The organism is Nonomuraea sp. NPDC000554 (genome assembly GCF_040300065.1).
Taxonomy (GTDB): Bacteria; Actinomycetota; Actinomycetes; order Streptosporangiales; family Streptosporangiaceae; genus Nonomuraea.
In genome coordinates, this window is sequence record NZ_JBEPDC010000017.1 from 1 (window position 1) to 57,377 (window position 57,377).

At 67.9% G+C, this 57,377-nt stretch carries 52 protein-coding genes, 1 tRNA gene and 3 pseudogenes (1 of these 56 running past the window's edge); 24 read left to right on the forward strand and 32 right to left on the reverse strand.

Features of this window, described 5'->3' with window-relative positions; translation table 11 throughout:
* Positions 1-428 precede the first annotated feature (428 nt).
* Complete coding sequence (locus tag ABT294_RS29000) at positions 429-1,226, forward strand: sensor histidine kinase (protein WP_350809459.1); 798 nt, start codon at positions 429-431, stop codon at positions 1,224-1,226.
* Positions 1,227-1,318: 92 nt separating this feature from the next.
* Positions 1,319-2,011 carry a response regulator gene (locus tag ABT294_RS29005; RefSeq protein ID WP_350809658.1) on the forward strand — a complete coding sequence of 231 codons (693 nt, stop codon included), beginning with the start codon at positions 1,319-1,321 and terminating at the stop codon, positions 2,009-2,011.
* 134 nt (positions 2,012-2,145) lie between these two features.
* Here the strand turns inward: ABT294_RS29005 and ABT294_RS29010 are convergent, their stop codons facing one another.
* Complete coding sequence (locus ABT294_RS29010) at positions 2,146-2,697, reverse strand: dihydrofolate reductase family protein (protein WP_350809460.1); 552 nt, start codon at positions 2,695-2,697, stop codon at positions 2,146-2,148.
* A gap of 496 nt (positions 2,698-3,193) precedes the next feature.
* On the opposite strand from ABT294_RS29010, the gene ABT294_RS29015 reads away from it, so the two are divergent.
* The 3 genes from ABT294_RS29015 (at position 3,194) to asnB (ending at position 7,037) form a co-directional block, all read left to right on the forward strand.
* Entirely contained in the window at positions 3,194-3,826 is a 633-nt protein-coding gene (locus tag ABT294_RS29015; RefSeq protein WP_350809659.1) for a TetR/AcrR family transcriptional regulator, read from the forward strand.
* Between the two features lie 81 nt (positions 3,827-3,907).
* Complete coding sequence (locus tag ABT294_RS29020; protein ID WP_350809461.1) at positions 3,908-5,119, forward strand: cytochrome P450; 1,212 nt, start codon at positions 3,908-3,910, stop codon at positions 5,117-5,119.
* 76 nt (positions 5,120-5,195) lie between these two features.
* On the forward strand, positions 5,196-7,037 hold the full coding sequence (gene asnB, locus ABT294_RS29025; protein ID WP_350809462.1) for an asparagine synthase (glutamine-hydrolyzing): 1,842 nt from the start codon (positions 5,196-5,198) through the stop codon (positions 7,035-7,037).
* A gap of 78 nt (positions 7,038-7,115) precedes the next feature.
* On the opposite strand, the gene sigJ is transcribed toward asnB, so the two are convergent.
* Entirely contained in the window at positions 7,116-8,051 is a 936-nt protein-coding gene (sigJ, locus tag ABT294_RS29030; RefSeq protein WP_350809463.1) for an RNA polymerase sigma factor SigJ, read from the reverse strand.
* Positions 8,052-8,308: 257 nt separating this feature from the next.
* On the opposite strand from sigJ, the gene ABT294_RS29035 reads away from it, so the two are divergent.
* Together ABT294_RS29035 and ABT294_RS29040 are read left to right on the forward strand one after the other, a co-directional pair.
* Entirely contained in the window at positions 8,309-8,713 is a 405-nt protein-coding gene (locus tag ABT294_RS29035; RefSeq protein ID WP_350809464.1) for a hypothetical protein, read from the forward strand.
* Positions 8,714-8,735: 22 nt separating this feature from the next.
* Positions 8,736-9,167 carry a carboxymuconolactone decarboxylase family protein gene (locus tag ABT294_RS29040; protein ID WP_350809465.1) on the forward strand — a complete coding sequence of 144 codons (432 nt, stop codon included), beginning with the start codon at positions 8,736-8,738 and terminating at the stop codon, positions 9,165-9,167.
* Here ABT294_RS29040 and secY read toward each other — a convergent pair.
* Positions 9,085-10,374 (reverse strand): preprotein translocase subunit SecY, encoded by a 1,290-nt coding sequence (secY, locus tag ABT294_RS29045; protein WP_350809466.1) that lies wholly within the window; start codon positions 10,372-10,374, stop codon positions 9,085-9,087. The two genes, ABT294_RS29040 and secY, sit on opposite strands and share 83 nt — an antisense overlap.
* A 92-nt stretch (positions 10,375-10,466) precedes the next feature.
* On the opposite strand from secY, the gene ABT294_RS29050 reads away from it, so the two are divergent.
* Positions 10,467-11,063, forward strand: a complete 597-nt coding sequence (locus ABT294_RS29050) for a P-loop nucleotide/nucleoside kinase family protein (RefSeq protein WP_350809467.1) — start codon at positions 10,467-10,469, stop codon at positions 11,061-11,063.
* Here the strand turns inward: ABT294_RS29050 and ABT294_RS29055 are convergent.
* Positions 11,005-11,625 (reverse strand): TetR/AcrR family transcriptional regulator, encoded by a 621-nt coding sequence (locus ABT294_RS29055; RefSeq protein ID WP_350809468.1) that lies wholly within the window; start codon positions 11,623-11,625, stop codon positions 11,005-11,007. The two genes, ABT294_RS29050 and ABT294_RS29055, sit on opposite strands and share 59 nt — an antisense overlap.
* A gap of 48 nt (positions 11,626-11,673) precedes the next feature.
* Here ABT294_RS29055 and ABT294_RS29060 point away from each other — a divergent pair, with 48 nt between their 5' ends.
* Positions 11,674-13,893, forward strand: a complete 2,220-nt coding sequence (locus tag ABT294_RS29060; RefSeq protein WP_350809469.1) for an ATP-binding cassette domain-containing protein — start codon at positions 11,674-11,676, stop codon at positions 13,891-13,893.
* Here ABT294_RS29060 and ABT294_RS29065 read toward each other — a convergent pair.
* Positions 13,856-14,635, reverse strand: coding sequence for a putative hydro-lyase (locus tag ABT294_RS29065; protein WP_350809470.1), 780 nt, complete (start codon positions 14,633-14,635; stop codon positions 13,856-13,858). The two genes, ABT294_RS29060 and ABT294_RS29065, sit on opposite strands and share 38 nt — an antisense overlap.
* A gap of 91 nt (positions 14,636-14,726) precedes the next feature.
* On the opposite strand from ABT294_RS29065, the gene ABT294_RS29070 reads away from it, so the two are divergent.
* On the forward strand, positions 14,727-15,980 hold the full coding sequence (locus ABT294_RS29070) for a DUF1266 domain-containing protein (RefSeq protein ID WP_350809471.1): 1,254 nt from the start codon (positions 14,727-14,729) through the stop codon (positions 15,978-15,980).
* A 45-nt stretch (positions 15,981-16,025) separates the two neighbouring features.
* On the opposite strand, the gene ABT294_RS29075 is transcribed toward ABT294_RS29070, so the two are convergent.
* Positions 16,026-16,448 carry a winged helix-turn-helix transcriptional regulator gene (locus tag ABT294_RS29075; protein ID WP_350809472.1) on the reverse strand — a complete coding sequence of 141 codons (423 nt, stop codon included), beginning with the start codon at positions 16,446-16,448 and terminating at the stop codon, positions 16,026-16,028.
* Between the two features lie 94 nt (positions 16,449-16,542).
* Between ABT294_RS29075 and ABT294_RS29080 the strand changes: the two genes are divergently transcribed.
* Positions 16,543-17,475 (forward strand): NADP-dependent oxidoreductase, encoded by a 933-nt coding sequence (locus tag ABT294_RS29080; RefSeq protein WP_350809473.1) that lies wholly within the window; start codon positions 16,543-16,545, stop codon positions 17,473-17,475.
* Here the strand turns inward: ABT294_RS29080 and ABT294_RS29085 are convergent.
* Entirely contained in the window at positions 17,472-17,708 is a 237-nt protein-coding gene (locus ABT294_RS29085; RefSeq protein ID WP_350809474.1) for a hypothetical protein, read from the reverse strand. The genes ABT294_RS29080 and ABT294_RS29085 overlap by 4 nt on opposite strands.
* Positions 17,708-17,932, reverse strand: coding sequence for a DUF6158 family protein (locus ABT294_RS29090; RefSeq protein ID WP_350809475.1), 225 nt, complete (start codon positions 17,930-17,932; stop codon positions 17,708-17,710). The genes ABT294_RS29085 and ABT294_RS29090 overlap by 1 nt, the downstream gene beginning before the upstream one ends.
* Before the next feature lie 96 nt (positions 17,933-18,028).
* Here ABT294_RS29090 and ABT294_RS29095 point away from each other — a divergent pair, with 96 nt between their 5' ends.
* Positions 18,029-18,982, forward strand: a complete 954-nt coding sequence (locus ABT294_RS29095) for a LysR family transcriptional regulator (RefSeq protein WP_350809476.1) — start codon at positions 18,029-18,031, stop codon at positions 18,980-18,982.
* Positions 18,983-19,085: 103 nt separating this feature from the next.
* Complete coding sequence (locus ABT294_RS29100; protein WP_350809477.1) at positions 19,086-20,528, forward strand: S1 family peptidase; 1,443 nt, start codon at positions 19,086-19,088, stop codon at positions 20,526-20,528.
* A gap of 183 nt (positions 20,529-20,711) precedes the next feature.
* Here the strand turns inward: ABT294_RS29100 and ABT294_RS29105 are convergent, their stop codons facing one another.
* Positions 20,712-21,239: a histidine phosphatase family protein gene (locus tag ABT294_RS29105; RefSeq protein ID WP_350809478.1), complete on the reverse strand. Its 528-nt coding sequence runs from the start codon at positions 21,237-21,239 to the stop codon at positions 20,712-20,714.
* Positions 21,240-21,493: 254 nt separating this feature from the next.
* Between ABT294_RS29105 and ABT294_RS29110 the strand changes: the two genes are divergently transcribed.
* A tRNA-Ile gene (locus tag ABT294_RS29110) sits at positions 21,494-21,567 on the forward strand.
* 184 nt (positions 21,568-21,751) lie between these two features.
* Here ABT294_RS29110 and ABT294_RS29115 read toward each other — a convergent pair.
* From ABT294_RS29115 to ABT294_RS29130, 4 genes are all read right to left on the reverse strand, one after another.
* Complete coding sequence (locus tag ABT294_RS29115; RefSeq protein ID WP_350809479.1) at positions 21,752-22,801, reverse strand: integrase core domain-containing protein; 1,050 nt, start codon at positions 22,799-22,801, stop codon at positions 21,752-21,754.
* Between the two features lie 143 nt (positions 22,802-22,944).
* Complete coding sequence (locus tag ABT294_RS29120) at positions 22,945-23,778, reverse strand: ester cyclase (RefSeq protein ID WP_350809480.1); 834 nt, start codon at positions 23,776-23,778, stop codon at positions 22,945-22,947.
* Between the two features lie 65 nt (positions 23,779-23,843).
* Positions 23,844-24,644: a helix-turn-helix domain-containing protein gene (locus ABT294_RS29125; RefSeq protein WP_350809481.1), complete on the reverse strand. Its 801-nt coding sequence runs from the start codon at positions 24,642-24,644 to the stop codon at positions 23,844-23,846.
* 201 nt (positions 24,645-24,845) lie between these two features.
* On the reverse strand, positions 24,846-25,688 hold the full coding sequence (locus tag ABT294_RS29130) for an integrase core domain-containing protein (RefSeq protein ID WP_350809660.1): 843 nt from the start codon (positions 25,686-25,688) through the stop codon (positions 24,846-24,848).
* A 221-nt stretch (positions 25,689-25,909) separates the two neighbouring features.
* Here ABT294_RS29130 and ABT294_RS29135 point away from each other — a divergent pair, with 221 nt between their 5' ends.
* Positions 25,910-26,344: an aromatic-ring hydroxylase C-terminal domain-containing protein gene (locus ABT294_RS29135; RefSeq protein WP_350809482.1), complete on the forward strand. Its 435-nt coding sequence runs from the start codon at positions 25,910-25,912 to the stop codon at positions 26,342-26,344.
* A gap of 3 nt (positions 26,345-26,347) precedes the next feature.
* Positions 26,348-26,461 (forward strand): annotated as a pseudogene (locus ABT294_RS29140) (transposase); the annotation flags it as partial.
* A gap of 202 nt (positions 26,462-26,663) precedes the next feature.
* Here the strand turns inward: ABT294_RS29140 and ABT294_RS29145 are convergent.
* The 14 genes and pseudogenes from ABT294_RS29145 to ABT294_RS29210 form a co-directional block, all read right to left on the reverse strand.
* A complete protein-coding gene (locus ABT294_RS29145; RefSeq protein WP_350809483.1) occupies positions 26,664-27,080 on the reverse strand; it encodes a hypothetical protein in 417 nt (138 codons plus the stop codon).
* Between the two features lie 820 nt (positions 27,081-27,900).
* The gene (locus ABT294_RS29150; protein ID WP_350809484.1) at positions 27,901-28,266 is read right to left on the reverse strand and encodes an AMP-binding protein; all 366 of its coding nucleotides are present in this window, start codon (positions 28,264-28,266) and stop codon (positions 27,901-27,903) included.
* A gap of 864 nt (positions 28,267-29,130) precedes the next feature.
* Positions 29,131-29,924: pseudogene (locus ABT294_RS29155) on the reverse strand (IS5 family transposase).
* Between the two features lie 339 nt (positions 29,925-30,263).
* Positions 30,264-30,581, reverse strand: a complete 318-nt coding sequence (locus ABT294_RS29160) for a hypothetical protein (RefSeq protein WP_350809485.1) — start codon at positions 30,579-30,581, stop codon at positions 30,264-30,266.
* Between the two features lie 14 nt (positions 30,582-30,595).
* Complete coding sequence (locus ABT294_RS29165) at positions 30,596-30,901, reverse strand: hypothetical protein (protein WP_350809486.1); 306 nt, start codon at positions 30,899-30,901, stop codon at positions 30,596-30,598.
* 968 nt (positions 30,902-31,869) lie between these two features.
* A complete protein-coding gene (locus ABT294_RS29170) occupies positions 31,870-35,364 on the reverse strand; it encodes a protein kinase domain-containing protein (protein ID WP_350809661.1) in 3,495 nt (1,164 codons plus the stop codon).
* Positions 35,365-35,777: 413 nt separating this feature from the next.
* Positions 35,778-36,152, reverse strand: a complete 375-nt coding sequence (locus ABT294_RS29175; RefSeq protein ID WP_350809487.1) for a hypothetical protein — start codon at positions 36,150-36,152, stop codon at positions 35,778-35,780.
* A 349-nt stretch (positions 36,153-36,501) separates the two neighbouring features.
* The gene (locus tag ABT294_RS29180; RefSeq protein ID WP_502912152.1) at positions 36,502-36,687 is read right to left on the reverse strand and encodes a response regulator transcription factor; all 186 of its coding nucleotides are present in this window, start codon (positions 36,685-36,687) and stop codon (positions 36,502-36,504) included.
* Complete coding sequence (locus ABT294_RS29185) at positions 36,684-37,796, reverse strand: hypothetical protein (RefSeq protein WP_350809488.1); 1,113 nt, start codon at positions 37,794-37,796, stop codon at positions 36,684-36,686. The genes ABT294_RS29180 and ABT294_RS29185 overlap by 4 nt, the downstream gene beginning before the upstream one ends.
* A 466-nt stretch (positions 37,797-38,262) precedes the next feature.
* Positions 38,263-39,414, reverse strand: coding sequence for a hypothetical protein (locus ABT294_RS29190; RefSeq protein WP_350809489.1), 1,152 nt, complete (start codon positions 39,412-39,414; stop codon positions 38,263-38,265).
* A gap of 181 nt (positions 39,415-39,595) precedes the next feature.
* Positions 39,596-39,994 carry a hypothetical protein gene (locus ABT294_RS29195; RefSeq protein WP_350809490.1) on the reverse strand — a complete coding sequence of 133 codons (399 nt, stop codon included), beginning with the start codon at positions 39,992-39,994 and terminating at the stop codon, positions 39,596-39,598.
* A 1,206-nt stretch (positions 39,995-41,200) separates the two neighbouring features.
* Positions 41,201-41,881 (reverse strand): DUF998 domain-containing protein, encoded by a 681-nt coding sequence (locus tag ABT294_RS29200; RefSeq protein ID WP_350809491.1) that lies wholly within the window; start codon positions 41,879-41,881, stop codon positions 41,201-41,203.
* A gap of 47 nt (positions 41,882-41,928) precedes the next feature.
* Positions 41,929-42,591: an SRPBCC family protein gene (locus ABT294_RS29205; protein WP_350809492.1), complete on the reverse strand. Its 663-nt coding sequence runs from the start codon at positions 42,589-42,591 to the stop codon at positions 41,929-41,931.
* Positions 42,588-42,815, reverse strand: a complete 228-nt coding sequence (locus ABT294_RS29210; RefSeq protein WP_350809493.1) for a hypothetical protein — start codon at positions 42,813-42,815, stop codon at positions 42,588-42,590. The genes ABT294_RS29205 and ABT294_RS29210 overlap by 4 nt, the downstream gene beginning before the upstream one ends.
* Before the next feature lie 2,078 nt (positions 42,816-44,893).
* On the opposite strand from ABT294_RS29210, the gene ABT294_RS29215 reads away from it, so the two are divergent.
* The gene (locus tag ABT294_RS29215; protein WP_350809494.1) at positions 44,894-46,246 is read left to right on the forward strand and encodes a pentapeptide repeat-containing protein; all 1,353 of its coding nucleotides are present in this window, start codon (positions 44,894-44,896) and stop codon (positions 46,244-46,246) included.
* A 535-nt stretch (positions 46,247-46,781) separates the two neighbouring features.
* Here ABT294_RS29215 and ABT294_RS29220 read toward each other — a convergent pair.
* The 3 genes from ABT294_RS29220 to ABT294_RS29230 all read right to left on the reverse strand — a co-directional run bounded on the left by ABT294_RS29220 (position 46,782) and on the right by ABT294_RS29230 (position 50,909).
* Positions 46,782-47,843, reverse strand: a complete 1,062-nt coding sequence (locus ABT294_RS29220; RefSeq protein ID WP_350809495.1) for an integrase core domain-containing protein — start codon at positions 47,841-47,843, stop codon at positions 46,782-46,784.
* 330 nt (positions 47,844-48,173) lie between these two features.
* On the reverse strand, positions 48,174-49,850 hold the full coding sequence (locus tag ABT294_RS29225; RefSeq protein ID WP_350809496.1) for a hypothetical protein: 1,677 nt from the start codon (positions 49,848-49,850) through the stop codon (positions 48,174-48,176).
* Between the two features lie 549 nt (positions 49,851-50,399).
* Entirely contained in the window at positions 50,400-50,909 is a 510-nt protein-coding gene (locus ABT294_RS29230; protein ID WP_350809497.1) for an integrase core domain-containing protein, read from the reverse strand.
* Positions 50,910-50,913: 4 nt separating this feature from the next.
* On the opposite strand from ABT294_RS29230, the gene ABT294_RS29235 reads away from it, so the two are divergent.
* The 3 genes and pseudogenes from ABT294_RS29235 to ABT294_RS29245 all read left to right on the forward strand — a co-directional run.
* Entirely contained in the window at positions 50,914-51,774 is an 861-nt protein-coding gene (locus ABT294_RS29235) for an IS5 family transposase (protein WP_350809498.1), read from the forward strand.
* 85 nt (positions 51,775-51,859) lie between these two features.
* Positions 51,860-52,231: a hypothetical protein gene (locus ABT294_RS29240; protein WP_350809499.1), complete on the forward strand. Its 372-nt coding sequence runs from the start codon at positions 51,860-51,862 to the stop codon at positions 52,229-52,231.
* A gap of 78 nt (positions 52,232-52,309) precedes the next feature.
* A pseudogene (locus ABT294_RS29245) lies at positions 52,310-52,441 on the forward strand (HNH endonuclease); the annotation flags it as partial.
* 71 nt (positions 52,442-52,512) lie between these two features.
* Here the strand turns inward: ABT294_RS29245 and ABT294_RS29250 are convergent.
* Both ABT294_RS29250 and ABT294_RS29255 read right to left on the reverse strand, forming a co-directional pair.
* Positions 52,513-52,989: a hypothetical protein gene (locus ABT294_RS29250; RefSeq protein ID WP_350809500.1), complete on the reverse strand. Its 477-nt coding sequence runs from the start codon at positions 52,987-52,989 to the stop codon at positions 52,513-52,515.
* 291 nt (positions 52,990-53,280) lie between these two features.
* On the reverse strand, positions 53,281-53,511 hold the full coding sequence (locus ABT294_RS29255) for a hypothetical protein (protein WP_350809501.1): 231 nt from the start codon (positions 53,509-53,511) through the stop codon (positions 53,281-53,283).
* 302 nt (positions 53,512-53,813) lie between these two features.
* Here ABT294_RS29255 and ABT294_RS29260 point away from each other — a divergent pair, with 302 nt between their 5' ends.
* The 4 genes from ABT294_RS29260 to ABT294_RS29275 all read left to right on the forward strand — a co-directional run.
* A complete protein-coding gene (locus tag ABT294_RS29260; protein WP_350809502.1) occupies positions 53,814-54,473 on the forward strand; it encodes an RraA family protein in 660 nt (219 codons plus the stop codon).
* Positions 54,470-55,618 (forward strand): pyridoxal phosphate-dependent aminotransferase, encoded by a 1,149-nt coding sequence (locus ABT294_RS29265; RefSeq protein ID WP_350809503.1) that lies wholly within the window; start codon positions 54,470-54,472, stop codon positions 55,616-55,618. Before ABT294_RS29260 ends, ABT294_RS29265 begins: the two co-directional genes overlap by 4 nt.
* Before the next feature lie 103 nt (positions 55,619-55,721).
* Positions 55,722-56,339, forward strand: coding sequence for a TetR/AcrR family transcriptional regulator (locus ABT294_RS29270; protein WP_350809504.1), 618 nt, complete (start codon positions 55,722-55,724; stop codon positions 56,337-56,339).
* Positions 56,340-56,668: 329 nt separating this feature from the next.
* Positions 56,669-57,377, forward strand: the 5' portion of a protein-coding gene (locus ABT294_RS29275; RefSeq protein ID WP_350809505.1) for an alpha/beta fold hydrolase. 98 nt of this gene lie beyond the right edge of the window; the window shows 709 of its 807 coding nt (coding positions 1-709); it begins with the start codon at positions 56,669-56,671; the stop codon falls past the right edge of the window.

The following is a 57,377-nucleotide window of genomic DNA, read 5'->3' on the forward strand; positions in this document are numbered from 1 at the left end:
CCTCGCGGGCCTGAGCCATGGCCGCCCCGATCCCGTCGGTGACGAAGGTGAACGTCGTGCCACCCTTCATCGTCACCTGCTCGCGCGGGTGGTGGCTCGCGCACTCGGGCCAGGCGCGGCCCGGGTCACCGGCCACGGCCTGGGGCATCCCCGCCGCCCTCGACGTCTCCCCCACCATCCGACCGCTCCACGCCCCCCTCTCAGGCGACGGCGGCACCGGCTCCCCCGCCGATGGCGCGCTCGCGGAAGGTGCGCCCCTCGGCAGCGCGACCGTCGATGGCGCGCCCGCAGCCGGTCGACCCCTCGGTAGCCCATCCGGCAGCTCCGTTGACGGCGGGCCCCTCGGTGGCGCGTCTGTCGGTGGCGCGCGCGTGGACGGCCGGGCGCTCGGTGCCGCGTCTCTCCGTGAGGGCGGGCTCGTCGGTGGCGTGTCCGGCGATCGCGCGTCCCTCAGAGGCGGGCTGGTGCCGACGGCGGCGGACGCGATCGCGCTGGAGCGGGCGCGGATCGCCGGTGAGGTCCACGACGCCGCCGGGCACGGGCTGGCGGCCATCGCCATGCAGGCGGGCGTCGCGCTCGTCACCCTCGACGAGAACCCCGAGCAGGCGCGCGCCTCGCTCCAGGCCATCAGGGAGACCAGCCTCACGGCGCTCACCCAGCTCCGCGCGGCCCTCGACCGCCTCGACCCGCCGCGTTCACCCGCCGCCTCAAGGAACCCCGACGCCCCGATGGCGAGCACCGACGCGACGACAGCCGCGCTCACGCCTGCCGGCGTGCGGACGCCCGTCGAGGAGAGGGAACGCGGCGACGGCTGGGCAAGCGGTGACGGGCGGGCGCGTGGGGAGGATCTGGCGGGCCTGATCGACGGCGTCCGTGCCGCTGGGCTGGTGGTGGACGTCGAGCCCGCCACCCTGGACGTGCCCGCCCACCTCCGGGACACGGTGTACCGAGTGGTCCGCGAGTCGCTCACCAACGTCCTGCGCCACGCCGGTCCGACGACGGCGCTGGTGCGGGTGGGCCACGCCTCTGGCGCGTTCGTCCTGGAGATCTCCGACCGGGGCAGCGGCCGGGCAGGCGCGGACGGCGACCAGTCCGGGGCCGTCGAGGGCCGGGGGCTCGCCGGGATGCGCGCCCGGGTGATCGCGGCGGGAGGGCGGTTCGCCGCCGGCCCCGGCGCGGACGGCGGTTTCCGCGTCGTCGCCACGTTCCCGCAGGACGCTGCGTGACCCCACCCGAACACACCCCACCCGGTCACACCGTGCCCGGTCACACCGTGCCCGAACACCCCCTGGCCGATCAAAGCTCGGCCGGTCACACCGTGCCCGAACACCCTCCGGCCGATCACGCCCGGCAGGACGGCGGTGTCAGGGTGGCCATCGCCGACGACCAGGCGGTGGTGCGGATGGGCTTGAGGGCGCTCATCGAGCGGGAGCCGGGCCTGGAGTGCGTCGGCGAGGCGGCTGACGGGGCAGCGGCGTTGCGGCTCATCCGGGAGACCCGCCCGGACGTGCTGCTGCTCGACATCCGCATGCCCGGCATGGACGGTCTCGCCACGCTCAGGGCGATCGCCGACGACCGGCAGCTGAGCGGCACCAGGATCGTGGTGGTGACCACGTTCGCCGTGGACGAGTACGTCTTCGCCGCCCTCCAGGCCGGGGCCAGCGGCTTCGTCCTCAAGGACAGCGCCCCTGACGAACTGGTCAACGCGGTCCGCGTGGTGGCGGCGGGCGAGGCGCTGCTCTCACCCGCGATCACCAGGAAGGTCATCGGCCTGTTCGGACGGCACGGCACGGAGCCCGTGGAGGGGCTCGACACGCTCACCCCCCGCGAGCGGGAGCTGGTCGCGTGGGTGGCCACGGGCAGGTCGAACGAGGAGATCGCCAAGGAGCTGGTGATCAGTCCCGACACCGTGCGCACGCACGTCAGCCGGGCCATGGTGAAGCTGCGCGCCCGCGACCGCGCCCAGCTGGTCGTCTTCGCCATGCGCGCCGGCCTCGCCCTGCCCACCTGACCCGCCCCGGACGCCCGGCGACCCGCCGACGCCGACCGGCCGAACCCACCTGACCCACCCCGGGCGCCCAGGCGGCCCGACGATGCCGACCGCCCAGGCCCGCCAGAACGGCGCTCATCGAGGACCTGTCCTCGCTAGCGCTTCGCCTCGTAGTGCAGCGCGGTGATCCCGCACTCGAACGACCGTGCCGCGACGAGGCGCAGCTCCGTGCGGTCGGCGAACACCGGCATCCCGGCGCCGCTCGCGGTCGGGTTGACGAACAGGTGGAGTTCGTCGATCAGCTTGTTGGCGATGAGGCTCGCGACGAGCGAGCCGCCGCCGTAGACGATCATGTCGCCGCCCGGCTGCGCTTTGAGCTGGTTGATCGTTTCGGCGAGGTCACCGCCGACCACGGTCGCGTTCTCCCAGGGCGACTCGGTGAGCGAGTTGGAGATCACGACCTTGGGGGTGTTGTTCATCCAGTCGATGGTCTTCTCGTCCTCGCTCTCAGGACGCGAGGCCCAGGCCGGGATGAACCCTTCGGCAAGCTTGCGACCGAGCAGGATGCGGTCAACCGACTCTTCGAGAGCGTTGATGTAGGCATTGATATCGCCAGTCCACGGGAGCATCATCCAGTCCATCTCGCCGTTGGGGCCGGCCATGTAGCCATCAACGGTGACCTGGACCTGGAGCTTGAGCCTGCGCATGGGTGCTTCCTCTCCGTGCCGTTGTCTCGTGGCTCCACAGTGGCGGAAAGGTCTTACGATCTCCTTCCGACGGGCTTAAGGTCTTGGAGGCATGAACACGAGCCGGCCTCGCTGGCAGTTCACGATGCATGCCGAGCCGCGAGACGGCGCTTGCTCGCCGGCAGGACGCCGCTCATCACCAAGAACAGCGCCCGCAAGGAGAAGATCCGGGCTCGCCAGGCCCGCGACCGGCGAGGCAGACGACGCCGCCGCCCGCGCGCATCTCGGCGCCCTCCTCCTCACCGGTCGGCGCGTCGGGCCGCAGCAGCGGAGGGACCAGCGCGTTGCTGTCCCACTCCGGGTGACGCAGCACTGTGCGGAACCTGGTCACCAGCCAGGCATCGATGCCGAACAGCCTTGAAACGGCAGTAGCTTGGCGTATGCGGCGGGTAGGCGAAGGGCTACGGTGCATGCAACGCGTCGGCGGCGCGGATCGCATGCAGGAGGGACAGGCGTGATGTCGAGCGGTGATGCGGCTTCCGCGCTGCGGGAAACGCGCGGGCCGCGCAAGGTTCCACTGAGCAATCCCGATCGACGCCGGGAGGTCCTGGACGCCGTCCTGGAGCTGCTCGCCGAGGTGGGCTATGAACGGTTGACCATGGACATGGTCGCGCAGCGCGCCCGGGCCAGCAAGGCCACGCTCTATCAGCGCTGGCCGTCCAAGGCCCGCCTGGCGGTGGCCGCCCTGGAACAGCACCGGCCGCACATCACCGACCACGACACCGGTTGCCTCGTCGAAGACCTGCGACACCTGCTCATCTCGTGGCTGGCCGGCTGGACGCACCTCGATCGCGGACTGGCGATCGCGCTGCTGGAGGGCAGCAGAACCGACGCCGAGCTCGCCCGCCTGCGCCGCGAGCGGCTGCGCCGTCCGCTCCGCCAAGCCGCCAAGGCGATGCTTGCCCGGGCACGTCAGCGTGGGGAGATCCCCGACGGCGTCGATGCGGACCTGCTGCTGGAGATGCCGTTGTCGCTGGTGCTGATGCAGGTGCTGATCGAAGGCGCAGAACCCGACCGCGCGCTCGTCGACCGGGTCGTGGACCGGGCGCTGGCTCCCCTGCTCGGCACCCCGCATGAACACAGAAGGTGACGACTCCGGTATTGTGCGTATAGTACGAAGGCGTACTATGGGGCTGTGAGCACCACCACCGGATGAAGGGGAAGCCGTCCCATGAACGCAGCCCAGTCCCTCGCCGTGACCCTGCCCACACAGCGCAGCTGCCCGTTCGATCCGCCCTCGCAGTACCAGAGCCTGCAACGACAGCGGCCGATCGCCCCTCTGGCCTTCCCCGACGGAACCGTGGGCTGGCTGCTGACCCGGCACAAGGACGTCCGCGCGGTGCTGGCCGACGACCGGTTCAGCTCCGACCGCGAAAGGGCCTCCTCCCCGGTGCGCCGCAACCTGTTCCGCCCCGAGGACCGCCCCGGGCTGCTGCTGAACATGGACCCCCCGCAACACACCCACTACCGGCGCATGCTCACCCGCTACTTCACCGTGCGCCAGATGCGCGCCCTGGCCCCGAGGATCGAGCGGATCGTCGCCGACCACCTCGACGCCATGCACCAGGCCGGCCCCACAGTGGACCTCGTGCCGGCCTTCGCCCGGCCGATCCCCTCGCTGGTGATCTGCGAGCTGCTCGGCGTGCCCTACGCCGACCGGGACGGCTTCCAGCAGCGCACCGCCACCCTCCTCAAGCTCGACGTCCCCGAAGACGAGGCGCGGCAGGCCCGCCAGGCGCTGCGGCAGTACATGCGCGACCTGGTCGCCACCAAACGTGAGCACCCCGACGACGCCCTGCTCAGCACCCTGATCCAAGCAGCACAGGACCCGCAGACGGCGCTGACCGACGAGGAACTGGCCGGCATCGGCCTGTTGCTGCTGGTCGCCGGACATGAGACGACCGCCAACATGCTGGCCCTGGGCACCTACGGCCTGCTGCGCCACCCCGACCAGCTGCATACTCTGCGCGAGCACCCCGAGGTCATCGAACACGCGGTCGAGGAACTCCTGCGCTACCTGACCATCCTGCAGTTCGGCCCCGTCAGGGTCGCCCGCCAGGACGTCGAGATCGGCGGCCAGCTCATCCGCGCCGGACAGACCGTCCTGCTCGCCCTGGCCGCCGCCAACCGCGACCCCGACCACTTCGCCGACCCCGACGAGCTCGACCTGACCCGCGAGCCCTCGCAGCACGTCTCCTTCGGACACGGCGTCCACCAGTGCCTGGGCCAGCAACTGGCCCGCGTCGAGATGCACATCGCCTTCCCCGCCCTGCTCGGCCGCTTCCCCACCCTTCGCCTTGCCGTACCGCCGGAGCAGGTCCCGATGCGCGACGACATGTTCATCTACGGCGTTCACGCCCTTCCCGTCACCTGGGACAGGTGATCAACGACTATCTCTGTCGGCGCCTCGGCCGTTCACCGTGCCGACGGCACACCAGCAACCGAAACGGAGGAAGACCGTGTGCGGTATTGCGGGATGGATCTCTTATCAGCGGGATCTGCGCGCCGAGCAGGCGATCGTGGACGCGATGACGCAGACGATGGCCTGCCGCGGCCCGGATGACAGCGGCACCTGGATCCAGGGCCACGCCGCACTCGGCCATCGACGACTGGCCGTCATCGACCTGCCCGGCGGCCGGCAGCCCATGAGCGTCCAGGACGCGGGCGAGACGGTGGTCATGGTCTACTCCGGCGAGGTCTACAACTTCACGCAGCTGCGGCAGCAGCTCACCGCCCGAGGCCACCGTTTCACCACCGACTCCGACACCGAGGTGGTGCTGCACGGCTACCTGGAGTGGGGCGAGGCCGTCACCGAGCGGCTCAACGGCATGTACGCCTTCGCCATCTGGGACGCCCGCGAGCACAAGCTCGTCATGGTCCGCGACCGGATGGGCATCAAACCCCTCTACTACCACCCCACCCCCGACGGGGTGCTGTTCGGTTCCGAGCCCAAGGCGATCCTCGCCAACCCCCTCGCCTCGCGCACCGTGACGCTGGACGGCCTGCGGGAGACGTTCGCGTTCGTCAAGACCCCCGGCCATGCCATCTGGCAGGGGATGCGCGAGGTCGAGCCGGGCACGGTGGTCACCGTCAGCCCGGAGGGCATCCGCACCCGCATCTACTGGTCGCTGCAGACCCGGCCGCATCCCGACGACAGGGACGACTCCATCACCCGGGTGCGGGAGCTGCTGGAGGACATCATCCGCCGCCAGCTCGTCGCGGACGTACCGCGCTGCACCCTGCTCTCCGGCGGCTTGGACTCCTCGGCCATGACCGCCCTGGCCGCCCGTCAACTCGCCGCGGCCGGGGAGAAGATCCGCAGCTTCGCCGTCGACTTCGTCGGCCAGAGCGAGAACTTCATCCCCGACGACCTACGCGCGACCCCGGACGGTCCCTACGTCCACGACGTGGCCGGCAACTCCGCGACCGAGCATCAGGACATCGTGCTCAGCTCCGACCAGCTGGCCGACCCCGAGGTACGGGTCCGCGTGATCCGGGCCAGGGACCTCCCCATCGCCATGGGCGACATGGACGCCTCCCTGTATCTGCTGTTCAAGGCCATCAGGCAGCGCTCGACGGTAGCCCTGTCGGGAGAGTCCGCCGACGAGGTGTTCGGCGGCTACCAGCAGTTCTTCGACCCCGCGGCCCGGGCCGCCGACACCTTCCCCTGGCTGGTGCGCCTCCGACAGCACTTCGGCGACGACGACCACGTCCTCAACCAGGACGTCACCAACGCCCTCGACCTCGGCAGCTACGTCCAGGACAGCTACCGCCAGGCGGTGGCCGGGATCCAACGCCTCGACGGCGAAAGCGACTTCGAGTACCGGATGCGGCAGATCAGCCACCTTCACCTCACCCGCTTCGTCCGCGTCCTGCTGGACCGCAAAGACCGCATGAGCATGGCGGTCGGCCTGGAAGTCCGCGTGCCGTTCTGCGACCACAGGCTGGTGGAGTACGTCTACAACGCCCCCTGGGAGCTGAAGTCGTTCGACGGCCGGGAGAAGAGCCTGCTGCGCGAGGCCACCGCCGACCTGCTCCCCCGGTCGGTGTACGAGAGGGTCAAGAGCCCCTACCCCTCCACCCAGGACCCCGCATACGCCGTAGCACTGCAGAACCAGGTCAAGGACCTCCTGAGCACCCCCTCGCACCGGGTGTTCGACCTGGTCAGCCGCGAACGGCTCGCCCGCGCCGCCGGCACCGACGTACCCCAGATCAGCCAGGCGTCCCGACGCGGCCTGGAGATGACCCTCAACCTCGCCCTCTGGATCGACCTGTACTCCCCGGACCTGACGCTCAGCTGAGCCCAACGGGCCTCGGAGTGCACCCGAGCCACCGGCAGGGTCAGCAGTTCGGCATCGGCTTGCTTGGGCGGACGTCCTCTAGTGCTGTGGCCCCGCCGTCCACGACCGGAGCTTCTCGGGGTTGCGTACGCCCCAGATGTGCTTGATCCGGTCGCCTGCGACGTCGAACGCCATCACCACCACGGTGACGCCGTCTTGCTGAGCCACCAGACCGGGCTGACCGTTGACCCTGCGCTCCAGGAGCGTCAGGCCGGGTACCCTGCCGGCGATGTCGACGGCGTAGCGCGCGATCCGCTCGCCGCCTTCGATCGGACGGAGCGCGGTGCTGACCAGGCCGCCGCCGTCGCCGGTCGCCGTGGCGTCGGGGTCGAGGAGGCCGATGAGGGCGTCGATGTCCTTGGCCTCCCAGGCCTGCTTGAAGTCCCTGACGAGGTCGGCCTGCCGGGCCGTCGAGGCCGCGTGAGCCTGCGACGCGCCAATGCGACGGCGGGCCGACGAGGCCAGCCGGCGGCACGCCGCCGGCGTACGGCCGACAATCTCGGCCACTTCGGCGAAGGCGTAGCGGAAGACATCGTGCAGGATGAACGCGACACGCTCGGCCGGGGTCATCGATTCGAGCACGACGAGGAAGGCCATGTTGACCGACTCGTCGAGAGTGACCCGGTCGGCCGGGTCACTTGAGGTGCCGCCCGGCCGCCCGCTGATCCACTCCGTACGATCGGGCAGCGGCTCCGGGATCCATTCGCCCACGTAGCGCTCCCGCCGGGCCCGTGCCGAGCCGAGCAGGTCGAGGCAGATGCGGCTGGCGACCGTCGTCAACCAGGCGCCGGGGGACACGATGGCCTCCTGCTGCTGCCGGGACATGGCGTACCAGCGGGCGTACGTCTCCTGTACGACATCCTCGGCATCGGCCAGGGAGCCGAGGAGCCGGTACGCCAGATTGATCAGCTGACGCCGCTCGCTCATGATCGCGCTCAGGCTCGGATCGTGCCGTGGCTCGGACTGGGTGGTCATGGTGTCGCCGACTTTCCTTGGGTGCATCTGCCCTCACCAGATCGACGAGACAACGCCGCGGAATGTGAGGTCGGCGGGTCGCCTCACATTCCCAGCGGCTGTGTCGTCGGACTAATGAGACACCATCCAGCACGTAAGAAGCCCAGCGCCCCCGGCCGGTCCGCGGATCGCCGTCGCAACGCATGATCGTCCCGCTGGATGGTGGACCAGATCGTAAGCCTCCAACCACCGCTGGGCTTGAGAAGGGAAGACCCCGCATGTCCACGCCCACGACGACCAAGCAGGACAAGCCCATGTTCTTCCGTGTCGTGATCGCCCTGCAAACCTTGGCCGTCTTCGCCGCGCCGATCACCGCCGGACTGTTGTTGTCCTCGCCCGACGGACGGGTGCTGCACAGTGTTTCGGCGTACGGGGTGTTCACCGCGGCGGTGCTGCACCTGGTCGCCGCGATCTTGGTGTGGCGGCCGGGCGGCGGCTCGCCCAGGCCCATCTTGTCCGCGATCGGGTTCCTGGGGCTCACGCTGGCGCAGATAGTGCTGGGCATCGCGCACGTGAAGACCCTGCACGTCCCCTTGGGCGTCCTGCTGTTCGGCATCAGCGTCCTTCAGCTGCGCCAGGTCTTGGGCGGCCGACGCGCTCTGCCCCGACCAGACCACCGCTGAGATGGAGAAGGGAAGACCCTGCATGTCCATACCCACGACGACCGAGCAGGACGACCTCCGGTCGCGTCTGCCCGACCCCGCCCAGTTCTTCCCCGAGCTGGCACAGATCGCCGGAGCCATGTCCAAGGCCACCCGGAACGGTTCGATTCCGCAGACCACCATCAGCCTGGTGCAGCTCCGCGCCGGGCAGATCGTCGGCAGCACGTACCACACCGTCCGGCAAACCGGCCTCCTCCGCAAGGCCGGGGAGACCGAGGAGCGCATCACCGCTGTCGCCTCATGGCAGGACGCCCCCTACTTCACCGGCGCCGAACGGGTCGCCCTGGAGCTCGTGGAGGCGGCCCGTGGGCAGGCCGACCGTGGGCGGGCCGCTATCTCAGGAAGCCCTCGTAGTTGCGCTGCTGGAGCTGGGCTTCGATCTGCTTCACGGTTTCCAGGCCGACGCCGACCATGATCAGCAGGCTCGTCCCGCCGAACGGGAAGTTCTGCTGCGTCCCCGGGTCACGCAGGACGGCGAAGGCCACCAGCGGGATCAGCGCGAGTCCTCCCAGGTAGAGCGCTCCGGGGGCCGTCAGCCGCGACAGGACGTAGGCCAGGTACTGCGAGGTCGGCCGCCCAGGCCGCAGCCCGGGGACGAATCCCCCGTACCGCTTCATGTTGTCGGCGATCTCCACCGGGTTGAAGGTGATCGACACGTAGAAGTAGGCGAACCCGACGATGAGCAGCACGTACACGGTCATGTACAGCGGATGCGTCCCGGACGTCAGGTTGCGCGCCACCCAGCCGCCCACCTCGTCCCCGAGCAGCGGCGCGGCCAGCGTCGGCAGATACAGCAGCGACGAGGTGAAGATGACCGGCACGATCCCCGCCTGGTTGACCTTGAGCGGGATGTAGGTGCTGCTGCCGCCGTACATCCGCCGCCCCACCATCCGCTTGGCGTACTGGACGGGGATGCGCCGCTGCGCCTGCTCCACGAAAACCACGGCGGCGACGAGGAACACTCCCGACACCAGCATCACGGCGAGCGCGACGGGGTTGACCAGCAGGATGGTCGACACGTACGACGGGAACACGGCCACGACCTGCGTGAACATCAGGATCGACATGCCGTTGCCGATCCCCCGCTCGGTGACCAGCTCGCCCAGCCACATGACAGCGCACGTCCCGGCCACCATGGTGAAGACGATCACGGTGACGGCGAGCAGGCTCTGGTCGTGCAGGAGCGGGGTGGCGCACCCCGGCAGCAGCTGCCCGGTGCGGGCCAGCGCGACGACGGTGGTGGCGTTGAGCGTGGCCAGCCCGACGGTCAGGTACCGCGTGTACTGGGTGATCTTCGCCTGGCCCGCGTGGCCCTCCTTCCTGAGCTGGTCCAGCCGGGGCACCAGGACGGCGAAGAGCTGCAGGATGATGCTGGCGGTGATGTACGGCATGACGCCCAGCGCGAACACCGACAGCTTGAGCATCGAGCCGCCGCTCAGCAGCTGCATCATGTCGAACAGCCCGCCCCGCGCCGACCCCATGCACTGCTGGATCGCCACGACGTTCACGCCCGGCGACGGCAGGAACTGCCCGAACCGGAAGAGCGCGGTGACTCCCAGCGTGAACAGCAGCTTCTTGCGCAGTTCCGGCACGCGGAACGCCCTGGCGAACACGGTAAGCATGAGCCTTGAGTCTGGCCGCGCGGCGGCGCGGGGTCGTCCGCTGAGGCGCGGCACCGGCGTACGCAGATCCGCGTACGCGGCAGACTGGCCGCATGACTCCTGTCTGGGTGATCAGCGGGCCGCCGGGGGCGGGCAAGTCCACGGTGGCGGCGGCGTTGCTGGCCCACCTCGACCCGCCGCCCGCCCTGCTCGACAAGGACACGGTGTACGGCGACTTCGTGGCCAAGGTCCTGGAGGGGTACGGCAGGGAGCCGGGCGAGCGCGAGGGCCCGTGGTACGACGAGCACGTCAAGCGCTTCGAGTACGCGGGCCTGACGCGGCTGGCCAGGCAGATCCGCGGGCACGGCTGCCCGGTGATGCTCGACGGGCCGTTCACCAGCCAGGTCCACTCGGCCGAGCTGTGGCGGCGGTGGGTGGAGGAGCTGGGCGGCCCGCCCGTCCAGCTGGTGTGGGTCCGCTCCGACGGGCCGACGCTGCGCGAGCGCCTGGTCGCCAGGGGCCTCGGCAGGGACGCGGGCAAGCTGGCGGCGTTCGAGGCGTACCTGAAGGCGATCATGGTGGACGAGCCTCCGGCCGTCCCGCATCTGGAGATCGACAACCGGCCGGGGGCGGCGCCGCTGGAGGCGCAGCTCAGCGCGGCGGGTATGCGGCCGCGAGCAGGGCGGGCAGGCGCGGCACCAGGCGGGTGAAGCGGCCCTGCTCGTAGCCCGCGTCGGGCTGGTTGCTGAGCTGCTGGGAGACGAGCCCGGCGATCAGGGCGGCCGCCAGGTCGAGCCCTTCCTCACTCGTGGCGTCGGGGTGCAGCTCGCCCTGCTCCACCGCGTCGCCGATCAGGGCGGCGAAGTGCGCGCGGATGGCGAGGGCGGGCGCGTACGCCTGCTCGGACGGCGTGAACCCGGGCACCGGACGCCAGAACAGCAGCTGGGCCAGCACCTGGTTGGCCATGATCCACCGGGCGCCCGCCTCGTACGAGGCTCCGAGCGCCCGCAGGCCGGGCGGGTGCGACTCGGCGGCCTCCCGGACCGCGTCGAGGTACCCCTGCTGGCCCAGCGCGAACAGCGCGTCGTAGACCGCGTTCCTGGACGCGAAGTACCTGTACAGCGAGGGCGGCTGGACGCCGAGCCGCCTGGCGACCGTCGACAGGCTCAGCCCGGCGACTCCCTCCTCGGCCATCACGTCGAGCGCGAGGTCGAGGATCTCGGCCTGCGTCTCGGCCCTGCGCCGTGCTCTGCGGTCGGGAATGTCTGCCACGGCATGTAGCTTACGCTATGGGTGTTAGCTAAAGCTATGGAGGATCGCATGTCGCGCGACATCGTGCTCACCGGACTGCGGCAGAACAACCTGAAGGACGTCTCGCTACGGCTGCCCAAGGAGCGGCTCACGGTCTTCACCGGAGTGTCGGGCTCGGGCAAGTCCTCGATCGTGTTCTCCACGATCGCCGCGGAGTCGCAGCGCCAGCTCAACGCCACGTTCAGCGCCTTCGTCAGGAACCGGCTGCCGAAACACGAGCGCCCGCGGGCCGAGAGGCTGGCCAACCTGACCGCGGCCGTCGTCGTGGACCAGAAGCCGGTCGGCGGCAACGCCCGTTCGACGGTCGGCACGATGACCGAGATCCACCCGATCCTGCGCGTGCTGTTCTCGCGGCGCGGCGAGCCGTCGGCAGGCCCCGCGACCGCGTACTCGTTCAACGACCCCCAGGGCATGTGCCCCGAGTGCGACGGCATGGGACGAAAGGTGGAGGTAGACCTAGATCGACTGATAAATCGGGACCTGTCGCTTGACGAGGGCGCCATCCGCCTCTTCCCCGTCGGAACGTACGCCTGGCAGCTGTACGCCAGGTCCGGCCTGTTCGACCCGGGCAAGCCGGTGCGCGACTTCACCGCGAAGGAGCTCGACCTGCTGCTGCACGGCGGCGGCTTCAAGGTGAACAGGGGCGACTACGAGAACACCTACGAGGGCGTGGTCACCCGCTTCAACCGGCTCCACCTCAACCGCGACGTCGACTCCCTGGACGAGGCCGCCAAACAGGTCGTCCGCGAGGCCACCTGCCCGGCGTGCGGCGGCGCGCGGCTCAACGCGGCGGCGCTGGCCTCGCTGATCGGCGGGCGCAACCTCGCCGATCTGTGCGCGATGGAGATCACCGACCTGATCGAGCTGCTCGACGGGCTCGGCGACCCGGTGGCCGACGCGGCGGTGGAGTCGCTGCGCAGGATCGACGCGATCGGCCTCGGCTACCTGAGCCTCGACCGCGAGACGCCCACCCTGTCGGGCGGCGAGGCGCAGCGGCTGAAGACCGTCCGCCACCTCGGCAGCAGCCTCACGGGGATGACCTACATCTTCGACGAGCCCAGCGTCGGCCTGCACCCGCGCGACGTGCACCGCCTCGGCGACCTGCTGCTCGAACTGCGCGACAAGGGCAACACGGTGCTGGTCGTCGAGCACGACCGCGACCTGATCGCGCTGGCCGACCACGTCGTGGACCTCGGGCCCGGCGCGGGTTCCGAGGGCGGCAGGGTGGTGTTCGAGGGGACGGTCTCGGGGCTGCGCGCGGGCGGCACGCTCACCGGGCGGATGCTCAACCGGGTCACCGGGTTCAAGGACGCCTGCCGCACGCCGTCCGGATGGCTGACGGTCAGCGACGCCCGCACGCACAACCTGAAGAACGTGACGGTCCGCGTGCCCCTGGGCGCGCTCACGTCGGTCACCGGTGTCGCGGGGTCGGGCAAGAGCACGCTGGCCACGGACGAGCTGGTCGCCCAGCACCCCGGCACGATCCTCGTCGACCAGTCGGCCATCGCTGCCTCCCCCCGTTCTACCCCGGCCACCTACCTGGCCGCGATGGACCCGCTGCGCAGGCAGTTCGCCGAGGCCAACGGCGTGCGGCCGGGCCTGTTCAGCTTCAATTCGGCGGGCGCCTGCCCGGCGTGCAAGGGACGCGGCGAGATCAAGACGGACCTGGCGTTCATGGACCCGGTGACCCGGACCTGCGACGTGTGCGGCGGCACCCGCTACAGCGCCGAGGCGCTCTCCCACCGGCTCGGCGGCAGGACGATCGCGCAGGTGCTGGACCTGACGGCGGACGAGGCGGCCCGCGCCTACAGCCTGCCTGGCCTGTCCAGGCTCGGCGAGCTGGGCCTCGGCCACCTGACGCTGGGCCGGCCGCTGAGCACGCTGTCAGGCGGCGAGCGCCAGCGGCTGAAGCTGGCGCACCGGCTGCACGAGAGCGGCAACGTCTACGTCTTCGACGAGCCCACCACCGGCCTGCACATGGCGGACGTCGACACGCTCCTGGCGCTGCTCGACCGCCTGGTGGACGCGGGCAACACGGTCGTCGTCGTCGAGCACGACCTGGACGTGGTCAAGCACGCCGACTGGGTCATCGACCTGGGCCCGGAGGCGGGCCAGCACGGCGGCGAGGTGGTCTTCGAGGGCACCCCGGCCGCCCTCAGCCAAGCCTCCACCTATACCGCGAAATATCTCGCTAAGTCACTCGATACTGCTCGTCACGGACGTCGATGATCGCCATGTGCCCCGGCAGGTGGCCGATCGCGAACTCGACCCCGCTGGCCATGACCGCCGCCTGCGGCGTCATCCCGCACGCCCAGAACAGCGGCACCTCCCCCGGCCGAACCTCCACGGGGTCGCCGAAGTCGGGCCGTCCGAGGTCCTCGATCCCGATGGCGGCCGGGTCCCCCGCGTGCACGGGCGCCCCGTGCACCAGCGGATACCGTCCGGTCACCTCGATCGCGAGGCCCACCAGCTCCTCGGGCACCGGACGCATCGACACCACGAGCGGGCCCGACAGCGGGCCCGACGGCTCGCACGCCACGCTCGTGCGGTACATCGGCACGTTCGTCCCGAGCTCCAGGTGCCTGACCGGGACGCCTGCCCGCAGCAACGCCTGCTCGAAGGTGAAGCTGCACCCGATGAGGAACGGCACCAGGTCGTCGCGCCACTCCTGCATCACGTCGTCGAGGTCCGCGACGGGACGCCCGTCGCGGTAGAGCCGGTAGCCGGGCAGGTCGGTGCGCAGGTCGCCGGGGAACAGCTCGGTGGACCGCACGCCGGGTTCGCCCACGTCGAGCACCGGGCAGGCCTGGGCGTTGCGGTGGGCGAACAGCAGCAGCTCGTAGCCGAGCCGCCGGGGCACCGCGATCAGGTTGGCCTGCGTCCAGCCCCTGCACCAGCCCGCCGTCGGCACCCGCACCCCCGCGCGGAAGCGCTCGCGCGCCTGCGCGGGTGTCAGGTCAGCGACATCCACGTCTCGACAGTACGCCTGACGAGTGATGGTGCGCTGTGCGGCGTTCGTTCACCGGGAGCAGGGCCGTGGGACGGTTGTAATCTCTTGGGCCATGGGGGCGTGGAATGCGGAGAATCAGGGCACTTCCGGGGCGGCGGGCCCCGTCCCTTCCTGGCAGGCGCCCGGCGACACCGAACGTGATCTGTACGAGGCCAAGACGCGCGGCGACTGGGCCGCGTACTTCGACGTCCTCGCCGGCGCGGACCTGTATCACGCGATGTCACGCGCCCAGGCCGACTCCAAGCCCGGCTGGGTCTCTTACAGCGCCGTGCCCTGGGGACCTCGGCCTGACTTCAGGTGTCTCGTGTTCCTCACCGACGGGATGCTCCCGGCGCCCGCGGCCGACCCGGTCTTCTTCGAGGCCGATCTGGAGCAGCTCGCCCAGGACTGGCCCCAGGACGACGAATGGCTGGCCATCAACCCCGGCACCCCCTGCGAAGCGTTCTTCCCCGCGACGGCCGCCCATCGGCAGACGTGGCGCCGGCACGCCGACCGGATTCCCCACCCTCGCCGAAACCAGCTGCGCATGCTGTGGTCAGGGGGCCCGCTGCACGGCCCCGTCGCTCACGGTCTCGCCTGCGGGGCCCTTCTCTGCGTGAACAACGCCTCACTCTGGAACGCGATGGGCTGGCATGGCACCGGCTACGTCCGCGAGAGGAGACGCCTGGAGGAGTGGTGGGGAATCACCAGCCGAGAGGAGTGGGTGCGTGCCGAGGAGGAGCTTCTCAAGGGCCGGATGAGCAGCCCGTTCTGGGGATTCGTGCTGCGCGTACGCAGCGCGCTCGCCCGCGACTTCGGCGGCGTGGTCGAGGTGGACCACTGGCGGCAGGTGACCTCTCGGGTCATTCGGCACCGCGCCGCGGAAGAGACCACCCCCGACGGGGTCACCGGGACGGCCCTCCACAGCGCCTCCGAGACGGAGGCCGAGGTCGCCGGAGCACAACGCCTCATCGGACGAATCACCCGGTACGAGGCGCGATTCCGTGCGGACGGGCTGCTCGCCGAGGGCAGGTTCGTCCGCACGGTGGAGGCGTGGGACTACGGGCGGGCCTCGAAGATGGCCCGCTGGGGGCTCGGTGCCCGCTACTGCGACCTGGCGGAGGCCGAGCAGGCGGTCCTCCGCGCCGGACAGGTCAGCAAGATCAACTACCGTTCCTGGGAAGAGTTCTCGGCGGCCTACATCCTGGGACGTTGCCTCCACTTCGACGAGGAGGAGTTCGGTGACTGGTACGAGGACATGCTCAAGGCGCACAGAATCCTGACGACCGACCCGAACAGCCCCTGGCTCAACATCCCCTTCACCTGACCATGCGGCACAGCAGGCGGTTCCGCGCCCAGCTGTGGGCCCGGCTCAGCCGGACGTGACCACCGGCTCGACCGGCCTGGCCGCGCGTTCGTCGTAGACCTGGCGGGCGGCCAGCACCTCATCGGCGTGCTCGGCGGACCAGGCGGCGACGACCCCCAGCATGGCGGTGGCGCTCCTGCCCAGGTCGGTCAGCTCGTACTCGACGCGCGGCGGGATCGTCGGGTAGACGGTGCGGGTGGCCAGGCCGTCTCGTTCCATCGCCCGCAGGGTCTGGGAGAGCATCTTCTGGGTGATGCCGTCCAGCATCCTGCGCAGCTCGTTGAAGCGCCTGGGGCCGTCGAGCAGGGCCCCCATGGCGAGCGTCGTCCACTTGTTGGTGAGCATGTCGAGGACGGTGCGGGGCTTGCACGCCCGCAGGAACGCGTCCGCGCCGCCGTACGCACGGAGATCCGGAAACCTGGTACCCATGAGGTACCTGAATACCAATCAGGTGCCTTCTTCACAAGAGATACCGACCCGGCAAGCATGGCGACATACCGACTCAGCGAGGAGATGTCGCAATATGCGCGCGATCGTTTACCGTTCCTTCGGCGGTCCCGAGGTGCTGGAACTCGCCGAGGTCGAGCGGCCCGTGCCGGAACGGCACGAGGTGCTGGTCCGGGTCCGGGCGGCGGGCGTGAACCCGCCCGACTACAAGCTGCGGCGCACGCCGTACCCGCCGCGCTACACCGAGCCGCCGCTCACCCCCGGCTGGGACGTGTCGGGCGTGGTCGAGGAGGCCGGACGCTACACCGCCAGATTCAAGCCCGGCGACGAGGTGTTCGGCATGCTGAACTTCCCGCACCCCGCCGCCGCCTACGCCGAGTACGTGGTGGCCCGGCCGCGGCAGCTCGCCCGCAAGCCCGCCGGGGTCGGCCACGTCCAGGCTGCCGCGCTGCCCATGGCCGCGCTGACGGCGTGGCAGGCGTTCGAGGACGTCGCCGAGATCCGGCCCGGCCAGCGGGTGCTCGTCCACGCGGCGGCGGGCGGGGTCGGCCACCTGGTCGTGCAGCTCGCCAAGCTGCGCGGCGCGTACGTCATCGGCACCACAAGGGCGAGCAAGCACGACTTCGTGCTCGGCCTGGGCGCGGACGAGGTGATCGACTACACCGCCGTCGACTTCGCCGAGGCCGTGTCCGGGGTCGACGTCGTGGTCGACCTGGTCGGCGGCGACTACCCGCGCCGGTCGCTGCCGGTGCTGCGTCCTGACGGCACGTTCGTCGGGGCAGCGGGCATGACCGACGGGGACGCCGAGGCGTACGACAGGGCGGGCGTCCGGTGGGACAGCTTCAGCGTGGAGCCGGACCACGCGGCGCTGGAGTCGATCGCGCGACTGGTGGCCGACGGGAAGCTGACCGCCCACGTGGACCAGGTCTTCCCGCTGGCCGACGCCGCCAAGGCGCACGAGCTGATGGAGAGCGGCGCGTTCACCGGCAAGCTCGTGCTGGACGTCTAATACTCGACCTCGAACGTGTGGGGGCCGAGGGTGAAGCCGGCGCCCTTGGGCACGACGTAGCCGTGCCCGACGAGCTTGGCCAGGCTCCGCCGCACGTCCTCGTCGGTGAGGCCGGTGGCGTGCACCAGCGCCGCCGGCTCGGCGCCGCCGCCCTCGAGCACCTGCGACGCGACCGCCTCGTACACGTGGATGTCGACGTCCGACAGGGCCTGCACGTCGTGATCGCAGTCCATCAGCGCTGCCTCGCTCCCTCCCTGAGCCGTTCCGGGTTGATCTGGCGCTCGGGGTAGCGGCGCAGGTACTCCGATTCGAGCTCGTTGGTCCTGGACGTGTGCGTCGCGAGCGCGTCGTCCGAGCCGTGCAGGAAGGTGTCGGTACGGGTGGCATGGAGATGCCGCAGCTCACGCAGCAGGTCGTGGTCTCCGAGTTCCCTTGGGTCGATTCCCATCATCGTCATGGGGTGCCCCCTACCCCAGAAGACCCCCGACAATATCTGTCATATTTCCTGACATAATCCATTGTCTGGATGAGACGGCCGCTTTACCGTCCCGTTATGGACCTCGAGCTCAGGCACCTCAGGATCGTTCGGGCGGTCGCGGACGCTGGAAGTGTCAGCAAGGCCGCGTCCCTGCTCGGGTTGGCGCAGCCCGCCCTGACCGCCCAGCTCAAGCGCGTCGAGCGGATGCTCGGCGGCGCCCTGTTCGAACGCGACCGCCGCGGCGCCAGGCCGACCCGGCTCGGCGAGCTGGTGCTCGCCCGCGCCCGGGTACTCCTGCCCGCCGCCAAGGAGTTACAGGACGAAGCCCTCCGATTCGCCCACACCTCCTCTCCCGGCTTCCGCATCGGAGCCACCAACGGCCCCATCCTGGGCGGGCTCGTCGACCGGGTCGCCGCCGAACGCCACGTGAGCACGTACACGTCCTGGTCGACCCGCGAGCTGACCAGCATGGTCGAGATGGGCCGCCTGGACTACGTGCTGACCGGCGCCTGCGGCGACAGCGGCACGCCCTCCGGCTCCCTGCTGTGGGAGACGATCAGCCTCGACCCGGTCTTCACGCTGGTCGGCGAGCGGCACCCGGCCGCCGCCGAGAAGGAGGTGGAGCTGGCCGAACTGGCGGACGAGCAGTGGGCGGTCACACCGGGCGACGGCTGCTTCGCCGACTGCTTCGCCATGGCCTGCGTCCGCGCCGGCTTCACCCCCGGAACGATCTACGAGACCGACGTGACCACCTGCGCCCACCTCGCCCAGGTCGGCCGCGCCGTGGTGCTCTGCCAGGCCACCCACCAGGCCGCGCCCGGCCTGGTCATGGTCCCGCTCGCGGGCGCGCCGCTGCGCTGGCGGCAACTCCTCGGACGGCACCCCACCGCGCCGGACGCCGAGTGGGTCGTCGCCCAGGCCAGACAGGCCCACACCGAGTCGGTACGGCGCAGCCCCGTGTACAACGACTGGCTGGCACGGAACCCAGGCTTCGGCACCACCCCAAACGCCCGTCTCCACCCCCATTGACGCCCATCATCACGCCATAACACGGAGATAGGGGACAACTGGCATCTCCTCGCCTCCCCCGGCCCGCCGTTACGGTGACGGCACCCCCAGCAGAGGAGATGACATGCTCCGTCGCACTCCCGCGCTGATCGCGATCGCGATCGGCGCCTTAGTCATGACCGCCACTCCGGCTGTCGCGGCGAAGCCGCCGTCCGGAGTGGTGGACGCCCTCCAGCGGGACCTCGGCATCACCAAGGAGCAGGCGGTGAACCGCCTGGCCAACGAGGCACGCGGCAACGGCGCGGCGCCGGGGCTGCGCAAGAAGCTCGCCGACCGGTACGCCGGCGCGTGGTACGAGGGGCCGGAGAGCGCCTTCGTCGTGGCCAGCGTCGACAAGGCCGACACCGGCGCCATCGCCACCGCCGGCGCGCAGGCCAGGATCGTCACGCGGACCCTCGCCCAGCTCACCGCCGTCAAGGACGGCCTCGACCGGGCGTCCGCTCCCCCCGCGACGGTGTACGGATGGGCCATCACGCCGCAGGCGAACAGCGTCACCGTCCAGGCGGCCGACCCGGCGGCGGCGCAGAGCTGGGTGGCCGCGAGCGGTGTGGACGCCGCGGCCGTGACCGTCGAGCAGGCGTCCGAACGGCCCGGGCTGTTCTACGACATCCGCGGCGGCGACGCCTACTACATCCCGTCCAAGGGGTACCGGTGCTCCATCGGGTTCGCCGCCAGGCGCGGCACCCAGGTCGGCTTCACCAGCGCGGGCCACTGCGGCAGCGTCGGCGACGCCACCACCGGCTACAACCAGGTCGCCCAGGGCACCTTCCAGATCTCCTCCTTCCCCGGCAACGACTACTCCTGGGTGGCGACCAACTCCAACTGGACCGCGCCCGGCGTGGTCAACGGCTACAGCGCCGGCATCCTGCCCGTCCGCGGCTCGGCGGTCACCCAGGTGGGCGGCGCGGTCTGCCGCTCCGGCTCGACCACCCAGTGGCACTGCGGCACCGTCCAGGCGCTCAACTCCACCGTCAACTACCCCGAAGGCACCGTGTCCGGGCTGACCCGCACCAACGTGTGCGCGGAGCCGGGCGACTCCGGCGGCGCGTTCATCTCCGGTGACCAGGCGCAGGGCATGACGTCCGGTGGCTCCGGCAACTGCAGCAGCGGCGGCACCACGTACTTCCAGCCCATCGGCGAGATCCTCTCCGCCGCCGGTCTGACGCTCATCACCGCCGGCGGCACCCCGCCCCCGACGTGCCAGGGCCACCGCGAGACGTACACCGGCTCCCTGACGTCCAACCAGAGCGCCTACCAGCCGAACAACTCCTCGTACCAGACGACGACGTCCGGCACGCACAGCGCCTGCCTGGACGGCCCCACCGGCGCCGACTTCGACCTGTACCTGGAGAAGTGGAACGGTTCCGCCTGGACCGTCGTCGCGACCAGCGACAGCCCGAACCCCGACGAGACGATCAGCTACAACGGGACGGCCGGAACCTACCGGCTCCGCATCCACGCCTACAGCGGCTCAGGCTCCTACACCCTCGGCCTGACCCACCCGTAGCCTCGTGATCCGGCCGGGGAGCAGGGCGCCCTCCTCCCCGGCGGCCACCCCCTACTCCCCCACTTCTGCGAACCTCCTCGCAGGAACGCTCCCCACGTTCACGAACCTCCCCACGTTCACGGACCCCCCACGTTCACGAACCTCCTCACGGGAACGGTCCCGTCGGCCTCCGCCTCCCGCGGCTCACACCAGGCTGTACTCCCAGCCGGGCTTCCAGTCGAACGGCGCGTCCACCAGTTCCTCCAGCGGGACCCCTTCCAGCAGGTACTGCAACGCCCACCGGTTGGCCGAGTGCGAGATGACCAGCACCGCGCATCCCTGCCACTCCTTCATCACGTCCGCGAGGAACGCCGCCGTCTCCGCCACGACATGGCGGTAGCTCTGCCCGCCCGGCCACGGCGCGTCGATGTGCCTGCGCCGCAGCGCCGCCACCTCGGTGACGGGCCGCCCGTTGTAGATCCCGTAGTCGCACTCCCTGAGCCGGGAGTCGAGCCTGATCTCCTTGCCGTCCGGAAACGCGATCTCCGCGGTCTGCACGGCACGCCGCAGGTCGGACGCGTACACCACGTCCACGTCCCGCCGCCGCGCCCCCAACTCAGCGGCCAGCTCACGCCCCGCAGCGGACAACTCGCCCGGCAGCCACCCGGTGGCGATGCCGATCTCGTTGTCCACGGTGATCGAGTGCGTCTCGTAGATCAGTCTGACGGCCATGATCCGACGCTACCCGGGAGGCGCCGCCCCAGATGAAGAAATTTCGCATCCGTCCCCCTCTCACATCAGGAGAGCCCGGTACCCCGCGAGCGCCGCTGGGACTATGATCGCTTTGGGCTCCATCTTCCCTCGCGGGCATGAAACAATGTGCGGTGCGGGCGGTCACACTGGTGGCGCAAGGGGGGCATATCCGGATCCGATGCTCTACCCTTAGCCTGCCGTAAAGCCTCCCGCAGGCCAGACAACTGAATCCAGGGGCGGTAGCTCAGCCGGTCAGAGCATCGGACTCATAATCCGTGGGTCGTGGGTTCAAGTCCCACCCGCCCTACTCTTCAATACCGCGTCCGACCTGGGGTTTCTCGGTTCTCGCCGGCCTCGGATCACGTTGTTGATCATGGCTGGTTGCTCGACGGTTGCTCTTGTGTACGGACCGTGTATGGCGGTAGATCATTTAGACCTGTAGGGCGTCAAATCGCGCGCACGTGGGTTGATCTGGGGTTTCACCAGTCAAGCTAGGCGGCTCGGCGGTACTCGCTGATCGCTCCTCCAAGTATCTTGTGGCGTTCGATCCGGCCTTCCATCGGCACCACAACATGCTCATCGTGATCGGGTGGTCGTTGCCCACGGGACTGATGCGGCCGATGCGCGTTGTAATGATCGATGTACTCGTTCAGAACCGAGCACAGGTGACGTTCTCCGTAAATCAGCATGCGGTCGGTGCACTCAGCCCGCACCGTCCGCACCCAGCGCTCGGCAAAGCAATTCGCCCTCGGCGTCCGCGGCGGCGTCCTCAACACCGTGATACCCACGGCGGCAAACACCTCATCGAAAACAGCAGTGAACTTGGCATCCCGATCGCGAATGAGGAAACGGAACGACCCTGCCCGCTCGCCGAGGTCCATCAGGAGATTGCGGGCCTGCTGAGCGGTCCACGCCCCGGTCGGACGGGAGGTCACGCCCAGGACGTGCACCCGTCGCGTTCGAACCTCCATCACGAACAACACGTACAAGCGCTTCAGAAAGATCGAGTCAACATGGAAGAAATCGCAAGCCAGAAGCCCTTTAGCCTGCGACCGTAAGAAGGTCCGCCAGGAGGTGTCGAGATGTCGGGGCGCCGGGCCGAAACGGCGCGAGCGCAGGATGCGCCGTACCGTCGCCCCGCTGACCTGGAAGCCAAGCCGCGTCAACTCCCCGTGCACCCGTCGATGGCCCCATCCGGGGTTCTCCCTCGCCAGGCGAATGATCAGGTCCCGGATCTCCCAGCTCGTTCCTGGACGCCCGGGCCGATGCGGGTAGGTCCAGGCCCGTCGCAACAGGCGACGATGCCATGCCAGCAATGTCGCCGGAGTGACCAGCCGATGGGCGCGTAGCACCGCTGGCAACCACCGGGCCAACGCCGCGAGAACAGCCCGATCGGCCCAGTCCGGCTTCGGGCGTCCGACCTGACGCCGCAGCACCGCCGCCTCGTGACGCAACACCATGATCTCCGCGTCCTTCGACGCGTGACCGCGGCCCAGCAACATCAGCCAGCCGAACACCCGAAGCACGAGCAGATAGAGCAAGCGGACAAGCACAAGACGCGATCTTTCCTGCAGGGACGAACCCCGTCAAACCACAGGTCAGAGCCGTCGTGGCTGTATTTTGACGCGGTACAGGGTGCGCCGCCGCTGCGGCGGGATGTCTCGTACAGCGGCCTGCCAGGGTTTCATTCGGGGTCGGCGGGTGGCTGGAGTTGCTGAGTCATGGTGGTGTCGTCGGTCAGGCGCCAGTGCTCGACGATGCGCCCGCCTCTGATCCGTTCGAACTGCATCTGGGTGACGCGGAAGGCCCGCCCTGTGGGTGGCTGCCCGAACAGCGGCCCGGTGTGAGTGCCGGTGACGGTGGTTCGTACCGCCACGACGTCTCCGTCGGTCACCAGGTGTTCGATCTCGTAGTGCAGGTCGGGGAATCCGGCTCGCATCCCGCTGATGATCGGGCGCAGCCCGTCCGGACCGGGTGGGACATCAGGCATGCCGGCGTTGTGGTTGACGTAGTCGGCGGCGATGACGTCGTCGAGGATGTCCAGGTCACCGGTGTTCCACGCCTGAAAGTACCGGTCGATCAGGTGACGTGCCTGAGGGGTGTTCGTGGCCTGGTCGCGGCCGGTGGGGGTGGCCAGCTCGACCAGCACACCGTCGAGGTCGCGTACCAGCGCCACGGTCTGGCCCCACGGCTTGACCACCACGTCGGTGACCTTCTCGGCGCCCGCACGCACCGCCCGGGTCAGTGCGCTCGGCACGTCATCGGTCAGCAGAGTCAGGTTCAGGCCCGGCGGCGGAGCGTCCGGGCGGGTGGCGCTGACCCCAGTGGGCAGCGCCGCGGAGGAGACGGCGAACCCGTGCTCGGCGAACGCCAGCACGGTGGTACCGGTGTGCAGTTCGGCGTACTGGCCGCCGGGGTGACAGAACCGTTGCTGCAGGCCGAACGCCTCGATGTAGAAGGCCAACGTCCGTTCGACATCGGCGACGTACAGCACGGTGTATCCGAAGGTGAGGTTCACGCCCCCCACGCTTTCGTCCGGGGGTCTGCGCAGTCTTGAACGATCCGGCAGCCACGGGCCGCCGGTCATCGCACCGGATCAAGGGCCCGGGGATCCGGTGCCACGTTGGACAGCACGCTGCCGGGGGTCAGGCCGGTCAGGGTGCGCATCTGCCGGCAGAGGTGTGCCTGGTCGCTGTACCCGCTGCGGTGAGCGATCTCCGCCAACGACAACCGGCGCGCCCCGCCCAAGACCAGCGCCCGCTGCAGGCGCCGGATTTGATGGAACGTGCTCGGTGGCAACCCCACATGCTCGGCGAACACCGACCGGACCGACCGTTCTGAGATCCCCAGCGCATCCGCCACCGAGCGGATTGACGGCGCCCGCACCGCAGTGCTCACCAGTTCACATGCCCGCAACGCCCGAACCTGGCTGGGCGTGTGGGGCACTGTCAGCTGCCCAAGAAAGGCCACGAGCGCGGCCATCACGTCCCCGGTCGCCGGTCCGGCCGGTTCCAGTGTCCCGATCCGGACCACTCGTCCGCACAGGTCATCTGCGGTCATCCCGGTCAGGATGGACAGGGCTCCGGGCCGCAGGCGAGCCCCCACCACGGCCGACTCCGCGGGGATCGGCTGGTGGTGCGCCCGATGGCTTGGCCCGACCGCCAGCACTCGCAGAGCACCGGTGACGACCACATCGCTGTACCCGTCCGGGAACACCGGATGCCGCCACGTCCCCGGCGACAACGCCCGAACCTGCCACAACGCTCGCACCTGATGCCGCAAGATCACCGGAACCGTACATTCGGCGTACTCGGCCAGATCCGAGTCCACCAACACCGAGGCGCCCCCGCCCAAGACCAACCGCGGCAGACCGGAACCCGGCAAGACCACACACCTCCACCCCGACCTTGAACCGCCGCACACGCGGCTCTGGCCAGCTGGGGTTACCGACCCTGACGGCCCTCCAGTCTGTAACCGCAACGACGTACATTCTGCCAGGCCAGGGCCGCGGACACATCGGGAGGTTCGCGCAGGGCTGCTCATCATGGCCGGGAAAACCCTGTGGGTGTCAAGAACTCGGCCGCCCTATGCGACCTGCACATATTCGTGGATCAGCCCGCCGAGGCGGTCACGCCGGATGACCTTGATATCGTCCTCGACCGGGTCGGGAAGGGCTCGCAGCGGGGCGGCCTGGCCCAGGGAGCGATGCGGGCGATGCTCATTGAAGTGGGTCTCGTAGATCGCCAGCACGCGTCGTAAGTGGCGGGCGTTTACGATGAGAATCCGATCGAGGAGTTCTCGGCGCAGGCCGCCGATCCAGCGTTCGGCGAAAGCGTTGGCCCGCGGAGCTCGAGGTGGCGTCTTGAGAATGCGGATGCCTGCGGCCGTGAAGACTTCGTCGAACATGGTGGTGAAGTTCGTATCCCGATCATGGATGAGGAATTTGAACCCCTCCGCTCTGTCCCCCAGCTCGATCATCAGGTTCCTGGCCTGCTGCGCAACCCAGGGCCCGGTCGGATGCTCGGTGACGCCGAGGACGTGCACCCGGCGGGTGCTGATTTCCATGACGACCAGGCAATACAGGCGTTTGAACAGCACGGTGTCACAGTGGAAGAAGTCGCATGCCAAGATCCCCGTTGCTTGAGCGCGCAGAAACTCACTCCAGGTCGGCCCCGCGCGTCGTGGCGCCGGGTCGATACCGGCCTTCTTCAAGATCAGCCACACCGTGGAGGCCCCGACCCGGGAACCCAGGGCGGCGAGTTCCCCGGCGATCCGCCGGTAACCCCACAGCGGATTCTCCCGGGCCAGACGAAGTATCAAGGCCCGGATGGTGCCGCGGGTGCGAGGCCGACCCTGGCTTCGCCGCTTGAAGGTCCAGCGCCGCCGTACCAGATCGGCGTGCCTGCGCAGCAGCGTGCCCGGCGTCACGAACAACCGCCGACGACCTTCCAGAGACAGCAGCCGCGGCCAGCGCGCTGATCATCGCTCGATCCGCCCACGCCAGCTGAGGCCTGGCCACCTGCCGACGCAACACCGCGAGCTGATGACGCAAGGCCAGAATCTCCGCCTCCTTCGACCTCTGCGAGCGCCCCGACAGCACCAGCCAACCCGCGAGCCGAACGAAGATCAGATAAAGCAACCGCAACGCCATGAACAGCGATCATGCCCGCCAGAACAGAAACGCCGAACCCCAGGTCAACCCCAACGGCCGAGTTTCGGGCATCCACAGGCGCCACGTCCCTGATCTCGACCTGATGACGTCGTTCGGGCCCGACCGCGTGGCGCGGCTGCTGCGCGACGGCCGCGGCCTGCTGCTGACGACCGCGGACGAGGCCGTGTTCGAGGCCGTGTTCGCCGAGGCGTGGTCGGCCAGGATCGGCCGGATGCATGTGCAGGGCGAACTCGGGGCGGACGCGGTGCTGGTACGGCCTGACGGTTATGTCTGCTGGGCTGGTTCCGCCGCCGACGTCTCCAGCCTGGCCGACGCCTTGGCACAGTGGGCGGGCGCCGCCGTGACCACCCGCGATCATCATGGGGTGCCCCATGAGCGCCGCTTCCCCTCCGACCTGACCGACGCGCAATAAGCGCTGATCGGGCCGCTGCTTCCCACTCCGAACACGGGCGGACGGCCCGAGAAGCACCCGCGCCGCGACATCGTGGACGCGATCTTGTATGCGGTGCGGACCGGCTGCGCCCGGCGCCTGACCGGCGCCAGCTCGACGGCTGTCGTCGTCTCGTTCCCCGGCCGTCGACAGGGACCGACAGGCCCAACGCTCGACGGACGCCGGGGATGGGAGACGAGTCGGCCTATAGGCCGGGCTCAGACGCCGCCCCTCTGTGACCTTGCACTTCTCCCGGACACGCTCCCGGCCCTGCGCCTGCCGAAAACTCCATCCATGCAGCTCAAGGGGGCATGGCTTCTTGATCGTCGGAGAAATCCTGAAGCCTGCCGTCAAGAAGATGACAAACCAGAAGGGACGAGACCTGGGCGTCATCGTGGACGGGGATGGCTTCGTCGTCCGCGCCGTGACATGGGCCGAGGTGATCCAAGACGTCTGTAGCTGACTTGCTTTCGTCCGCCAGGCGCTCGACTGCCAGAGCGCCAACGACAGTATCTGCAGCGTGCTCACGGCCAATGTCTTCCCGACCTGACGACCTCCAGCCACGCCTCGAAGTGGAAACGATCCGAATCACCACAAAGCGAATAGTCAAGGGCGCGCCATCGGCGTCGCTTTGGGCCAACGCCACCGCCGTCGACATGCTCGGTTCGTGCTCTTCGGCACCCGAAACAGAGGAACACAGGGCGGCATCATCAGACATTTTGAAAGCGATATTCGCAGACTAAATGATACAATCGGATAGCTTACGGCAGGGTCAGGCATAATAGCTGCGGACTTTTAATCCGTAGGTTCCGGGTTCGAGCCCCGGGCGCCCTACCACCCTACACCCCATCTGACCTGGGCTTTCGCGATTTTCGACTCGTTTCCGGGAGGCGGAAATGGCCGAGTAGGTGCTCGGACAGTGCTCTTCGGCAGGCGTCAGGCATGCGGGCGGACCCGACAGCGGGCACGCGTATCGGCCCCTGGACCCCGCAGGTCAAGCCAGACCCGCCAGAAGCGCAAGGGAAGGGCAAAGCAGAAGGGGTGACGGGCGGCTCGTGTCCGGCCTGATCACAGGCCCGCTCGAGCTCGCGTAGATCATCTTCGGCCGGGCCGGAGCGGCCCTGTCACGTTACCGCGTTCTGATCCCATCTGTTACCTCTGGGGCCAGCGAGCGATTAGGGCGAGTCGAGGTGCGCCGGTCCGGCTGGATGCCGTGGGCGATGCCGTTGACCGTTGCGGAAGCCGACCGACAGATCGCGTGGGAACAGCACATCCTCGCCGCCCCCGTATTCGCCGACGCAGAACATTCGCGAGGCCACTCTGAAGGGCCGGGAATGCCACCGCCCGCAAGGGACACCACGGAGGAAGCCCGCGGGTGATCACCGACGACGTGCTGCACATCGCGCTCCATCACTGCGCGAACGGCGAATCGGTGGAGGACATCCGTGCGGACCTGATCATCTCCACCCGCAAGCTCAAGAGATAGCACCCTAGATGAATGATTCCAAGGGGGCGCGGGATCAATGGTCAGGCGTTATCTAGGGTTGGAGGGCCTGCCGAGATCCGTCGGTGATGAAGCACTCGATGCCGCCGGCTTGCTCCGCGATATGGCGCAACCGCTCGTCCGGGTCCGCGACGTCGATCGGGATGTAGCAGGCGCCGGCTTTTAGGACTCCGAGCATCGCGGCGAAGAGCTCAGGGGTACGCGATAGGCACAACCCGATCGGGGTGCCTGGGCGGACTCCGACATCCAGCAGCCAGTCGGCCACACCGTTGGCCAGCCGATCGAGTTCGGCGTAGCCGACCTCCCGAGCGCCGTGCACCACTGCGATGGCATCAGCCCCCCCTTGCTGTTCGGCCACGCGCTCGAAGAGCCCGTGAACGGTGAAAGCGGGGTATTCCACAGCGCTACCCGTCCATGCGCTCAAGGGCTGCTCAGCCCCCGGGGACCGGACAGTACTGTCTGCGCTGTTCATTGTGCGGTTCCTCCATGGAGTCACATCTGCTTACGCGTGAGTTACGCCTGGCCGGGACGCTGCGGCTCGGCCCACGACAAGGGCGCAGCACGGATGCCGACCCCTGATCAGGGTCGCGCAGAGTTGCTTTCCTTCTGGCAATAACGGGCATGCAGAGCGACACAGGTGCTGATGCCGACTAACCAAGACGTCCTCGTCGAGGGGCAAAGGCCGCTATCGGAGCAGCCAGAGAAGCAAGAGTCGATTACTGATTCCCTTGCCGGGGCCGTCTCCAGACAGGTCATGCCAAGCCTTACGGCCTCCTTGACGAGATGGGATACCGACGCCGACAGGGCGCCGGTCACCCCGATGCGTATGGGGATGAGAGCCGCGTTCCGGCGATCGGTGAGCAGGTTGCTCTGCCTTGGCGGATACCCCTGAAAGAGCCGAACGGGCCAATCACGCAGGGTGGGTCGAGGGGTGCTCAAGTCCGACGCGAAGGGTGCCAGGTCTGGTGTGGCGCAGGTCGCCACCAGCGTCGATGACGGAGTAAGTGGCCGGTGGCGGTGTCGCGGAGGAGCCTCCATACGAGGTCGACAAGGCGGCCCTTGCTGCAGTACCGACGTCGATCACGAGGACGGGTATGTAAGGCAGGTGGCGTGGAGCGCTGCGGCCGTGGTGATGTTCTATCTCGTCGTCTGGTTCGTCATGGGCCGGTTGGAGCGCACACGCTGCTGTTGCGGGTGGTCGAGGATGACTCCGCAAGGGTTCGCTGGAACCGCTGCGCGAGTTCGGCGGTCTTTAGACGACGTCTCATTTGGTGAGTCGGCGGTAGCAAATTAGCGCTGCGGCGATGGCGACGAAGGAGGCGAAGTGGTCGGCTCGGCGTTAGTAGCGGCGGTGTAAGCGGCGGCAGCCGGCCAGCCAGGAGACCGTCCGTTCGACTACCCAGCGGTGCCGGCCCAGGCGCTGGCTGGATTCGATCCCGCGGCGGGCGATGCGCGGGATGATGCCGCGCCCGCGCAGGAAGGTGCGCAGGTGCGGGTAGTCGTAGCCCTTGTCTCCGTGCAGCTTGCCCGGTCGGCGACGGCGCGGGCCGCGGCGGGAGCGGATCGGCGGGATGGCACGTACCAGCGGCTCTAGTCCCAGGCTGTCGTGGGTGTTGGCCGCGCTGATCGCGACAGAGATCGGCAGACCGGACCGCTCGGTGATGAGATGGATCTTCGACCCTTTCTTGCCGCGATCGACAGGATTCGGGCCTGTCAGGTCCCCCCTTTGACGGCCCGCACGCTGACGGAGTCGATCGCGCATCGCGACCAGTCCAGCTGCCCGCGCGAGCCGAGCTCATCGAGCAGGATGCGATACAGCTTGGCCCACACCCGGGCCTCTCTCCACTCGACGAAGCGGCGATGCACCGTTTGCCAGGAGGCGCCGAAGATCGGCGGGAGCTGACGCCAGGTGCACCCGGTGGTCGCCACGAACACGATCGCAGCCAAGATCAAGCGGTTGTCGGCTCGCCGCCGGCCACCGCCCTGCGGCCGGATCGGTGACGGTGGCAGCACTCGCTGAAACAGCTCCCACAGCTCGTCGGGAACCAGCCGGTCCATGAACGCATCCATGATCAATCCAACGAATTGATCACCAAACGAGACACGATCTAAAGAGGTCCTAACAGAATGATCTTTGTTGTGATTTGATCTCTCGCTGTACAGTACTTGCCCCCGCACTCCTCGTGAAGGCGGCACCAGTTCGGACCTGCTACTTATGATCAAGGGCGCGGCTGCCTCGCAGAGACGAACAACCGAACGCTTGCGACGACGACAAGAGGCCTCGACTGCAGCACTTCATACCGGTATCGCCCTCTGATGGTCGCGGTTCGGCGGGCACATAGGCTGCATCACTGGCAAGACCGCCACGCCCTCCAACTCTCTGACTATTCCCTGGGATTAGCAGTTGCGAACAACCCAGCTGGTCGTCCAAATCGCCGAGGAGTAGGTTCGGCGGCCTCCTCCGGCGACCGTCCAGCAGCCAATGCTGGAATTCCCGTTCAGGACGACCTTGAACTTGTGCGTTGCGGTGCATTTGTTACGAACGACATAGCCAGCTTGCGAGCCGCCGACAATCATGTCTGGCCCCGAAACGCGGACACCGCAGAATCCGGGATCCGCCGATGCCGTACCGGTGAGAGCCATGGTCGAGGCAACCATGGCAGCGCTCGTGACGACTATCTTGATACGCAGAGCACGTTTCGCAGTGATGAGCATACGCCGATCCCCTTTCAGCAGTTCTGGGCGTAGGCCCAGAACTTCCCGGTCGATACCAGGAACGATTTCGTCGCCTTCGGCGCGATCTTGCCACACGAACTCGTTCGGCCGGCCCCGTCGTTGACCCTGACCTTGATGGTGTGGCCGCACCGGTTGTACACCGGGAAGACCATCCCCTCGTAGGCCGGGCTCCCTTCCCCTACTCGAGCGCAGGTTCCTGGGTCGGCAAGGGCCGAGGGGGCGGTGACGAGCGATACCCCGCCGCCGAGCGCGATACTGAAAGCGATGACGGCGGCCTGCTTTTTCCTTTTCACCTTCACCTCACGTAGGCAGATTTTCGCGAATTAAGTCTTCGCGGCTGATCGCAAATTTCGTACTACGCAGCGCCGTGTAGCCGGCAGCCTGTACGAGCTGACCGCGCCAACCGCCGCAAGCACCCCCGACGTCCTGGTTCTTCACTGCATGTTGCCCCCCTTTACCGTGTGATCGACTGGTGATCCTCATCGTGCGGCGGGCGGTGTTGAGGATGTGTTGAGGATGTGTTGAGGTGGGCCGGAATCGGGCGCTCCAGCTCCAGGCGACCAGGTGGAGGAGGTCATCGAGCTGCGGCTAACGTCAACCCCGACAGTCTCCGAGAGCAGCAGCTGGCCAACATCCCCGCATCTACGGCCCCGAGAAAGAGTCGCTCGGCGTGCTGGCCATCGAGATCGAACTCCTCCAGCCCGCCACCGCCTGAGACACCATTGACCCGCCACCACGACGATGGCCCACCGCATCGCGTCGGGCCATCGTCTGCTCCGGAGCACACCATCGTGGCCGTGCGGCGCCTCTGGGCGGGGCTATGTGATCGCCCTGGTCAGCGACATAGCTACCCATTTCTCTCGTACTTGGTCTGCCCCCTATGAGGCCGGTATGCGTAGCAGACGGGTCGAGCTCGCAGGAATAGGCGGCTGCCTCACCGTCAATGGCGTATGAGGAGAAGGCACCACGGTGAGCGCCACAGTACCCCGAAGGGCCCTTGGCTAGTTTTGCGCTGGCGCGTCCAGCACAGCCGGGGCATGTCACTCAGGTCGACGGCTTATCGGCAGGCCGCTCCGCCATCGCCACCGGCAAGCTCATCCTCGACGAGCCGGCCGGCGCCTGCGGAGGGTGGGTTGGTGAAGAGCCCTCAGGAAAAGGCCAGGACATCGGCGGCTTCTGCGGTGCGCGTGATGGGGGCGCGGTCGGTAGGCGTGCCCGGCACCCAGGATGCCCTCGACCTCAACCACCTCACTGGTTGCTCCGGTATTCACCGAGGCCCTACTGGCTGGGGACACATCGTGAACGGTGCGATGCCAGGCAGGTAGCGGGACCATTCACCGGCGGTGAGCGTACGACCGGCGCGCACGCACAGGGTCGCGGCCATGTGCCGCTCGTCCACGTCGAACACACGGATCGTGCCGTCGGGGGCGGCGGTGTGGAGTTTCGTGCCGTCCGCAGAGAATGCCACCCACCCGCCGTCGGCGCCGTCCGCCGCCTGCTTGCCGTCGAAGACGACGCCCAGCGGTCGCCGGCTCGGCACGTCCCAGAGACGTACGCGCAAACCCTTCTCGTACGTCGCGATCGTGCGCCCATCAGGCGACCAGGCCAGCATGGTGACCTCGCTGCCCGGCACCGCGGGGAACTCCGCGATCCGGGTACTGACGTCGCCGTCCCACAGAGTGAGCCGGCCGGGCCCGGAGAAGGCCACCTGCCGACCGTCCGGGCTGAAGGCGAAGGCGCCGGCGAGCTGCCCGGTGCCCTGTTCGGGAGGCCGGGTGGCGCCCTTCTCCGGATCGATGAGCTGGAGCGGGTTTCCGGTCACGAGCAGCCGTCCGTCAGGGCGGAAGGCGAGGTCGTTCGCGCCCGTCCCGGTCTCCGCTCGTCGAGATCCGCGTTCCAGGTCCCACAGTTCAACGCGACCGTGTTTCCCGTAGCGCGACACGGCCAGCGTGCGTCCGTCCGGACTGAACGCCAGCGCCTGGGCGCCCTGCTCGACGCCGCCCCCCAGCTTGAGCCGGGCCGACACCTTATACCCGGGCAGATCCGCATACCCGGGCAGATCCGCGATGTGGACTGTGTCGTCGGCGGCCAGGGCGAGCCGGCGGCCGTCGGGACTGAAGGCGGTCGCGCCGCCACCGCCCGACCGGCTGGTCAGTTTCATCAAAGCGCGGCCCGTCGCCGCGTCCCTGACCTCTATCCGGTCCTCCCAGATCGCGGCCAGCACGCGCGTGGAGGGAGCCAGCCGTACGTCCCCGCTCTCGCCGCCGCCGATCGGCGGGTCGAACACCATCGAGACGTCCTCGGTGTGGACGGCACCGTGTTCATCCAGATAGCGGACGGCCCGGTCGGCGAGGTCGAAGTGGAGCCCGCCGAAGAAGGCGGGCATGGCCTGGCTGTACACCGTGTCATAGGTGAAGCGCCGCTGAAAGGTCAGTTGCTCCCGGCTGCCCCAGTGGGCGATGAAAGCATCGCCGAAGACGAAACCGGCCTCCGGGCCTACCCGGTCCTGGCCCATCACCTCCGCACCGGACGGCACCTCGAACATACGGATCCTGCTCTTCTCTTCCGAATTCACAAGCTCCGTGGTCATCATCATCTTGCCGTCGTCGCTGAAGGTGGTCTGGTTGATGACGCCCTTGTCCTGCTCGGTCGGCGGGATCGGCGTCCTCTTGCCCCGGCGCAGGTCCCACAACTCCGCGTCATGGCTCTTCACCACGTAGCCGAAGCGGCCGTCCCGGCTGATCGCGTTGAGCGCGGCTCCCGAGGGAGCGGTGAGCTGCTTACGCTTGGCGACGTCCCACCACTCGGGCAGGGCTTTCGCTCCCCAGGGGATGGCGAGGTAGTGCCCGGAGCTGTCGAAGCTCAGTGTGCCGCCGCCCGATTGCCTGCCTTGACGGGCGATGGTGGCGCCGAGCGGTCTTCCGGTGCGCGTGTCCCACAGCCGTACCTTCTCGTGGTCGAGGAGGGCCAGGGTGTGCCCGTCGGGGGCGAGCGCGGCTTGGGACACCTCCGCGCTCACCCCGGACAGCACGCCGGTCCGCCGTTGGCCGGTGACGTCCCAGATCCTGGCTGTCCCGCCGTCCACGGACACGAGCACACGGCCATCCTGGCTGAGGTTCTGCACGGTCGCGGCCGTGAAGTCGGGGTCGAGGAAGACGGAGGTCGGGGTCTGAGAGAGCGAGTCGTAGAGCGCGCCGCGGGTCTCGGGCAGCTCCGGGCTCAGCCGCCAGCCGGCCACGCTCAGCAGCTTCGCGAGCTGAGGGTCGCTCTGCCGCAGGTCGGCGGCTCGCAGTGCGAGCTCCCGCGCCAGCGCCTCGTCGCGCTGGCGGCTCGACTGCCTGCGCAGGTACTCCGCGGTGCCGAGCCCGCCGAGCGCGACCACGAGCAGTACGGCCAGGGCCGCCGCGACCAGACGGCGTCTCCTCGCCCTCGTACGGGCCAGGCTCACCGCCTCGTCGAGGAACTCGCGTTCGCGCCGTCCCAGTGTGAGGTCCTTGTGCGCGGTGGCGGCCCACTGCAGCGTCTGGTCGAGTGCTGAGCCGTGCAGCAGGTCGGCCGGTCTTCTGCCGTGCTCATTCCACAGCGCGGCCGCCTCGGCGAGTCGCCGGTGGACGGGCAGCCCTTCGCGGTTGCCCGCCACCCAGTCGCGCAGCCGGGGCCAGGCGTGCAGGAGGCCGGGCGTGGCCAGTTCGTACGCGGCGCCGGACCGTGTGACCAGGCCCGCGGCGCCGAACACGGTGAGCATCGCGTCCACGGCCTGCGAGTCCGGCAGCTCGTCCCTGCCGACGGGCCGGAGTTCGTCGCCGTCGATCATCCGCAGGAACACCTCGGGCGCGGTCGCACGCTCGGCCTCGGTCAGCTCGCCGTAGAGCTCCTCCGCGATCGCGCCCAGGTCGGGCTCGGGCCGTCCGGTCAGGGCACCCGCCTGCGTAAGGCCGCGTTCGAGCAGGTCGTCGCCGCGGCGGAGCGGCGCCTCGCCGCCATGGCCCAGCAGCCGCAGCAGCACCTCCCCGGCGGCCGGCCGCTCCGTGGGATCCCGGGCAAGCGCTGCGGCCACCAACTCATCCAGGGGTTCAGGCAGGCCGCACACGTCCGGCTCGAACTCCATCACCCGCCCGATGACGGCGGTCGGATCCCCCGCCTCGATCACGTCCTTGCCCCGGGCTGCGAACAGCACCACCATCGCCCATGCCCACAGGTCGGCCGCCTCGCTCGCGCCCCGCCCCGAGAACACCTCCGGCGGTATGTATCCGGGCGTGCCCATGATCGGCCCGCTCGTCGTCGGCCCCACCTCACGGGCCACACCGAAATCGATCACGCGCGGCCCGTCCGGCCCCATGATGATGTTGTCCGGTTTGAGATCGCGATGCACAATCCCGCCCTGGTGGATGGCGGTCAGCGCGGTCGCCACCCCGATCGCCAGCCGGCGCAGCGCGTCCTTCTCGTACGACCCCGACTCCGCCACCACCCGCCTCAGGCTCGGCCCTGGCACGAACTCGCTGACGATGTACAGCGGCGCCGAATCGACCTGTGCCTCGATCACCTTGGCGGTGCAGAACGAGGCCACCCGCTGGGCAGCCGCCGCCTCCTTCGCGAGTCTGGCGCGTGATTCGGCGCTGTCGTACCTGGGGACCTTGATCGCGACCCGCTCTCCCGCCTCCCCGTAGCCCTCGTAGACGACGCCCTGGCCGCCCGCGCCCAGCCGGCCGGCGAGCCAGTAGCCGCCGAGGCGGTGCGGGTCCGCGGGAGTGAGAGGAGTCATCAAGTGTGCCATTCTGATCCAAATCTCCTCCTCGAAGGAAGGCGCGGGTGGAAATTTCGCATCCTGGGGCTGCTGGCGTTGTTCCTATTGAACGCGGGAAGGCCGCTGACGACTGAGCGGCTGCGCAGGTTGCCGCGCCCGCCACGTCCTGAGACGAACGGCCCATGGCCCCTACCGACCGCCGCAGACAACAACAGGTCCCGCAAGCACGCTCGCAGTCCGCAGAGGCGCCGCGATCCTCAATGAGGGACAGGGTCCTGCCGAGCGGAGACCACGCATCTCGATCTCGAATCCCGCGTCCTGTTCGCGCCGTGATGGGATGCCGTCTTGGTTCGGGTTGAGCAACCGAACGGCCAGTGGCGTTGGCGATCGCCATCCGCTACGGAACGTCATCCAACTGATCGGCATTGGGGCTAGCCGATGGGGACGCAAATCACCGAAACCTCGACGGTGATCGTCTTGCTCTTGGGGTTGAGGAAGAACAGACCCCAGGCGTCGGCCACGCTCCCCGGCTTGTCGCTGGTGGTCTCGGGCGCGTTCACCTCGACGGTCACAGGATTCTCCAGGTCGTGGTCTCCGCGGTAGGCGTAGCCGCCGCCGATGGCGTGCTGCTCCGGCGGGCACACCACGTTCGTGGAGAGATAACCCTTGGGGACTTGCCTGCTCTCCTTCACAACGGTGACCGCGGGCCCCGACAGCCGGCCCGCCGCCGCGACCCCGCCCCAGGCGAGCGCGCCGCCCACCACCACGCCTGCGGCGACGAGCCCGAACCGCGAAAGCCTGCCCATGACCACTTCCCATCTCGATCGGTATGGGACGAGGGTAGATCGGTCGTGTTGAGGATCTGTTGAGGATCCGTCAGACCGCTGACCAGGCAACGGTGAATGTGATGGCCAGGCCACCTTCGCGCGCCTGGCCGGGCGGTGGAACATCTGTCGTCAGGCAGGGGCGGCCGGAGAGAACGGCTGGGGGGATGACGGCCTGGCGGAAGCCGCGCGAAGACACACGTAAGAGGAGCAGGAGCGGCGCGTCGGAGAACGTCAAGCCGGCCCTCGTGGACGGCTCCTCTCTCGTGGGCATTCGGCTCGATGTCGGCACCGTCGTCCTGCTTCGTGAGGAGAGTTGGCAGTTCAGACGTCATACGGGCGTGGCGATCTCCCGACCTGGGATGACCAGGCCGGACTCGTACGCCATGGCCACCGCCTGCGCGCGGCTGCTCAGGTTCAGCTTCGTCATGGCCCGGTTGAGGTGAGTCTTGACCGTGGCCTCGCTGACGCACAGCCGGGCGGCGTTCGCCGGCGTGCAGCGTGCGCGTGAGGTCACTTGGCACGTGGATAGGCGACCATGGTGTTTGTGGAGTCGTCCCAGAACAGACCGTATCCGGAGTAGTCGCCGAAGGGAGTCACGATGTAGTCGCCGGGCTGGACCTGGCCTGTGGCGAGGTCGATGGTGACCCGCGCGTCGGCCTGGTCGGCAGTCGAGGCGCCGATACCGAAAGCGACGCCGTCATCGGTCACACCGCTGAGATGGACCGGCTTGTCCTGGTCTGTCTCCTCGAAGCAGTGGCCGGTGCCTTTGCCCAGGTCGAAGGCCGTGTGGCTGCGGACGAGATAGCGTCCGCCGGCAGACAGGGAGGCCCCCTTGGAGTCGTCGGCCGTCACGCGCTGATCCGGCGCGCAGTCGACCTTGGCGCGGACCCTTCCCGTGGCGGGGTCCAGGACGGCCCACGTGTCGTTGGGCGCGCCTTCGTCGCGCCACTGCGCGACGAGGGAGTCCTTGACCGGGGCGATGAAGATCTTGTGATCGCTGTTGGTGGTGAGAGTTCCGCCCGCCCAGGCTCCCGGCACCCAGTAGTGGCGGCTGGGCTGGGTGTTGGTAGCCAGCAGCGGCCCACGAGGGGTGACCGCCACGGCCTTGGTCGAGCCGAAACACAGCTTGCACTCGCTGGCTGGAGGTCTCATCTTGCGCAGGTCGTACGTCTTCGTCGCGCCTGTGGCCGGCTCCACGGTCACTACCACATCGTTGTCCAGGCTCACCAACAGCCCGCCACCGCCGTCGGTGACCGCACCCTCGCCGTCCAGTTCGAGATGGTGAGCCGCCTTGACGCCGTCTCCAGCGGCACGGGCGGGGAAGATGTCGATCGTGGTGACCTGCCGGCCCTTGCTGACCACGTCGGCGCCCTGTAAGCCGGACGCGGAGGCGACCAGGTAGTCCTTTCCCTGCACGGTGACCGAGAGGGCTGACATCAGGCCGGGGCCCTTCACCTCGCTCTTCCACAGGCTTTGGCCGCTGGTCACGTCCAGGACAGTGAAGGTGCCGTCGTTCTTGCCGCCCTGCCGGAAGACGGCGACCGCCCCGGAGTGCGGCAGGGTGAGCTGGTCCCCCGGCAGGTCTGACTCCCAGCCGCGGGAAGTGTCATAGAGGCTGGGCACCGACAGTTGCGTTCTCGGCGCGACACGCTCAGGGGAGGCGGACGAGGACGGCGTCGGTGCCGGCGTGCTGGTCCGGGGTCCGTGCGACCTTCCCGAGTCATCGCTTCCCGCACCTCCTCCGCAGGAGGTGAGAAGACCGGCGGCCACCACTGCCACGAGTACGCACCTGGGCCGATTCACGCGAATCCTCCATGAAAACAGAACGTATCGGTCGGTTCGATCGCTGAGATCGCCGTAATGTCCGGGGACGTTTTGGACCTGAACAGGCCATGGATCTGGCACGGTTGCTCTCACCCATTGCCCGCCATGCGAACGCGATCAATTTCTGATGACCGAACAGGGCAGGATCATGGTGCCGTGATCGGGCAAGGCCTCGCGTCCTGGACAGCAGCGAAGATGAAACCCCAGGAACTCCGCTCGGCATGGCGAAGAGGGGGCCGGGAGTCCCCGCCGGAGGCACCCTCATTCAACGCCACTCAATGAACGCCGCAGTGTCGCCGAGCGTGGAGAACTCCCCGGCTCGCTCGACCTTCTGGGGCGTGGATCCCGGCTTGGTGTCGCAGAGGTAGTAATCTATCGCGGCCCCTTTCTCGGAGAGAAACGCGAATCTCTGACCGTCAGGGGAGATCACCATGGCGTGGTTGTTGTAGTCGTTGCTGGGGACTATGGGCACCCCAGGCTCCGCCCCCGAGGCGATGTTCAGCGCGGCGAACCTGCCATCCGCGCTGCACAGCACCGTGTCGTTGTCGAGCCAGCCGCCGCTGCCGCAAGAGATGTCTCTGCCCTCGTCCACGAGGTCCGGGCCCACCCCTTGGCCCTCCGCCGGGACGTCCAGGACGTGACCTTCCGCCAGGAGGCGTTTGCCGTCCGGTGAGAGGAAGGCGCTGCCGGCCAGCACCGCCCTGCTCGGCGTTCTGCCCACCATGATGAGGTTGCTCTCGCCGACCATCCCGATCTCCAACCGGTCGACCGCCTTGTGGTCCCCGGCAAGCGCTCGACTCGCGACCCGGTCCTTGGTTGAGATCCCAGGCTGGTCGGCTACCTCGTACGTGAACCAGACCGCGCTCCCGTCCCGTGAGAAGGCCGCGTTGTGCTCGTGCGGAGTGTTGCCGAATTCCTCGTTCCCGGTCAGATCGGTGAACTTGCCCGCACGGTCGACGTACCCCACATGAGTCGCCGCGGTCTGCGGGTCCTGGGTGACCACGGCCATCTTCGTGAAGTCCTGGTCGAAGAGCGATCGGATGGCTGCCACATCCCCGGCATCAGCGGGCAGCTCATCGGGCTCGCACAGTTGCCTCACGGCGGTGTTCGGCGTGGCCCTGTCGGACTCGACAATCGCCGTGTCCGGCAGTTGGAACCGCGCATGCGCCAGGTGCTTCCAGCTTTGCGGGTTCCAGCCATCGACGTCGATGACTCCGCCGCTGCCGTTTCCCGGCGAGCAGACAGCCGTAATGATCATGTTCTGCTGGGTGAAGTCTCCGCTGGTGGCAGTCTCCGAAGATCTCTGACCGGCGTTTTCGCCCGGCCCGCGCTCTTCGCTGGCTGAGGAACAGGCAACGAGGCTTGCTGCCAAGACCAGCGAGAGAAGGGTCGCCGTTGCTCTCGGCGTGTCAACCATTCGTCTCTCCCCTGTCCAATTTCGGCCCGCTTCGCACAAAGGGCTTTGGCAGGCCTTCACCTCATCAAGTTGCCGATGAAAGCGAGTGGTTTCGAGAGGGCATTCCTGGTCCGGGGACGAGCAGACCCGCCGCCAGGATGAAGGTGATGGCCCTGGTTCTTGATTCTCACGAGGGGCTCTGCTATGTGTGATCGCGATCGGCGTTCGGCCTGCACGTCTCGTAGTTCGAGTGACGGATGGAACTGAAGTTGTCGATCGACATCCAGCCGTACGTCCCCGTTCCCTTCACCCGGCCATAGACCCAGAGGTTGCCGCGCCCGTTCTTCACCCAGCAGTGAAAGTAGATGACCCGGCCCCTGCCGAGCCTGGTCACGTTCCCGCACCGGTCCGCGTAGGGCCCCTTCTTGAGGTTGTAGGAGCCCTTCATCACGCCGTAGCCGCCGTCCAGGTTGGAGATGGAGGCGTCGTACACGGAACACGGAGATGGGGTGGCCGACGCGGCCGGCCCGTTCACGAGTGCCGCCGCCATGATCGCGCCGGTCGTAACCAGCATTCCTACTGACTTGGTCCCGGACCGCATGGTGCCTCCTTCGTCCCGTTGATCAGCTGGCGATCCACATGGTGCGCCGGGCGGTGTTGAGAACGTGTTGAGTATTCGTTGAGGGGGCGGGGAGCAGGCCGGCCCACGCCCCGGTCGATGGCATCCACGTCGACGTCCCGCTGGAGGAGCGCAAGCTATGCCTGCTGGTGGTGATCGGCGTGCGCGCTGACAGGCGTGAAGAACGTGTCGCCTTGGCCGAGCCGAAACCTCGTCCGTGCAGTTCAAGCGGCATGTGAGTATTCGTGGAGGACGCCGCCGAGCCGGTCTCGTCGGCTGGGCTGGATCGATGATCGGATCCGGGACGGCGCGTAGTTGAGCCGCCTGGTCCAGGGCTTGACGGGCTCGGTGCTCGTTAAGCAAACCGCAGGTGGCGTTCGTTCCAGAGCAGGGATCGATCCAAGAGTTCACGGCGACAGGACTGCACCCACCGCTCCGTGATCGAGTCATCCCTGGCATCCGGATACCGGTGAGCACGGTCTGAATGCCGGCATCGGTAAGGATCTCCTCCTTGAGGGCCGGGAACTTCCCGTCCCGGTCACGGATCAGGAAGCGCGCCCGGCAGCCCACATCCTCCAGATCCATCACGAGATTCCGGATCGCCTGGATGACCCAGGTGGCGTCGGGTGGGAGGTGACGCTCAGCACGCCCGCGATCGGATTCGGGAACTGTCGGACCGGTCCCGGCTGCTGGTGCCGGTCGAGACAACGGAAACTCCGCCCGCGTCATCGACAAGATCAGGACCTACGCCCTTGCGAGGCTCGCGTTATTCCTCGGCAAGAGGCGGCGCGCCGTTTCGGCAGCGCGGTCGCCCGGAGGGCGACAGCCGCCAATGTCACAGCGACGGCAACGAACGCCTGGCCGTAGCCGGCCGCCAGAGCCTCCGCCTGGCTGCCGGGCTGGCGCGGCGAGATCGAAGGACTTCGTGTCAGCCCGGTGGGCGCTGAAGACCAGCTCGCCCAATTGGATGAGCGAGCTCGCCGTGCCATCACCATCAGCCTTGGCACGCCCACCTTCCCGGACATTGCCGGTCGCGATGAGTTCGGTTCAACAGCCGATCACGTATCGATTGGCGGGATTCACACGACGGTTGTTCTGGTCTTGCCGACCGTCCAGGCACTCAGGAGCGCTTGGCTCCGGATGGCTCAGGTGCGTGATGACATGGTCGATGCCCACTCAAGCCGAAGGTCAGGCCGGTGCCGCCGCGCCGGGCCGAGTCAGCCTGTACGCGGCCAGGAGCGACGTCCAGGCCATGACGAGCGCGATGGCGAGGGCGAAGGCGACATTGGCCACCCGGGAGCCCTGCGTCGTGAAGATCGAGCTCCAGGCCGCCAGGAAGAGCGCGCCGGTCACCGTACTGAGGGCAGCCCAGCCGCGGCGGCCGGTCGCCGCGAATTGTCGGCCGAACACGAAACACGCGGCGATCAGCGCGAGAAAGGCGACCCCGGAGACGAGCAGGTGCACCATCCCGTGCGTGCTCATGCTCGTGGGCGGGCCGAGGGGCGTCCCCGGCGGGAAGCCGTCGGCAGGGTCGGCGGAGAAGAATGCGGCGGCGACCATCCCGGAGCCGAAGACACCGACCAGCCGCGGCCCCCAGGCGCCGCCCCGGCCCGCCGGACCACGTGCCCGGTACAGGCCGACCGCTCCCGCCAGGAACAGCAGGCCGCTGACCGCGAAGTTGGCGATCTGCATCCATCCCTGGTCACCGTTGCTCAGCATGCTGGCCGGGTACCGGCTGATGTCGAACCCGTCCCTGGTGAGCATCTGCAGCAGGACCACGACGATGTAGAGCGGGCCGGCGACGGTGCCGCACATCAGCAGCGTCCGCGTCGCCCCGCCGGCCGCTGTGGTGGTGAGGTTCTCGCTCATCCGGCCCGCTCCTCTCACGAGAAGGAGACGACCCGCCGCGCGGCGGGTCATCTGTCGCCGTCCCTGCCGGTCTCGGGAGCGAAGTGCCGCACGGCGAACGCGACGGCCGCGGCGAGGACGTCGTCGCCGGTGCCCCAAGCGGCCTGGACCGCGCGTCCCCAGGCGTGGCAGCCGGCGGTGACGAACTCTTTCGCCTCAGGTGTGTCCCCCCAGGTCGCGGGGTCGAACGTGACGCCGCGCAGGAACAGGTCGAGGCCGAGCAGCGCGAGGTCCCAGCCGACTCCGATGCCGATCGTGGCGCCGGGCCCGTACGTGCGCGCCATCTCATCGACGATCTCGGCGGGTGCGGCGTGCTCCAGTTCCAGGACGGTCCCGCCATCGCCGCCGCCGGGCGCCAGGCGCACTTCGACCTCGGTGGGCATGCCCTGCCCCAAGGCCCAGGTCACTTTGATCAGATAGGGCTTCTCGCAGCGCAGGATCTCCCCGCCGGCGTTGTTCTTGAGCTGGAAGGTACCGCCGAGCCGCAGGTCGCCGTCGATCGGGGCGAGCCATCGGCTGATCCGGTCGGGGTCGGTGCAGGCGCTCCACACCTCCTCGATCGAGGCGTCGTACGTGCGCCGCAGCAGCAGTGAGCGTCCCGCGCCGGCGGCGACCGCCTGGTTGCCGATCTTCCGTTGAGTGGCGTTGATCTGGTTGATGATGTCGATCATTCGTCTTCTTCCTCTTCGTTGTTCGAGCCTGGTCGTCCATCCGCGGACGGCGTCTCGGCAAGCGGGTAGTGGCGCTCGCGCCGGGCGCGCGCGAGTTCGGTGCCCAGTGCGTCCAAGCGTCGGCTCCAGAACCGGCGAAAGCGCTCCAGCTGGATGCAAGGGGGCCGACGCCGTACGGGCACCGGGGTGCCGACCGCGTCGCCGAGCACGTCGAGTGCGTGCACGAGCCATAGTGTCACCCACTACTTATATAAGTCAACGTTGATACAGTCGAGATCGGTCGGGGATGACACCCGCGGAGGGGTGTAACTAGGTGATCGACTGCTGTGATTCTGCTTGTGTGGTGAGTTCGACCGGGTCGCGTGCGGTGGCATCGGTGCGGAGCTTGTCCGCTCAACGCGCCCTCAACACAGACTCATCATCCGCAGCCATACCTTCTTGTGGGCGGTCAGGACGCCGGGTGGCGGGGTGGGCGAGCTGGTCGACTCCCTTCCGGTCTGGAACAGGCCTGCGACCGGTGAGTGTTTCGTGAATTTCGAACGAGTACTGGCACCGCACAATGAACGGTAAGCGAACGACACGGTTCCTGGAGGCTCTCGCGAGTCGAGCACTCGTCAACTCAGCCCTGTACGCGATCAGGTTCGCGGGAGCCGCCACGGCCCTCTGGGGCATCGCCTATGCGATCAACGGCGCCACCCAGGCGGGGCGGATACATCACCGTGCAGGCCACGCCCACCCCGGAGGTCGCTGACCATTGGCGGCTGAGCGGAGTGAGACTCCCCGCCGACGTCGCGCTCCTCCATCAGGGAGAGGTGCCGCTGGACATATGGGGATCCACTGTCGCCGAACAGGTGCTCTCTCACGCAGACGTCTTATTGGGCGGCCTGCGCGCGGGCGCCGCCGCTTGGCTGCTCCATGCCCTGCTGAACTCCATCGCAGAAGGACGACCTTTCGACAGGCGCAATCCCGTTCGGACTGTCTGGCTCGCCACTCTGGCGATCGTCTCCAGCCTCGGCTCGTAGCTGCCGGCCTTCGCCGGAGCGGCTGTACTTGATCGGGCGGGACTTGCCGGCGAGTTCCTTCCGTCCTTCAGCGTGTCGTGGGCGCCGCTGGCGGGTGGAGGGCTGTTGCTCGCGTTGGCCCTGGCGTTGCACGCAGGAGCCCGGACACCCATCGCGGCAGGACAAGCGTCACAATCCGCTCCATGGACCGGCTCCCAGGCGATCGCTCCACAGTAGGATGCGGAAATCGTTCGCTCGCTGCGCCGTCACGAGCAGACCGAGCGGCAGCGACTGGGCGACGCCTGGCGGGAAACGGGCCCGATCTTCACGCAAGTGGACGGATCTCCACTTCGGCCGGACTACCTCACCGTCCGGTTCCGTAACCTCGTGCACGCGAGCGGTCTGCCCCCGATCCGATTGCACGACCTGCGCCACGGCACCGCCGGCCTCTGCGCCTGCTGAAAATCACGTCCATGCACGTCAGGCAGACCATGCATCGCATCCGAGGTCCGCTGCGAGCCATCCTGCCTGTGGACGCAAATGACCAGGCGATGGCTGCTCGGTGGTTGCTCGCACACGTTCGATCCGCCGTAAAGTTCGAGTTCACCACGCAAGCCTGGCCCCCGACAGCCGCGCCGAGATGGGGACAAATAGCACATAGTGCCGATGGTCAAGAACGCATGGTTGCTCGGTGGTTGCTCGCGTGTACGCGATACAGCACGGCACACGTCGGCACAGACCGACACGACGACGGGGATAATCCCAGCCACGACAATACAAAACAGCACTCCGTGACACTGAGCAACATCAACCGAGGATTCTCATAATCCGTGGGTCGTGGGTTCAAGTCCCACCCGCCCTACTTCTCCGGAACAGCAGAAACCCCCGCTTGACCTGCAGCGTTGCGCAGAGGCGGGGGTTCTTCGTGTCCGGCTGTCTACGGCTCTCGCCGAGCGTTTGCGGGTACCTGTGCCAAATACGTGCGCAAGTTCTGGAGGGCTTGTCGATCACTCGTCGTGGAGTGCGTCCGAGATCCGGCGCTTGGCGGCCTCATCCTGGCTGACGATGCACCTGGCGCAGATCTTGAGCAGGACATCCACGCTGCGGCCGGCCCATTCGGCTACCTGCGTGGCCCGGCACGCCGACGCTAGCGTGAACGGCGCAGACAAGCCGGCCGCTGAAAGTGAGCCCAGCTGACCACGTCTTGGCACCCACGCACACAGCCCCTGCCGCGCCAAAGATGGCCCGCCTTGGTGACGTAACAATGCCGGGCACTGGGCTGATGGTCCTACATGGGTAAGGTGGACAAGCCCGGCCAGGACCGGCCGGCGGAGAAGCCGCAGGATCCGGCGGTCATGCCGGGGTTGCGCCTGATGGGTATCGGCAGGGCGCTCGCGCTGGTGTCCGGGGCCGCGATTGTACTGCTGACCGTGCTGATCATCGGCGGACTAGTGTTGCTGGGCGTCCAAGGCTTGAAGCCGGAAGCGCAGGTCAGCGCTGCGACACTGTTCGACCTGTTGAAGATCGCGTTTGCGGTGGTGGCCGGGCTCGGCGGGCTGGTCGCCTTGGTGGTGGCCTATCGGCGGCAGAAGGTCGCCGAAGCCGCCCAGCAGGTGAGCGAACGCGCCGAGGACCGCGCTCATAGGGCCGAGCAACGGGAGGCTACCAAGCTCCATAGCGACCGCTTCACCTCCGCAGCCGGGCAGCTAGGCCATGAGTCTCCTGCCGTGCGGCTGGCTGGCGTGCACGCGCTGGCGGGACTGGCTGACGACGCACCCACCCGCGAACTGCGCCAGACCTGTATCGACGTGCTGTGTGCGTACCTGCGCCTGCCGTACACCGCTGATCCTGGTGAGGACGCATCCGAGGCCGATTGGCTGGCCTTCGCAGGGCTGAGGGAGGTTCGACACACGATCATTCGGCTGATCAGCGCTCATCTGCGCGAGAACGCCCCGGTCTCCTGGCAAGGTCATGATCTGGACTTCACTGGCGTCGTCTTCGACGGCGGCGACTTCTCCGGCGCGGTCTTCTCCGGCGGCACAGCGTCTTTCGCACGCACGGTCTTCTCCGACGGAGAGGTCTCCTTCCACAACGCAGCCTTTACCGGCGGCAAGTTCTCATTCGACCAAGTTGCCTTCACGGGCGGCCAGGTCTCCTTCGACAACGTAGCCTTTCCCGACGGAGAGGTCTCCTTTGGCAATGCGATCTTCAGCGGCGGCAACGTGTCTTTTCTCGGCACGAGGTTTTCCGGGGGCAGAGTGTCCTTCGACGAGGCGACCTTTTCCGGCGGCAAGGTGTCTTTCCTCGCGACGAAGTTTTCCGGGGGCAGAGTGTCCTTCTACACCGCCACCTTCACCGGCGGCGAGGTGTCCTTCTACTATGTGGTCTTCTCGGACGGCAAGGTGGGCTTCGACGAGGCGACCTTCTCCGGCGGCAAGGTGACCTTCGAATTAGCGCAGTTCTCCGGCGGCAGGGTGGGCTTCGACGATGCAGTCTTCTCTGGCGGCGAGGTCTCCTTTGTCCGCCCAAGAGAGTGGGAGACGCCGCCGACGGGGCTGCCGGTGCCCGCGCCGCCGGGTCTGCTGCTGCCAGATGGGCAGGGCGAGGCGACCGACGCCGCGCCGAATCCAGCACCACGCGACACCTCCACATGACCGCCGAGACGGAAGGGTCGAGAAGACGTAGGGAGAACGGCAGTCTCACACGACCCCCGATTGAGGGCGGCAATCCCCACACGCACGCCCGGGATCGCAGCGCCCCGACTAGGAGAAACCTTGATCCCCCGACACATCCAGACATGGCCCGACACACCAGGCCACAGACTCATAATCCGTGGGTTCAAGTCCCACCCGCCCTACTTCTCCGGAACAGCCGAAACCCCCGCCTGACCTGTACCTATGCGCAGGGGCGGGGGTTCTTCGTGTCCGGCTGTCTACGACTCTCGCCGAGCGTTTGCGGGTACCTGTGCCAAATACGTGCGCACGTTCGTGGCGGCCTGGCGATCACTCATCGCGGAGTGCGTCAGCGATGCGGCGCTTGGCGGCCTCATCTTGGCCAACGATGCACTTGGCGTAGATCCTGAGGAGGACATCCACGCTGTGACCTGCCCACTCCGCTACCTGCGTGGCCGGTACGCCTTGTCCGGTGCCAAATCTCGCTCATAGCGCTGGCCTGCGGTTTCGCGTGTCGTCAAGCTGCTCTGCGATACTCATGGATCAGACCGCAGACGGCGCTTCGCCGCTGTATTCGAGCTGTGAGATCGACATCTTCGGCCGGATCATGCATGGGTTGACGTAGTGACAGCGCCTGATGCGGCCGGTGTTGGTTGTAGTGGCGCTCATACTCGGCCAAGACCTGTCGCAAGTGCCGCTCACCATGCACCAGCATGTGATCGAGACATTCGCGCCGGAGCGTACCGACGAACCGCTCGGCGAACGCGTTCGCCCGCGGCGAGCGCGGCGGCGTCTTGAGGACACGTACGCCCGCCCCAGCGAGCACCCCGTCAAATCCTCCGCCGAACTTGCCATCCCTGTCCCGGATCAAGAATCGGAACCCGGCCGCTCGCTCCCCCAGTTCCATCAGCAGATTGCGCGCCTGCTGCGCCGTCCAGACACCGGTCGGATGAGCTGTGACACCAAGGATATGCAGGCGCCGCGTTTCGATCTCCATGACAAACAGCACGTACAAGCGTTTGAGAAACATCGTATCGACGTGGAGAAAGTCGCACGCCAGGATGCCGGAGGCTTGGGTGACGAGGAACTGGCGCCAAGTCGGTGGAGCTCGACGCGGCGCGGGCCCAAGCCCCACCACCGCCAGGACTCTGCGGCCCGTCCCCTCCCCCACCCGATACCCAAGACCAAGAAGCTCGCCCCTGATGCGCCGATGCCCCCAGCGTGGATTCTCCCGCGCCAGCCGGGCGATCAGATCACGGATCTCCTCAGAGACGGGCGGCCGACCCTGCTTGGCGGGGTAGGTCCACTTCTTCTTGACCAGCCTGCGGTGCCAGGCGAGCAGCGTGCCGGGCGTCACTATGCGATGCAGTCGGAGACGAGCAGGTAACAGCCTGGCCAGCGCGGCCAGCAGCGCTCGATCGGCCCAGTCCGGCCTGGGCTGGACGACCTGGCGACGCAGCACCGCGACCTCATGCCGCAACACCAAGATCTCCACCTCTTTGGCAGCGCTGCCCCAAGTGAGCAGCACCAGCCAGCCGAACATCCTGACCACCAGCAGATACAGAAGCCGAAACAACACGAGAGACGAGCCTAGAAGACCAGGTCAGGCCCCTCAGCTCCAGCTTCTGGCACCGGACAAGCCCATGCGGGCGTCGCTGAGCGACCGGTACGGGCGAGAGCCGGCAGTATCTTCAACGCCATCCTCTACCAGGGCCGGACCGGCTGCCAGCGGGACTTCCTGCCCCACGACCTGCTGCGCCGGCAGGTACGGGAGAGGCGGGGAGGACCAGCCGACCCGAGCCTGGTGGTGCCGGACACGCAGAGCGTGCACGCTGCGGCCGGGGTACCGTCAGACACGACGGGCAAGGACGCGGCCGCACCGCCAAGATCTCCACCTGCCTCGAACGGGTCACTCATTGACCACCGGTTCGAGCTTGCTCCAAGTCTTCTCGCCCGCATCCTGAACCAGCAGGGGCATGTACGGCCGCTTCTCATCCACCTTGTCCCAGCGGACGGCGGCCTTGGCGCCGGTGTTCATCTCCACGTCGTCCGTGGTAAACCGGATCTCGTCCTTCTTGTCCTGGTAGATGACCTCGATGCCATAGGCTGCGCTGTCGCCCTTGACCTTGCTGGTGTCCAGGACGAAGCGTCCGAAGCGCTTGCCGTCCAGGGGAAGTTCGGCGCTCATCGTGCTACCGGCGACGTCGGCGGAGTTGGAGACGTTGAAGGTGAGGTACTTGTCGTCGGAGATGCTGGCGCCGAAGTGGACGACGGGGGAGACCGTGTCGCTGGCGGTGTAGCTGAATCTGCTCATGTCGGCACTGACGTCGAAGATGTCCTTGGCTCCCTTGCGGAGCTGGATCTGCTCCGCGGCGACGTCGAAGGCGTCGTAGATGATGCCCACCTGGACGTCCTTCACGTTCTTGGTCAGGTGGCCACCGTCCAGGGTGATGGTGACGTGCTTGTCTCCGGGAATGGTGTACTCGGGTTCGGGGTCGTCGCCGGGTTTGCCGCCCTTGGGCTTGCTGACTGCGGCGCCGGGGATCTCGTTCACCAGTTTGCCGTCGATGTAGCCGGTTCTGTGGCCGGCGTCGTCGGTCAGGAGTAGGTGCGGGTGGTTGGCGGCGTCGCCGTCCAGGTAGACGAGCTTGGTGTCGGCGGCCGGTCCGCCCTTGGCGGAGCCCTTGCCGCTCTGCTCGCCGTCGTCGTTCCTGCCGCAGAAGGAGCACGGCTGGGTCTCGGTGACGGCCTCGACAGGGGTCAGTTCCAGGGTGCCGGTTTCGGCGTCGCCCTCATAGAGGTCGACGGGTTCGCCGGGTTTGGTGGTGGTTTTGTACTCCCAGGTGTCGCGCGTCAGATCAACCCTGACCTTCTGCGTGACGCCCGGGTAGTTGTTGTCGTACACCAGGATGTTGACCTGCCCGTCGCCGGCCTTCTCGATCGCGTAAGGCGTGATCTCGTGGCCGCCGGAGCCGTCGCGTTTGTAGAAGCCGAGCGACATGCCCTCCTTCTCCTCGGCGAACCAGGCTTGGATGAGGCGGTCGACGATCTGGCTCGGCGTTCCTTTGATCATTTGCTGTTTCACGCCGGTGCCGTACTGGGCGGCGAAGTTCTGGGCGATGACGCTCTGGAGGGGCTGGTTGTCCTCCTTCGCCAGTTCCGGGGTGGTGTCGGCGCCGTAGTCCGAGGCGTTGAGTGTCTGTTGCCACATCTGAAGGCTGGCCAGCGACATGCCGTAGCAATGGCCGCCGTCCATGGACTTGTTGGTGTGCTCCATCCACGCCTCGGCCTGCGGGATGAGCTCGCAGGACTCGGTTTCCGCGTCGATGCAGACGGCGTCGCCGAACAGGTTGTGGACCTCCTGGGAGGTCAGGTTGGTCTCGTCCCCGCCGCCGTAGTTCTCGAACCCGAAACCGTCGTTCTCAGGTCGGAAGCCGCTGTCGGCGATGAGCTTCCCCGTGGGGGCATCGTCGATGGCCGTTCCGTGGATCAGCTTTCCTTTGCCGCCGCTGTCCTCGGTGTCCGAACACGCGGTCGCTGTGAGCATCACGGCGACCGTCAGGGCCGCCAGGGTTCTCGAGGGCATGAGCTGACGGTGGCGGGCTCGCATTGACGATCCATAACCGGTCGGTTGACAGCGGAACTGCTTGAAGGATCACGGGGCCGGTCATTCAGCAGGCGCCGGGGTGTGTGGAGCGAGTAGGTGGTCGACCAGCGTGTTGACGTAGTCAGGAGTGAGCGTGCGCCTGCCGAAAACTCCGTCCACGCAGTTCAATCGGCATGTGAGTACTCGTGGAGAACCCCTCCGAGCCGATCTCGCCGGTGGATGTTCAGGTCGATGATCAGCTTCGGATCGGTGGTTGGATCTGGGACGGTACGCAGTGGTGCCGCTTGAGCCCGGGTCTGGTGGGCTCGGTGCTCGTTGTAGAACCGTTCATACTCGCGGGGCGTGCCGCAGGTGACGTTCGTTCCAGATCAGGCAGCGGTCCAGCAATTCGCGGCGGCACGACTGCATCCATCGCTCCATGACTGCGTTCATGCGCGGCATCCGGATCCCGGTGAGCGCGGTCTGATTGCCGCCTGTGCGGTGCCAAAATGGCGAATATTGTTGCTGAGCTGGGGGTTCGTGGGGCGATCAGGCTGCTCTACGGTACTCGCTGATCAGTCCAGTGACGGTCCTTCGACGGTGGATCTGGGCCGTCATGTCGATCGCCTCGCTGGGATCGCGCAACGGCGGGCGGAGCGAACGGCCTTGATGCGGGCGATGATGGTTGAAATGGCCTTCATACTCGGCCGAGACCGTACGCAGGTGCCGGAGGCCGTAGATGAGCAGGTGATCGAGGCACTCACGGCGTAGCGTTCCCACGAACCGCTCCGCGAACGCATTCGCCCGTGGCGACCGGACAGGCGTCTTGATGACCCGCACACCACTGGCGGCGAGCACCTCATCGAAGGAACGGGAGAACTTGCCATCACGGTCGCGAATGAGAAACCTGAAGGCGCGGGCGCGTTCACCCAGGTCCATCAACAGGTTCCGGACCTGCTGGGTGGTCCATGCACCGGTCGGGTTGGAGGTGACGCCCAGTATGCGCACGCGGCGTGTCTCGATTTCCATGACCTCATGACGCAGCACCAAGATCTCCACCTCCTTGGAGGCGTCGCCCCGCGCGAGAAGCGTCAACCAGCCGAACACCCTGACCACCAGCAGATACAGAAGTCGAAACAGCACGAGAACCAAGCCTAGAAGTCCAGGTCAGACCGCCTGCATCAGTTCTGGCACCGGACAGGGCAACTACGAGTTACGCGAGATCGTCAACGCGATCCGCTACCAGGGACGAACCGGCGTCCAATGGGACTATCTCCCACACGACCTGCCACCCAAGAGCGCGACGTACTACTACTTCGGCAAGTGGCGCGACGACGGCACCGACAAAACGATCCACGACCTGCTGCGCTGGCATCTGCGCGAGAAGAAGAAACGATTAGCCGACCCCAATCTGGTCGCGCTGGACACCCAGAGCGTCCACGTCGCGGCAGGGGTCCCCGCCTCCACGACCGGCAAGGACGCCGCGAAGCGAGTAGCGGGGAGAAAACGGGGCTTGGCGGTAGACGTGCTGGGGCTGGTCATCGCTGTGGTCATGTTGGCCGCCTCGGCCCACGAGAATGTCGCCGGGATCGCCCTGCTGGACCGGGTCGCCGCCAGCACCGAGGGCACAGCGACCAAGGCGCTGGTCGACCAGGGGTTCAAGAACACGGTCGTCGCGCATGGCTCCGGTCTGGGGATCGACGTGGAGATTGTCGAGCGTAACCCCACCGACAAGGGGTTCGTCCCCCAGCCCAAGAGATGGGTCGTCGAGCAGACGTACGGCATCTTGATGTTCCACCGGCGTCTGGTCCGCGACTACGAGCACCTTCCGGCCAGTTCCGAATCACGGGCGTATTGGGCGATGACGGACGTGATGTCCCGCCGCCTGATCCGTGGCACGGCCCCCGCGTGGCGGTGGACATGACCGGGCCCGACGCTCGCCAGTCCGACCCCGGCACCTGGCTCCTGGCTCCTGGCTCCTGGACCGAATCGACGCCCGCGAGCACGCTTTGACCTGCCAGATCGAGCAGACCCAGGCGGAGATCGACACTCTGACCGCGCGTCTGGGCGAACTCAGCGAGGCGATCGAGCACCTGCGGATCAGCCGCAAGACCCTCATCTCCCTTGCTGAAGAGGACCCTGCCCCCGCCGAGCCGGCCGCAACTCCTCCCGTGATCCCCGATCACCTCGCCTACCAGCAGATCCTCACCGTATTCGGCGAGGTCGGCGGCTCTCTGCGCGCCCGCGACCTGGCCATGGCCATGGACCTGCCGCTGACGCAGAACGCCATCCAGAACGTCCGCGGCAAGCTCAAACGCCTGGCCAGCCGCGGCATCCTCGTTGAGACCGAGCCGGGATTGTTCTCCCAACCGCGCCGATAGCCCGAACGGTGACCTTCCGACCTATCCCAATCTCAACGACGAAAGGGGCATCAGCTCGCAGAACGCACTCTCAAAGACCTCAACCCAGGGCGGAAACAACAAGCCGGCTGGGTCACGCGCATGGCTTCCCGCCGCCGCAAGATCCTCGTCGTCTGCCGCGCATGCCATGAGGACATCCACGCTGGACGTCCCACACGCACACCACGATGAGCGCTGGAGAGCCAGTTGCTACGGAAAGCGGGCACGGCTGGGTCGGAGGGGGCCGTCGGAAAAGGACCAGGTCAACTGGCACCTCGTCGGCGGCCTACCCTACGGCACGGCGGGTTCGGGAGGGGCCATCCGGAAAAGGACCAGTACGCTGGCACCTCGCCGGACGGCCCACCTCGCTGGATCAGATACTCGCGAAGCACCAGGGCCAGATGGCGTTCGCCGACGATCAGGATCCGGTCCAGGAGCTCACGGCGCAGAGTGCCGATGACCCGCTCACAGATAGCGTTCATCCTCGGCGTCCGCGGCAGTAGGGTGATGGCCCGCAACCCTTCAGATTCGAAGACCTCCCGAAAGGCAGAGGTGAAGAGCGGATTCCGATCGTGGATCACGAACCGTAGCCCGGAGATGCGGTCACCCAGGTTCATGAGCAGGTTGCGGGCCTGCTGCACCGTCCATGCCCCGGTCGGGTGCGCGGTCACTCCGGCCAGGTGCAGTCGCCGGGTGCCGTGCTCGATGAAGACCAGCACATACAGCCGTTTGAGCAGCACGGTTTCGACTACGAGGAAGTCGCAGGCGGTGATCGCGTGGGCTTGCGCTGTCAGGAACTGCCGCCAGGTCGGTCCCCGCCCGGCGAGGCGCCGAATCGATACCGGCGGCGTGCAGGATCTCCCACACCGTGGAGGCCGCTATCGAGTAGCCCAAGCGCGCCAACTCGCCCTGGATTCTCCGGTGTCCCCAGGTCGGGTTCTCCCGCGCCATCCGAATGATCAGTGCCTTGACCGGCCAGCGAGTGCAAGGGCGTCCCGGGCGCCGTCTGTCAGTGAAGGTCCACTTACGCCTCACAAGGGTGCCCAGCGTAAGATCGTCGCCGGAGTGACCGGGAACGCCTCCGCCCACCGGCAGCGGCGGATCAGTCGGGACAACGCCGCGAACCAGAGCCGGTCGGCGTGACCCCACCGCGGTCGACCGCCGAGCTGCCAGCGGAGCACCTGGTTCTCGTGACGGAGCACCAGCAACTCAACATCCTTGGACAGCTCAGAGCGGATCAGCACGGTCGGCAGGCCGAACAAGCCCCCACCAACCGGTAAGCCAGCGACAGCACCTCGAGATGGTCGCAGCCACCGCCCAGATCACAGTACGAAACCGGGTTTCCGAGCGGGACACGGTGCACGGTGTGCCAGGCGATCTCGCGGTCGGGGCCGGAGTTCACCGACCATGACGGGGCCGTCCCGTACGGCTGGATCGCGCTCTGCACCTGCTCACTCCGGGCTCGTCCAGCGGCCAGGCGGCGCGAATCATTGTGGCCGGACGCCTCGAGGGCTACCATTGCCTTATATGAGAGAAACCTATTACTTAAGAATGGAGTTTCATCGTGTTCATTGCTGCGGCGACGGACAGCGTCTCCATCGTTCCGAGCTGGGCTCGCACAGCAGCGGCGGAGATTCACCGCCTGGGGGAGGTGCCGGCCGCCAATGTCGGCGATGCGCTGCAGCGGATGACCGTCATGGACGGCGGCATCCGGCTGTTCACCGGGCGCGCCGCGCTACTGGGAAACGCCCTCACGGTGGACGTGCGGTCGGGTGACAACCTGGCCGTTCACCGGGCGCTCGACGAAGCCCGGCCGGGCGACGTCCTGGTGGTCAACGGGCACGGGGACATGACCCGCGCACTGATCGGCGACCTCATCGGCGAGATCATGGTGAATGCCGGAGTCACCGGCGCAGTGGTCGACGGTGCCGTCCGCGATGTCCAGGCGCTGTCTGAGATGGGCCTGGCCGTCTACGCGCGGGCGATCACCCCCGCCGGACCCTTCAAGCACGGACCCGGCGCCATCGGTGCCCCGGTGGCAGTCGGCGGCGTGGTGGTGGCGGCAGGTGACGTGCTCGTCGGTGACGCCGACGGCGTCGTCGTCATCCCACGGCATCGCGTGAAGGAGGTCATGGACGCGGTCGACGGGATCGTCGAGAAGGAGGCGGCGCTTCGGCAGCGCATCCTCACCGCGCGCTCCGACCATACGGCGGTGGCCCGATGACCGCCATGCTGCCCGCGTTCCGGATTGGGGAACTGCGCCGCTGCTCGAGGCGCCCGGCCCTCGCCCCGGCCCCGTCGGGGGCCATCTCCCTCGCCATGGGTGAGCCGGACTTCCCGACGCCGCCGCCGGTGATCGAGGCCGCCGTGGCCGCCTTGCGCGAGGGGAACACCCACTACGCCGACCAGAAAGGCCTGCGGGAGCTGCGCGCCGCGCTCGCGTCGAGGTTGCCGCCGCACCCCGGCCGGACCTGGACCGCGGACGACGTCGTGGTCACCCACGGCGCCACCGCAGCGCTGGCGGCCGTCGTGCTTGCGATGGTCGGCCCCGGCGACCGCGTGGTCATCCCGGAGCCCGCCTACTCGCTGTACGCCGACCTGGTCGTCCTCGCCGGGGGCACCGTGAACTTCGTCCCGCTCGCCCCGGACCTGCATTGGGACCTCGACGCGTTGGCCGCCGCGCTTCCCGGAGCGGCGATGATGATCTTCTCGAACCCGTCGAACCCAACCGGTATCGTGCACCGCGAGCAGGAGCTCGAGGCCCTCGGGGAGCTCCTCGACGGCTCCGACGTCCTGGTCGTCAGCGATGAGGCGTACCACCGGCTGGTCTACCCGGGACATGAGTTGACCTCGGCGCTGGAGATCGAATCGCTGCGAGACCGGACGGTGTACGTGCAGACGTTCTCCAAGACGTACGCGATGACCGGCTGGCGGGTGGGGTACCTGACCGGGCCGCGGGAGGTGGTGGATGCGGCGGCTCACGCGCACCGGACCTACAACGGCTCGTTGAACACGTCGGTCCAACACGCGGCCCTTGCCGCCCTCGATCTGCCGGACAGCGTCGTCGATGCCATGGTCGACAGGTACCGGCAGCGTCGCGGGCTCGTGGTTGCGCAACTGTCCGGCATCCCCGGCCTGCATCTGGTTCCGCCGGAGGGAGCGTTCTACGGGTTCCTCCGCTACGACGCCGACCTGAAGTCCGAGACGGTCGCCCGCGAGCTCGCCGAGCGGGGGGTGATGGTCCGTGCCGGCGCCGAGTACGGACCCTCGGGCGAGGGGCACGTCCGGATCTCGTTCGCGGCTTCCGAGGACGACCTGCGGACCGGGCTGGCCCGCATCGTTCGTTACTTCGGCCTTGCGAGACCCTGACGGGGCCGGGTGTGCGCACTGCGTACCGCGAACGTCCGGGCAGTCGGCGCCTCGCTCGGAGGCGATACCCTTTGCCTGCACTTCGATGAGGCGGAGGAGGCTCATGGCCGACCAGCAGGCCACCCCACATGGGGGGCGCAAGCTGCGCAGTGACACCCTCCGCAACCGCCGGCGCCTCCTCAAGGCCGTCGGCGAGCTCGCCCGGGAGGCGCCCGACCAGCTCACCATGCAGGCGGTCGCGTCCCGCGCGGAGATCGGCCCGGCCACCGCCTACCGCTACTACTCCTCGATGGATGACGTGCTCGCGGCCTATGTGCTCAGTGTCGTCGAGGAGCTCCGCGATTTCAGCGCAGCATCGACCGCGCAAGGGCGACCGCTGTTCGATGCCATCGTGGACAAATGGGTGGACCTGCTCGCCGAGCACGGCCCGGCGTTGGTGCGGCTTCGATCCCCGCGGGGTTACCTGGAGCGGCTCAACAGCGAGGACGCGATCATAGCCACCGTCCGGGATGCATGGAGCGGGCCAGTGCTGGGGCTGCTCGACGACCTCGGCCTCCCAGACGAGATGATCGAGCACGCCCTGTTCCTCTGCAACATGATGTTCGATCCGCGGGAGATCCAGGACCTTCTCCAGGAGACGGACCTGTCCCGCCGGGAGGTCATCACCCGGCTGACCGAAGCCTACTGCGGCTCGTTGCACGGGTGGTCGCGGGCAGGCTGATCGCCCCGCCCGCACCCGCCAGCGGGAGCCGGCGTTCGCGCGGCGGCATTTGTCGGCGCCGCCACCGCACCCGTCCTCGCACACTCCCCCGTGTCAGCACGAGGAGATCGCGAGAGGGCGGGACAGGAGGCTACGCAACGGCAAGCGGCAGAGCCGACGTGCTCTTCGCCATGTTCCGCGACGGCACCTCCTGTCAACCTCGGCCCATCCAGACCCGGCCAAAACGGATAGAGGTACTCCTCTTGCATGAACGGGGTTGGATATTATGTAATAAACTTATCTCAAATAGTACGGTCATCCCACAAACGACGGCGACAAGGAGGTCAACGGTGGCAACGCAACAGGTGGGGCGCGCACCTGCCGAATCGACCGGTTCCACTGTTCGAGTGGGTGAGCTCGAAGTCGGGTTCATCGATGGTGGGGGTGGTGTGCCGCTCGTGCTCGTTCATGGCGGCGAAAGCGACCGCACCCAGTTCGCAACGCTTCGCGCTCGACTCGGCGCAGGGATTCGGGCGATCTCCTACGATCAACGCGATTCGGGGATCACCGTGAACCCACCGGCTCCCTACACGTTGGAAGTCCTCGCCGATGACCTCGTCGCCTTGCTGGATGCGTTGGAGCTTCAGAGTGCGCACCTGTTGGGCACCTCCTTCGGCGGCGCCGTTGCTCAGCACGCCGCGCTCCGGCATCCCGAACGGGTCGCATCCCTCATCCTGGTCGCCACCACGCCGAGTTTCGCGATGGGCAGTGAGGCAGTCGACGAGCTCCTGAACATGTCGCACGACGACCGGCGGACGGCGGCCGCGGATTTCTTCTTCACCCCCGAAGGCCAGGCCGAACTGCACGCCCGGCCCCAGACGCTCACGGCCCGTAATCCCGAGCAGAGCGCCCGCCGCCACGACGCCGCCCGACAGCACGAGGTCCGGGACCGCCTCGGGGAGATCGCCGTACCCACCCTGATCGTGCACGGCACGGCGGACCGGCTGGCGCCCTACGCCGGCGCCGTCTTGATGGAGCAGCGGATTCCGAACGCCGAAC

What these genes read in the sequence shown, in the direction of transcription:
- ABT294_RS29010 (WP_350809460.1), bottom strand. Translation starts at nt 2,697, where the DNA reads ATGCGCAGGCTCAAGCTCCAGGTCCAGGTCACCGTTGATGGCTACATG.
- ABT294_RS29015 (WP_350809659.1), top strand. Translation starts at nt 3,194, where the DNA reads ATGTCGAGCGGTGATGCGGCTTCCGCGCTGCGGGAAACGCGCGGGCCG.
- ABT294_RS29020 (WP_350809461.1), top strand. Translation starts at nt 3,908, where the DNA reads ATGAACGCAGCCCAGTCCCTCGCCGTGACCCTGCCCACACAGCGCAGC.
- sigJ (WP_350809463.1), bottom strand. Translation starts at nt 8,051, where the DNA reads ATGACCACCCAGTCCGAGCCACGGCACGATCCGAGCCTGAGCGCGATC.
- ABT294_RS29035 (WP_350809464.1), top strand. Translation starts at nt 8,309, where the DNA reads ATGTCCACGCCCACGACGACCAAGCAGGACAAGCCCATGTTCTTCCGT.
- ABT294_RS29040 (WP_350809465.1), top strand. Translation starts at nt 8,736, where the DNA reads ATGTCCATACCCACGACGACCGAGCAGGACGACCTCCGGTCGCGTCTG.
- secY (WP_350809466.1), bottom strand. Translation starts at nt 10,374, where the DNA reads ATGCTTACCGTGTTCGCCAGGGCGTTCCGCGTGCCGGAACTGCGCAAG.
- ABT294_RS29050 (WP_350809467.1), top strand. Translation starts at nt 10,467, where the DNA reads ATGACTCCTGTCTGGGTGATCAGCGGGCCGCCGGGGGCGGGCAAGTCC.
- ABT294_RS29060 (WP_350809469.1), top strand. Translation starts at nt 11,674, where the DNA reads ATGTCGCGCGACATCGTGCTCACCGGACTGCGGCAGAACAACCTGAAG.
- ABT294_RS29070 (WP_350809471.1), top strand. Translation starts at nt 14,727, where the DNA reads ATGGGGGCGTGGAATGCGGAGAATCAGGGCACTTCCGGGGCGGCGGGC.
- ABT294_RS29075 (WP_350809472.1), bottom strand. Translation starts at nt 16,448, where the DNA reads ATGGGTACCAGGTTTCCGGATCTCCGTGCGTACGGCGGCGCGGACGCG.
- ABT294_RS29080 (WP_350809473.1), top strand. Translation starts at nt 16,543, where the DNA reads ATGCGCGCGATCGTTTACCGTTCCTTCGGCGGTCCCGAGGTGCTGGAA.
- ABT294_RS29085 (WP_350809474.1), bottom strand. Translation starts at nt 17,708, where the DNA reads ATGGACTGCGATCACGACGTGCAGGCCCTGTCGGACGTCGACATCCAC.
- ABT294_RS29090 (WP_350809475.1), bottom strand. Translation starts at nt 17,932, where the DNA reads ATGACGATGATGGGAATCGACCCAAGGGAACTCGGAGACCACGACCTG.
- ABT294_RS29095 (WP_350809476.1), top strand. Translation starts at nt 18,029, where the DNA reads ATGGACCTCGAGCTCAGGCACCTCAGGATCGTTCGGGCGGTCGCGGAC.
- ABT294_RS29100 (WP_350809477.1), top strand. Translation starts at nt 19,086, where the DNA reads ATGCTCCGTCGCACTCCCGCGCTGATCGCGATCGCGATCGGCGCCTTA.
- ABT294_RS29105 (WP_350809478.1), bottom strand. Translation starts at nt 21,239, where the DNA reads ATGGCCGTCAGACTGATCTACGAGACGCACTCGATCACCGTGGACAAC.
- ABT294_RS29135 (WP_350809482.1), top strand. Translation starts at nt 25,910, where the DNA reads ATGAACAGCGATCATGCCCGCCAGAACAGAAACGCCGAACCCCAGGTC.
- ABT294_RS29145 (WP_350809483.1), bottom strand. Translation starts at nt 27,080, where the DNA reads ATGTCTGATGATGCCGCCCTGTGTTCCTCTGTTTCGGGTGCCGAAGAG.
- ABT294_RS29160 (WP_350809485.1), bottom strand. Translation starts at nt 30,581, where the DNA reads ATGCTCATCACTGCGAAACGTGCTCTGCGTATCAAGATAGTCGTCACG.
- ABT294_RS29170 (WP_350809661.1), bottom strand. Translation starts at nt 35,364, where the DNA reads ATGACTCCTCTCACTCCCGCGGACCCGCACCGCCTCGGCGGCTACTGG.
- ABT294_RS29175 (WP_350809487.1), bottom strand. Translation starts at nt 36,152, where the DNA reads ATGGGCAGGCTTTCGCGGTTCGGGCTCGTCGCCGCAGGCGTGGTGGTG.
- ABT294_RS29190 (WP_350809489.1), bottom strand. Translation starts at nt 39,414, where the DNA reads ATGGTTGACACGCCGAGAGCAACGGCGACCCTTCTCTCGCTGGTCTTG.
- ABT294_RS29195 (WP_350809490.1), bottom strand. Translation starts at nt 39,994, where the DNA reads ATGCGGTCCGGGACCAAGTCAGTAGGAATGCTGGTTACGACCGGCGCG.
- ABT294_RS29200 (WP_350809491.1), bottom strand. Translation starts at nt 41,881, where the DNA reads ATGAGCGAGAACCTCACCACCACAGCGGCCGGCGGGGCGACGCGGACG.
- ABT294_RS29205 (WP_350809492.1), bottom strand. Translation starts at nt 42,591, where the DNA reads ATGATCGACATCATCAACCAGATCAACGCCACTCAACGGAAGATCGGC.
- ABT294_RS29225 (WP_350809496.1), bottom strand. Translation starts at nt 49,850, where the DNA reads ATGCCCTCGAGAACCCTGGCGGCCCTGACGGTCGCCGTGATGCTCACA.
- ABT294_RS29265 (WP_350809503.1), top strand. Translation starts at nt 54,470, where the DNA reads ATGACCGCCATGCTGCCCGCGTTCCGGATTGGGGAACTGCGCCGCTGC.
- ABT294_RS29270 (WP_350809504.1), top strand. Translation starts at nt 55,722, where the DNA reads ATGGCCGACCAGCAGGCCACCCCACATGGGGGGCGCAAGCTGCGCAGT.